Annotated in this window: 56 protein-coding genes, 2 pseudogenes and 1 riboswitch (2 of these 59 cut by a window edge); of the genes and pseudogenes, 43 read left to right on the top strand and 15 right to left on the bottom strand. The window is 44.1% G+C overall.

Features of this window, described 5'->3' with window-relative positions; translation table 11 throughout:
• From D1B31_RS19130 to D1B31_RS19115, 4 genes are all read left to right on the top strand, one after another.
• Nucleotides 1–1094, top strand: the 3' portion of a protein-coding gene (locus D1B31_RS19130) for a Na/Pi cotransporter family protein (protein WP_118923426.1). Its footprint begins 565 nt before the window's first position; 1094 of the gene's 1659 nt are visible here — the last part of the coding sequence; its start codon lies off the left edge, out of view; its stop codon occupies nucleotides 1092–1094.
• A gap of 315 nt (nucleotides 1095–1409) precedes the next feature.
• Nucleotides 1410–1529 (top strand): YjcZ family sporulation protein, encoded by a 120-nt coding sequence (locus D1B31_RS19125; RefSeq protein WP_118923424.1) that lies wholly within the window; start codon nucleotides 1410–1412, stop codon nucleotides 1527–1529.
• 34 nt (nucleotides 1530–1563) lie between these two features.
• On the top strand, nucleotides 1564–1665 hold the full coding sequence (locus D1B31_RS19120) for a YjcZ family sporulation protein (protein WP_118923422.1): 102 nt from the start codon (nucleotides 1564–1566) through the stop codon (nucleotides 1663–1665).
• A 138-nt stretch (nucleotides 1666–1803) separates the two neighbouring features.
• Nucleotides 1804–2964, top strand: coding sequence for a DUF4317 domain-containing protein (locus D1B31_RS19115; protein ID WP_118923420.1), 1161 nt, complete (start codon nucleotides 1804–1806; stop codon nucleotides 2962–2964).
• Between the two features lie 185 nt (nucleotides 2965–3149).
• On the opposite strand, the gene D1B31_RS25240 is transcribed toward D1B31_RS19115, so the two are convergent.
• Together D1B31_RS25240 and D1B31_RS19105 are read right to left on the bottom strand one after the other, a co-directional pair.
• A complete protein-coding gene (locus D1B31_RS25240; protein ID WP_420846132.1) occupies nucleotides 3150–3713 on the bottom strand; it encodes a YesL family protein in 564 nt (187 codons plus the stop codon).
• 84 nt (nucleotides 3714–3797) lie between these two features.
• Entirely contained in the window at nucleotides 3798–4532 is a 735-nt protein-coding gene (locus D1B31_RS19105) for a GntR family transcriptional regulator (protein ID WP_118923416.1), read from the bottom strand.
• 273 nt (nucleotides 4533–4805) lie between these two features.
• Here D1B31_RS19105 and D1B31_RS19100 point away from each other — a divergent pair, with 273 nt between their 5' ends.
• The 8 genes from D1B31_RS19100 (at nucleotide 4806) to D1B31_RS19065 (ending at nucleotide 13485) form a co-directional block, all read left to right on the top strand.
• Nucleotides 4806–5795: an N-acetylglucosamine kinase gene (locus D1B31_RS19100; RefSeq protein WP_118923414.1), complete on the top strand. Its 990-nt coding sequence runs from the start codon at nucleotides 4806–4808 to the stop codon at nucleotides 5793–5795.
• Entirely contained in the window at nucleotides 5780–7108 is a 1329-nt protein-coding gene (locus tag D1B31_RS19095) for a 6-phospho-beta-glucosidase (RefSeq protein ID WP_118923412.1), read from the top strand. The genes D1B31_RS19100 and D1B31_RS19095 overlap by 16 nt, the downstream gene beginning before the upstream one ends.
• Before the next feature lie 124 nt (nucleotides 7109–7232).
• The gene (locus D1B31_RS19090) at nucleotides 7233–8510 is read left to right on the top strand and encodes an ABC transporter substrate-binding protein (protein ID WP_118923460.1); all 1278 of its coding nucleotides are present in this window, start codon (nucleotides 7233–7235) and stop codon (nucleotides 8508–8510) included.
• A gap of 87 nt (nucleotides 8511–8597) precedes the next feature.
• Nucleotides 8598–9542 (top strand): carbohydrate ABC transporter permease, encoded by a 945-nt coding sequence (locus D1B31_RS19085; RefSeq protein ID WP_118923410.1) that lies wholly within the window; start codon nucleotides 8598–8600, stop codon nucleotides 9540–9542.
• A gap of 94 nt (nucleotides 9543–9636) precedes the next feature.
• Nucleotides 9637–10416, top strand: a complete 780-nt coding sequence (locus tag D1B31_RS19080; RefSeq protein ID WP_420846130.1) for a carbohydrate ABC transporter permease — start codon at nucleotides 9637–9639, stop codon at nucleotides 10414–10416.
• A 62-nt stretch (nucleotides 10417–10478) separates the two neighbouring features.
• Nucleotides 10479–11825, top strand: a complete 1347-nt coding sequence (locus D1B31_RS19075) for a GH1 family beta-glucosidase (RefSeq protein ID WP_118923406.1) — start codon at nucleotides 10479–10481, stop codon at nucleotides 11823–11825.
• Between the two features lie 330 nt (nucleotides 11826–12155).
• Nucleotides 12156–12617: a BsuPI-related putative proteinase inhibitor gene (locus D1B31_RS19070; RefSeq protein ID WP_118923404.1), complete on the top strand. Its 462-nt coding sequence runs from the start codon at nucleotides 12156–12158 to the stop codon at nucleotides 12615–12617.
• Between the two features lie 115 nt (nucleotides 12618–12732).
• Nucleotides 12733–13485, top strand: coding sequence for an AAA family ATPase (locus tag D1B31_RS19065; protein ID WP_118923402.1), 753 nt, complete (start codon nucleotides 12733–12735; stop codon nucleotides 13483–13485).
• A 122-nt stretch (nucleotides 13486–13607) separates the two neighbouring features.
• Here D1B31_RS19065 and D1B31_RS19060 read toward each other — a convergent pair whose 3' ends face one another.
• A complete protein-coding gene (locus tag D1B31_RS19060) occupies nucleotides 13608–14063 on the bottom strand; it encodes an ASCH domain-containing protein (protein ID WP_118923400.1) in 456 nt (151 codons plus the stop codon).
• Nucleotides 14064–14919: 856 nt separating this feature from the next.
• Here D1B31_RS19060 and D1B31_RS19055 point away from each other — a divergent pair.
• Nucleotides 14920–17433, top strand: a pseudogene (locus D1B31_RS19055) (DEAD/DEAH box helicase family protein); the annotation flags it as partial.
• Nucleotides 17434–17561: 128 nt separating this feature from the next.
• Here the strand turns inward: D1B31_RS19055 and sstT are convergent.
• Nucleotides 17562–18800, bottom strand: coding sequence for a serine/threonine transporter SstT (gene sstT, locus D1B31_RS19050; RefSeq protein WP_118923396.1), 1239 nt, complete (start codon nucleotides 18798–18800; stop codon nucleotides 17562–17564).
• 352 nt (nucleotides 18801–19152) lie between these two features.
• On the opposite strand from sstT, the gene D1B31_RS19045 reads away from it, so the two are divergent.
• From D1B31_RS19045 to D1B31_RS19005, 9 genes are all read left to right on the top strand, one after another.
• Nucleotides 19153–20649, top strand: a complete 1497-nt coding sequence (locus D1B31_RS19045; RefSeq protein ID WP_118923394.1) for an amidase family protein — start codon at nucleotides 19153–19155, stop codon at nucleotides 20647–20649.
• Between the two features lie 113 nt (nucleotides 20650–20762).
• Nucleotides 20763–22169: a M20/M25/M40 family metallo-hydrolase gene (locus D1B31_RS19040; RefSeq protein ID WP_118923392.1), complete on the top strand. Its 1407-nt coding sequence runs from the start codon at nucleotides 20763–20765 to the stop codon at nucleotides 22167–22169.
• A gap of 387 nt (nucleotides 22170–22556) precedes the next feature.
• On the top strand, nucleotides 22557–23648 hold the full coding sequence (locus tag D1B31_RS19035) for a sugar ABC transporter substrate-binding protein (RefSeq protein WP_240035346.1): 1092 nt from the start codon (nucleotides 22557–22559) through the stop codon (nucleotides 23646–23648).
• Between the two features lie 97 nt (nucleotides 23649–23745).
• A complete protein-coding gene (locus D1B31_RS19030; RefSeq protein ID WP_118923390.1) occupies nucleotides 23746–25254 on the top strand; it encodes a sugar ABC transporter ATP-binding protein in 1509 nt (502 codons plus the stop codon).
• A 2-nt stretch (nucleotides 25255–25256) separates the two neighbouring features.
• Nucleotides 25257–26261: an ABC transporter permease gene (locus D1B31_RS19025; RefSeq protein ID WP_118923388.1), complete on the top strand. Its 1005-nt coding sequence runs from the start codon at nucleotides 25257–25259 to the stop codon at nucleotides 26259–26261.
• A 17-nt stretch (nucleotides 26262–26278) separates the two neighbouring features.
• Entirely contained in the window at nucleotides 26279–27499 is a 1221-nt protein-coding gene (gene mtnK / locus D1B31_RS19020; RefSeq protein ID WP_118923386.1) for an S-methyl-5-thioribose kinase, read from the top strand.
• Nucleotides 27500–27519: 20 nt separating this feature from the next.
• Nucleotides 27520–28569 (top strand): S-methyl-5-thioribose-1-phosphate isomerase, encoded by a 1050-nt coding sequence (mtnA, locus tag D1B31_RS19015; protein ID WP_118923384.1) that lies wholly within the window; start codon nucleotides 27520–27522, stop codon nucleotides 28567–28569.
• Between the two features lie 63 nt (nucleotides 28570–28632).
• Nucleotides 28633–29418 carry a DeoR/GlpR family DNA-binding transcription regulator gene (locus tag D1B31_RS19010; RefSeq protein WP_118923456.1) on the top strand — a complete coding sequence of 262 codons (786 nt, stop codon included), beginning with the start codon at nucleotides 28633–28635 and terminating at the stop codon, nucleotides 29416–29418.
• Between the two features lie 27 nt (nucleotides 29419–29445).
• Nucleotides 29446–30087 (top strand): L-fuculose-phosphate aldolase, encoded by a 642-nt coding sequence (locus tag D1B31_RS19005; protein WP_118923382.1) that lies wholly within the window; start codon nucleotides 29446–29448, stop codon nucleotides 30085–30087.
• Nucleotides 30088–30154: 67 nt separating this feature from the next.
• Here the strand turns inward: D1B31_RS19005 and D1B31_RS19000 are convergent, their stop codons facing one another.
• The 5 genes from D1B31_RS19000 to D1B31_RS18985 all read right to left on the bottom strand — a co-directional run bounded on the left by D1B31_RS19000 (nucleotide 30155) and on the right by D1B31_RS18985 (nucleotide 35255).
• Nucleotides 30155–31498 (bottom strand): S8 family serine peptidase, encoded by a 1344-nt coding sequence (locus tag D1B31_RS19000; RefSeq protein ID WP_118923380.1) that lies wholly within the window; start codon nucleotides 31496–31498, stop codon nucleotides 30155–30157.
• 371 nt (nucleotides 31499–31869) lie between these two features.
• Nucleotides 31870–32019 (bottom strand): hypothetical protein, encoded by a 150-nt coding sequence (locus D1B31_RS24660; protein ID WP_192894805.1) that lies wholly within the window; start codon nucleotides 32017–32019, stop codon nucleotides 31870–31872.
• Nucleotides 32019–33470 carry a carbon starvation CstA family protein gene (locus D1B31_RS18995; protein WP_118923378.1) on the bottom strand — a complete coding sequence of 484 codons (1452 nt, stop codon included), beginning with the start codon at nucleotides 33468–33470 and terminating at the stop codon, nucleotides 32019–32021. The genes D1B31_RS24660 and D1B31_RS18995 overlap by 1 nt, the downstream gene beginning before the upstream one ends.
• Nucleotides 33471–33510: 40 nt before the next feature.
• Nucleotides 33511–33864 (bottom strand): LytS/YhcK type 5TM receptor domain-containing protein, encoded by a 354-nt coding sequence (locus D1B31_RS18990; RefSeq protein ID WP_118923376.1) that lies wholly within the window; start codon nucleotides 33862–33864, stop codon nucleotides 33511–33513.
• Nucleotides 33865–34025: 161 nt separating this feature from the next.
• Entirely contained in the window at nucleotides 34026–35255 is a 1230-nt protein-coding gene (locus D1B31_RS18985) for a thermonuclease family protein (protein WP_240035344.1), read from the bottom strand.
• 287 nt (nucleotides 35256–35542) lie between these two features.
• On the opposite strand from D1B31_RS18985, the gene D1B31_RS18980 reads away from it, so the two are divergent.
• The 3 genes from D1B31_RS18980 (at nucleotide 35543) to trhO (ending at nucleotide 37536) form a co-directional block, all read left to right on the top strand.
• Nucleotides 35543–36133 carry a class I SAM-dependent methyltransferase gene (locus D1B31_RS18980; RefSeq protein WP_118923374.1) on the top strand — a complete coding sequence of 197 codons (591 nt, stop codon included), beginning with the start codon at nucleotides 35543–35545 and terminating at the stop codon, nucleotides 36131–36133.
• A gap of 57 nt (nucleotides 36134–36190) precedes the next feature.
• Nucleotides 36191–36436, top strand: a complete 246-nt coding sequence (locus tag D1B31_RS18975; RefSeq protein ID WP_118923372.1) for a YuzB family protein — start codon at nucleotides 36191–36193, stop codon at nucleotides 36434–36436.
• A gap of 128 nt (nucleotides 36437–36564) precedes the next feature.
• Nucleotides 36565–37536, top strand: coding sequence for an oxygen-dependent tRNA uridine(34) hydroxylase TrhO (trhO, locus tag D1B31_RS18970; RefSeq protein WP_118923370.1), 972 nt, complete (start codon nucleotides 36565–36567; stop codon nucleotides 37534–37536).
• A 119-nt stretch (nucleotides 37537–37655) separates the two neighbouring features.
• Here trhO and D1B31_RS24425 read toward each other — a convergent pair whose 3' ends face one another.
• The 3 genes from D1B31_RS24425 to D1B31_RS18960 all read right to left on the bottom strand — a co-directional run bounded on the left by D1B31_RS24425 (nucleotide 37656) and on the right by D1B31_RS18960 (nucleotide 38406).
• Nucleotides 37656–37832 (bottom strand): hypothetical protein, encoded by a 177-nt coding sequence (locus D1B31_RS24425; RefSeq protein WP_158587612.1) that lies wholly within the window; start codon nucleotides 37830–37832, stop codon nucleotides 37656–37658.
• A 113-nt stretch (nucleotides 37833–37945) separates the two neighbouring features.
• Nucleotides 37946–38161, bottom strand: coding sequence for a hypothetical protein (locus D1B31_RS18965; RefSeq protein ID WP_420846129.1), 216 nt, complete (start codon nucleotides 38159–38161; stop codon nucleotides 37946–37948).
• Nucleotides 38162–38175: 14 nt separating this feature from the next.
• Nucleotides 38176–38406 (bottom strand): hypothetical protein, encoded by a 231-nt coding sequence (locus D1B31_RS18960; RefSeq protein ID WP_118923452.1) that lies wholly within the window; start codon nucleotides 38404–38406, stop codon nucleotides 38176–38178.
• A 100-nt stretch (nucleotides 38407–38506) separates the two neighbouring features.
• Between D1B31_RS18960 and D1B31_RS18955 the strand changes: the two genes are divergently transcribed.
• Nucleotides 38507–38977 (top strand): Hsp20/alpha crystallin family protein, encoded by a 471-nt coding sequence (locus D1B31_RS18955; RefSeq protein ID WP_118923366.1) that lies wholly within the window; start codon nucleotides 38507–38509, stop codon nucleotides 38975–38977.
• On the opposite strand, the gene D1B31_RS18950 is transcribed toward D1B31_RS18955, so the two are convergent.
• Nucleotides 38970–39209 carry a hypothetical protein gene (locus D1B31_RS18950; RefSeq protein WP_118923364.1) on the bottom strand — a complete coding sequence of 80 codons (240 nt, stop codon included), beginning with the start codon at nucleotides 39207–39209 and terminating at the stop codon, nucleotides 38970–38972. The two genes, D1B31_RS18955 and D1B31_RS18950, sit on opposite strands and share 8 nt — an antisense overlap.
• A gap of 53 nt (nucleotides 39210–39262) precedes the next feature.
• Between D1B31_RS18950 and D1B31_RS18945 the strand changes: the two genes are divergently transcribed.
• From D1B31_RS18945 to D1B31_RS18930, 4 genes are all read left to right on the top strand, one after another.
• Entirely contained in the window at nucleotides 39263–40123 is an 861-nt protein-coding gene (locus D1B31_RS18945; protein WP_118923362.1) for a hypothetical protein, read from the top strand.
• Between the two features lie 267 nt (nucleotides 40124–40390).
• On the top strand, nucleotides 40391–41602 hold the full coding sequence (locus D1B31_RS18940) for an MFS transporter (protein WP_118923360.1): 1212 nt from the start codon (nucleotides 40391–40393) through the stop codon (nucleotides 41600–41602).
• Between the two features lie 219 nt (nucleotides 41603–41821).
• Nucleotides 41822–42136: a hypothetical protein gene (locus D1B31_RS18935; protein ID WP_118923358.1), complete on the top strand. Its 315-nt coding sequence runs from the start codon at nucleotides 41822–41824 to the stop codon at nucleotides 42134–42136.
• 204 nt (nucleotides 42137–42340) lie between these two features.
• Entirely contained in the window at nucleotides 42341–42955 is a 615-nt protein-coding gene (locus D1B31_RS18930; RefSeq protein WP_118923356.1) for a GntR family transcriptional regulator, read from the top strand.
• Between the two features lie 79 nt (nucleotides 42956–43034).
• On the opposite strand, the gene D1B31_RS18925 is transcribed toward D1B31_RS18930, so the two are convergent.
• Entirely contained in the window at nucleotides 43035–44600 is a 1566-nt protein-coding gene (locus D1B31_RS18925) for an ABC transporter permease/substrate-binding protein (protein ID WP_118923354.1), read from the bottom strand.
• Nucleotides 44601–45725, bottom strand: a complete 1125-nt coding sequence (locus tag D1B31_RS18920; protein WP_118923352.1) for an ABC transporter ATP-binding protein — start codon at nucleotides 45723–45725, stop codon at nucleotides 44601–44603.
• Between the two features lie 195 nt (nucleotides 45726–45920).
• Between D1B31_RS18920 and D1B31_RS18915 the strand changes: the two genes are divergently transcribed.
• The 13 genes and pseudogenes from D1B31_RS18915 to D1B31_RS18855 all read left to right on the top strand — a co-directional run.
• The gene (locus D1B31_RS18915) at nucleotides 45921–46601 is read left to right on the top strand and encodes a lysozyme family protein (protein ID WP_118923350.1); all 681 of its coding nucleotides are present in this window, start codon (nucleotides 45921–45923) and stop codon (nucleotides 46599–46601) included.
• Between the two features lie 148 nt (nucleotides 46602–46749).
• Entirely contained in the window at nucleotides 46750–47454 is a 705-nt protein-coding gene (locus D1B31_RS18910; RefSeq protein WP_118923348.1) for a DUF421 domain-containing protein, read from the top strand.
• Nucleotides 47455–47638: 184 nt separating this feature from the next.
• Entirely contained in the window at nucleotides 47639–47998 is a 360-nt protein-coding gene (locus tag D1B31_RS18905; protein WP_240035343.1) for a GntR family transcriptional regulator, read from the top strand.
• On the top strand, nucleotides 47995–48906 hold the full coding sequence (locus D1B31_RS18900) for an ATP-binding cassette domain-containing protein (RefSeq protein WP_118923344.1): 912 nt from the start codon (nucleotides 47995–47997) through the stop codon (nucleotides 48904–48906). The genes D1B31_RS18905 and D1B31_RS18900 overlap by 4 nt, the downstream gene beginning before the upstream one ends.
• Entirely contained in the window at nucleotides 48875–49615 is a 741-nt protein-coding gene (locus tag D1B31_RS18895) for a hypothetical protein (RefSeq protein ID WP_142922608.1), read from the top strand. Before D1B31_RS18900 ends, D1B31_RS18895 begins: the two co-directional genes overlap by 32 nt.
• Entirely contained in the window at nucleotides 49615–50298 is a 684-nt protein-coding gene (locus tag D1B31_RS18890) for a hypothetical protein (protein ID WP_118923340.1), read from the top strand. Before D1B31_RS18895 ends, D1B31_RS18890 begins: the two co-directional genes overlap by 1 nt.
• A 385-nt stretch (nucleotides 50299–50683) precedes the next feature.
• Nucleotides 50684–52174, top strand: a complete 1491-nt coding sequence (locus D1B31_RS18885) for a peptide MFS transporter (RefSeq protein WP_118923338.1) — start codon at nucleotides 50684–50686, stop codon at nucleotides 52172–52174.
• A gap of 269 nt (nucleotides 52175–52443) precedes the next feature.
• The gene (locus D1B31_RS18880) at nucleotides 52444–53193 is read left to right on the top strand and encodes a L,D-transpeptidase family protein (RefSeq protein WP_275670731.1); all 750 of its coding nucleotides are present in this window, start codon (nucleotides 52444–52446) and stop codon (nucleotides 53191–53193) included.
• A gap of 111 nt (nucleotides 53194–53304) precedes the next feature.
• Complete coding sequence (locus D1B31_RS18875; protein ID WP_118923336.1) at nucleotides 53305–55017, top strand: M1 family aminopeptidase; 1713 nt, start codon at nucleotides 53305–53307, stop codon at nucleotides 55015–55017.
• Nucleotides 55018–55111: 94 nt separating this feature from the next.
• A riboswitch (FMN riboswitch) is annotated at nucleotides 55112–55258 on the top strand.
• Between the two features lie 215 nt (nucleotides 55259–55473).
• Nucleotides 55474–56130 carry a riboflavin synthase gene (gene ribE / locus D1B31_RS18870; RefSeq protein WP_118923334.1) on the top strand — a complete coding sequence of 219 codons (657 nt, stop codon included), beginning with the start codon at nucleotides 55474–55476 and terminating at the stop codon, nucleotides 56128–56130.
• A gap of 12 nt (nucleotides 56131–56142) precedes the next feature.
• Nucleotides 56143–56760: pseudogene (ribB, locus tag D1B31_RS18865) on the top strand (3,4-dihydroxy-2-butanone-4-phosphate synthase); the annotation flags it as partial.
• 47 nt (nucleotides 56761–56807) lie between these two features.
• A complete protein-coding gene (ribH, locus tag D1B31_RS18860; RefSeq protein WP_118923330.1) occupies nucleotides 56808–57278 on the top strand; it encodes a 6,7-dimethyl-8-ribityllumazine synthase in 471 nt (156 codons plus the stop codon).
• An 83-nt stretch (nucleotides 57279–57361) separates the two neighbouring features.
• On the top strand, nucleotides 57362–57671 hold the beginning of the coding sequence (locus tag D1B31_RS18855) for a GTP cyclohydrolase II (protein WP_118923328.1). It continues 446 nt past the right edge of the window; 310 of the gene's 756 nt are visible here — the first part of the coding sequence; its start codon is at nucleotides 57362–57364; its stop codon lies beyond the right edge, outside the window.

Genomic DNA, 57671 nt, shown 5'->3' with positions numbered 1-57671 from the left:
TCGTTCAAAGCTCAAGTGCGACCATTGGAATTTTGCAAGGTTTGTATTCTGAAGGGCTTGTCGATTTGCAAGCTGCGCTTCCGGTTCTATTTGGAGATAATATCGGGACAACCATAACCGCTGTTCTGGCTTCTATTGGTGCTTCAGTAGCGGCAAGGCGCGCTGCTTTGGTCCATGTGATGTTTAACGTGATTGGAACCATTATATTTATGATTTTACTTACTCCATTTACGGCGTTTGTTGCATGGCTTGATCAGATTCTGAATTTGAATCCCGCAATGCAGATTGCTTTTGCGCACGGAACATTTAATGTGACGAATACGTTAATCCAGTTTCCGTTCATCGCACTACTCGCATTAATTGTGACAAAATTGGTCCCTGGTGAAGATGTTGAGATTGAGTTTAAGCCGAAATATCTTGATCCTCATTTAATTGAACAGTCACCATCCATTGCGCTTGGTGCTGCGAAAGAAGAAGTCATACGGATGGGGCATTTTTCTGTCCAGGCCATACAGGAATCATACAACTATCTGCAGACGAAAAGTAGAAAGAATGCGGAAACTGCTTATCAACTCGAAGATGCGATCAATAATCTGGATAACAAGATTACTGAATATCTTGTCAAAATGTCGAGGTCTTCTCTGTCGGCTCAGGAATCAGAAAGCCATTCATTTTTAATTGATATTATTCGTGATATTGAACGCATTGGGGACCATTGTGAAAATATACTGGAACTTGTGGAATACCAGGTCGCAAACAAAGTGATTTTGACGGAAGAGGCCATGGCTGACCTCGTTGAAATGTTTGAATTTACGATGGAAACCGTCCTACAGGCGATTCATTCCCTTGAAAAAAATGATAAAACAATCGCACATACAGTTGCTGAAAGAGAAGAAGTCATTGATTCGATGGAACGAAAATTCCGCAAAAAGCATATCTTGCGGTTGAACGAAGGGGTTTGCACGGCCCAGTCAGGCATTGTCTTTGTGGACATCGTTTCCAACCTAGAAAGGATTGGCGACCACTCCGTCAACATCGCAGGAACAGTGCTTGGCATCCATAAACATGAACACCACACAGCAGCCCGGGATTAATAATCCCGGTTTTTTTTGTGCGGAAAATTTCTTGTTTTAGGTAACTCGTCCAAACCGTTTTGTACGGATTTGAATAACTTATAAATGAAAGGTGAACCTCTTTCAGACCTCCACCGTGCATTACCTTTAAGTCACCTCATTAAAGAGAGAAGCATTGATGATTCGGGCTTCTCTTTTTATTTTTCCCCTGTAAAGTCAAATAGGACAAACGTGGAATTTATTTAAAAAAGTGACTGTGTCCAAACTATTTTGCTATACCTACATATTATTTAATAGAGAAATACCAATTCTCTTCTATCTAAGGTGGTGATACCTATGGGCTATGGATGCTATGGTTACGGTGGCGGCTACGGTATGGGTTCAAGCTTTGCATTAATCGTCGTATTGTTCATTCTCCTCATCATTATTGGCGCGACCATTTGGTCCGGATATTAATCAGTATTTTTGAACGGAAAGGAGGTGGTAAAAGATGTCTGGAGGATATGGCGGAGGGATGAAAATGTCATTCGCGCTAATTGTTGTTCTGTTCATTCTGTTAATCATTATTGGCGCTTCTTTTATGGGATACTAATCTCCCGAATCAAATAACATTTTCAAAAGGCTGTCCCAAACAAGTTTTGGGCGGCTGTTTTTTTTGATGCATTTGCACATCCTGATTCTTTCTATTTTTCAGTCCCGGCATTATAATCAGGGATGGGAGTTGAGACGAATGAATAAAAAAGACATCGCGAATATTCGAAAGCAGTTTAAGTTGGATAACTATAACTTAAAGCTTGGGGAAATTTTTAATGTGTATGTGAAGAAGGAGACGGGCGAGGTTTACCATCATGTGAGCCAGCCGTTTGAAATGCTCGAGCAGGAAGCACAGGAGTTGTTTCTGGACAACTTTAAAAAGGTGTTGACCGGCCAGCTTGATGCGAAATTGTTTGAGTTGAAGTTCCAGCCTGATATTGAAGGCAGTACGCAGACAATCCTTTATGAGGGACTTCAAGCTGATATAACGGATGACTGGAAAGAAAACATGCTGAGCATTGTTAAGAAAATGTTCGCGCAATCAGCTAATGAATTTGATACGGTGGTGACGTTCATCCGCGGCGAATACCGAAAGGCTTCAAAAAAGCGTGAGTTGGATTCAGAATTGGGCGGGGATGATGAGGTTTATGCAAGCAAATTTATCCTCTGTAGCGTCAATAAAACCGATCAGCCAAAACGGGCGCTGACGTTTGATTATATCGAGAAGCAATTCAAATCACATCATTTCCTTGATCCGATTATTAATCTCGCATCGCCACTGTCCGGATTTTTATTCCCGGCGTTTACTGACAATGCCGCAGACGTGAACCACATTCTTTACTGTGCCGGCAAAGTCAATCAGCCGGATGGAAGATTTATAGAAGAGGTTCTAAACTGTGAAGAAATCATGACGGCTAAGGAAGACAAGGACTGCTTTGAACTCATTTTGAAAAATGTGATTGGGGATGAAGTCGATTCAAAGGTTATTTCCAATGTGTACGAGGAAATTGACCGCAGGGTGCAGGAAAACGAGGAAATGGAAGAAAGCGAAGTTCCGAAACTGGATTCCCGGGACGTTGAACATATTTTGACAGCAAGCGGTGTTGAAAATGTTGACTCTGCAAAAGTGGAGCATGCCTTCAAAGCGATTATCTCCGATGAAAAACACGAATTCAAGGCGAGCAGCCTCGTCCCAAAGTCGATCAAAATTAATACGAAAATAGCGGATGTAACTGTAAACCCGAAAGACTTGAAAAATATTAAATACATTACGTATAATGGCAAAAAGTGCCTATTGCTAGAAGTCGATGAAGATGTTGTTGTGGAAGGGTTCAGGCTGGAGTCGGAAGTTCTGTAGATTAATTAAGATTCCCGAAAATGCAAGATAGTATTTAAATAAAAATAACAGTCGCCCAGGCCATAAAAGCCATGGGCGATTATTTTTAGCCTTCTTCAGACTATTTTAATGGGAATCAGGTTTTATCTTGCTGTAACAAATGCAGAGGAAAAATATAACAAAAAAGAGTAAATAAATAATAATAACTATAAATTTTTGTTAGTTTTTTTACTAACGTTTTCAAAAGACTTATGGCAGATAAAATAGATAAGATGGGCAAAAATACTAAATAGAAAAAGACAAAAAAATGGCTGGAGGTAAATGATAATCCCAAATAAGCTAATGAAAAGACAATTTAAAAGAGTATATTGAAGCTGGCTTATCGAATAAATAATTGAAAACTTATAAACTTTGATGATTGAAATATCATAGTGAACAAGAACTGGTATTAAATAAACTGACATTAACAAGAACCCTAAACAAAGAAAAACCAATAAATAAAAAAGAATGGTAGATGAGATTTCTAGATTAATCAAAAAATACAGGTAAATCACGAAACCAATGAAAATCCAAATAAAACCGGTTATAAAGCTTTTAAAAAAGTTTGATTTAAATTGATAGAAGAATTCGCCAGCAATATTGGCTAGCTCCTCCTTCATAGTCCACTTTCGGATAATAGAAAACATCGCGGAGGTCGAAGGAAAAATTGTTATTATCGGCAAACACATGATAAGCCAAATTATATTAAGGAAAAAGTATTTGGAGAACATCTCCATAATACGATGGAATTTACTGTTTATAATCATCGGGACATAAACTCCTAAAAATACAGAATGATTTAAAAACAATCCTGATCAACCATACAGCCTTTCAATTGTGAATTTATATCGGTCTCCACGAAAAACGGCTTCTGAGTATTCAATAGGATCATCGTTATCATTATAAGTAATTGTTTCTAATGAAAATATTGGGGTGCTTCTGGAGATATTTAATTGTTTGCTCACATTTTCATCGGCTAGAATTGGTTCAATTTCCTCAAGGGTTTTCTTAATTTTCACATTGTATTTTAATTGAAGCAGTTTAAATAAAGAATTTTTACAATCCTCCGCATCATTGATAAGCCCTGGGGCAAAATGCCATGGGATGAAGGCGATTTCATATTGCATCGGTTCATCGTTTACATAGCGGATTCTTTCAAGCCGGTTTACGGGATCGTTTTCCTTAATTTTTAGTTTTTTCGAAAGAGACTTATCTGCAGGTATTACTCTCAAATCTAAAATCTCAATATTTGGAAGATAACCTTGTTCGATTATTTGGTCCACAAATCCTTTGCCAGCAGTGGAAAGTGACTGTGAAATTTTGGGCTTAGATACAAATGTACCACTTCCCTGAACTTTTACAATCCTGCCTTCCAAGGCCAATTGGTCCAATGCAAGTCGGACGGTTGTTCTACTAACATTATATTCCGCACAAAGTTCCATCTCAGTAGGCAATTTGTCCCCGACCTTATACAATCCTGATTGAATTTTTTCTGAAATGGACTTTTTTACCAGACTGTATAATGAAGATTCCTGTTTATCTTGAATCATACTAACTCCCCCAGTAAATACTTTTCGTGATTTGTAGTAACAATTATAGAACAAATTGAACGAAATGTCTTTCAATTAATAATATTCTCCGCCTTTGTTTGATAAACACTACATAATTATCTGTTATCAGAAAATTACCAAAGATATTATTGACAAATTTGTAATAACAAATATATAATCATTACAACAAGTATTTCCTGAATTGGTGCAAGATTGGTAGATTTGATTAAATTGCCGTTTAATAAATAATAACTTAAAAGAAGAGGGATAGACTTGGCTATTTTAATGGGCGTTGATGGTGGCGGCACTAAGACTTTTACGGTTATTAGTGATGAATATGGTAATTTGCTAGGATCGGGAATTTCAGGATGTGGAAACCACCAGGTGAATGGCATAGAACAAACTTTGACAAATATTCACGAGTCTATTGAAAGCGCTTTATCAGGAGCAAAGCTAAAGAAAGGCGATATAGATTTTGTACAATTTGGCCTGGCTGGTGCCGACCGTGAAAAAGATTTTAAAATATTAAGGCCGGCCCTTGGAAGTCTTTCTTTTCCCACTTGGGATGTAGTTTGCGATACGATGGAAGGCCTGCGGACGGGCTCCCCTACTAATACGGGCGTTGTTTTGGTTTGTGGAACTGGGACAAATGCAGCAGGCAGGAATAAAGCAGGAAAAGTTATTCAAACTGGTGGATTCGGTTATTTATATGGGGATTTCGCAGGAGGCTCACAAATGGCTGTTGAAACATTTAGAGCCGCTGTCCGGTCCTGGGAAAAAAGGGAGCAACCTTCGATTTTGGTAAAAGAAGTGCCAGCGTTTTTTAACTTTTCAACTATGGAGGAATTAATCAATTCCTTTTTAGACACTGAAGTTTATGAAGTCCCAAGTGAATTAACAGAAGTTTTACATAAAGCGGCAGATGAAGGTGATCCTGCATCTATAAAAATATTAATGGAAACAGGAAGAGAACTCGGATTGGCTGCCAATTCCGTAATTGAAAGGCTCGGAGATTTAGATGGTATCATCCCAATTGTTTTGACAGGAAGTGTATTACAGAAGGGCCGAAATAAATATCTTCTCGATTCTATTGAAAAAACTATTTCAAATATTAATCCGGACATAAAATTATGTATCCCAGATATGGAGCCTGTATACGGTTCAATATTATTGGCTATGGATCATTTGGATATTGTTGCTTCGATTGATGTTTATAAGAAGTTTGAATCATATGGAGGTTATAAAAAATGGACAAGGGTTTGAAAGTAGCCGTAATTGGTGGTGGGTCTTCCTACACCCCTGAATTAATTGAAGGTTTTATTAAACGGTATCATGAGCTGCCGGTAAAGGAGCTTTATCTAGTAGACATCAAGGAAGGAAGCGAAAAGTTAACCATTGTTGGCAATCTTGCAAAAAGAATGCTTGAAAAGGCAGGGGTACCAATAGATTTAAAGCTAACATTCGATCGGCGACAGGCTTTAAGAGATGCGGATTTTGTCATTACTCAAATTCGTGTTGGATTATTGGAAGCACGGGCCCGTGATGAGAAAATTCCTTTGAAGTATAAATGCATAGGACAAGAAACTACCGGTGCGGGAGGATTTGCTAAGGCGATGCGGACAATTCCGGTTATTTTGGACATTTGTAAGGAAATAGAGGAACTGGCTCCAAATGCATTCCTACTTAACTTTACGAATCCAGCTGGAATCTTAACAGAAGCAGTGTTGAAGCACACGAATGTTAAGACAATTGGTCTATGCAATATTCCTATTGGAACAAAGATGCAGATCGCAAATCTTTGTGAAACAGATATAGCCAATGTTCAACTCGAAATGGTCGGCATTAATCATCTGAATTGGACAACGAAAGTAATGGTTAGCGGGAAAGACATTACTGATGAGGTGCTCTCTAAAGCATCGGGGGAGCAAGGGTTAACGATGAAGAATGTGCCTGATTTTGGTTGGGACGAATTGTTCTTACAATCACTGAATGCTCTGCCGTGCGCTTACCATCGTTATTTTTATATGCGGGATGAAATGCTGGCTGAACAACTGGATTCATTAAATACAACAGGTACTAGAGCTGAAATCGTTCAAAAGGTTGAGGCGGAATTATTTGAACTATATAAAGATCCAGCACTTGATATTAAACCGCCTCAGCTTCAGGAGCGGGGAGGAGCCTATTACTCAGAAGCCGCGTTGGATTTGATTTCTTCCATCTATAACGATAAAGGGGACATTCAAACTGTAAACGTTAAAAATAATGGAACAATTCCTTGCCTGCCGGATGAAGTTTCTATAGAAGTAAATTGTGTAATTAATGCCAAGGGAGCATACCCCGTTAAATTAGATACTTCTTTGTCCCCGCAGATTCGGGGGCTGCTGCAAGTTGTAAAGGCATACGAAGAGTTGGCGGTAGAGGCAGGCGTAACCGGGAATTATCAAATTGCCCTGCAGGCGTTAGCGATTCATCCATTGGTAGGTTCAGTCAACCTGGCAAAAGCAATATTGGATGACATCATAGAAGAAAACAAATCCTTTTTGCCTCAACTTGTTGGTGAAGGACAGTTAAGCTGAGTAGGTGGAACTTTTATTTGTACAAATTTTTTATGTGCAAATAAGTGAAATATATTTTTTAAGGAGGGCAGGAAATTAAGTAGGCTGATTTGAAATAATTTAAATTGGGGGAATTCCATTGCATATGAGAAAAATGATGCTTATTATCGGATTGGTTCTAACACTTATTTTGAGTGCATGCTCAAATAGCAGCAGTTCAAAAACGAAAGATGGGGATGGTAAAGAAAATATTACACTTTCTATGTGGGTGTTTGGAAGCCCGGGTTATGACAAGTTTTTGGATGCATATAAAAAAGTTAAACCTAATGTAACAATAAAAATACAGTCAGCTGACTATGCAGACCACCATGACAATCTTTTTACAGCTATCTCCGCCGGAAGTGGTGCACCGGATATTGCTATGATTGAGAACGGTTACATTCAACAATACCTTGATGCCCAGGATAAATTTAATAACCTCGCTGACTTTGGAGCGAACGATATTAAGGGAGATTATCTTGACTGGAAATGGAAGGTCGGAACAAGCAAGGACGGAAAATTTGTGTTGGGAATCCCAACTGATATAGGCCCTACGGTTATGTATTATCGGACTGATCTTTTTGAAAAAGCAGGTTTGCCCACCAAACCGGATGAGGTCAAAGGTCTAATTAAGACCTGGGATGATTTCAGGGAAGCTGCGCTGAAAATAAAAGAAAAAACGGGCGTACCAATGACTGATAACGCTGATTTTGTATTTAGTTCTATCAGGGACCAAGCGCCAGAATCTTATTTTAATACCAAGGATGAATTAATCATCGAGTCATCTCCATATGTAAAAGAAGCGTATGATTATACTGTTAAGCTAATTAAAGACGGGGTTGTAGGAAAAGTGGAAATGTGGTCTCCTGAATGGGGAACAGGAATGAATGAGGGAAGCTTCGCTACTTTACTTGCACCAGCTTGGCTGCAAAATGTTATCACAGGAAACGCTCCGGATGCTTCGGGTAAATGGGCAATTACTCAGCTACCTGAAGGTGCCGCCAATGATGGAGGTTCATACTTAGGAATTCCGTCCCAATCCAAACATGCAAAAGAAGCATATGAATTCATAGCCTGGCTGCTTTCGCCGGAGAATCAACTTGAATCCTTTAAGGCGGAAGGATTATTCCCATCCACTCCGTCAATCTACAAAGATCCTGCTTTTACTGAATTCACCCATGAATACTTCAGCAATACGAAAACTGCTCAGGCATATGCTGAAGCAGCAGAACAAGTTGATTATGTTTATACAGGAAAGTATTACTCAATTGCGGACACAGAAATTGAGACGGCTCTGACAAATGTGGCAGTTGATGGCCGCGACCCTGAAAAAGAGTGGAAAGAGGCCGTCAAGAGAATAAAGCGGCAAATTGAAAGACAATAAAAAAGTAAATGTAAAATCCTTAGAAATGATTGCTAGTGAACGCTTGCCAATCTTTCTAAGGATTTTATGGTAAAGCGGGGGGACATGATGCCAATTTTGCAAACGGATACAAAGAAAGTGAAAGTAAAAAATAAAAAATTTACTCTTAATTTGACAGAAAGAAAGAAAGAGCAAATCGCTGGGTATTTGTATATATCCCCTTTTTTTATATTATTTTCGATTTTTGGGTTATTTCCAATTTTATATAGTTTTTATCTTGGATTTCAGAAATGGAATGGCCTTGGGGAAATGGAGTTCGTCGGTTTGAGGAACTTCAAACTCATTTTTGAAGATCCATTATTTTGGAAGTCAATTTACAATACGTTTATCATTGCGTTAATGGGAACTCTTCCTCAGCTGCTTGTAGCATTTCTTCTCGCTTTTGCATTGAATTCCGCTTTAATAAGATTCAAAAACTTTTTCAGAGTTTCCTTCTTTTTGCCCAATGTTACATCAATTGTTGCTGTAGCAATAGTCTTTGGTACTTTATTCACGAATTCTGAGACGGGGCTGGTTAATGCGTTACTTTCCCTTTTTAATATTCCACCAATTAATTGGAGTACAAATGAATGGGGCGTTAAAATTGCTATTTCTTCAATGGTTTTTTGGAGATGGGTTGGATACAACACCATCATATATTTAGCAGGCATGCAAAGCATTCCAAATGAGTTGTATGAAGCTGCTAAGATAGACGGTGCCAATCTTCGGCAGCAAATTAGGTATGTGACACTGCCAATGTTAAAACCGGTTCTAATTTTTACCATATTCATTTCTACAATAGGTTCAATCCAGCTCTTTACCGAACCACTTGTCTTTGTTGGCAGGGCAATGAGAGAAGAAGGAATTACAGTTGTTCTATATTTGTACAGGGAAGCATTTGTAAATAATGCATTCGGAACCGCTTCAGCTACTGCGATCGTTTTGTTTTTAATCATTATATTGGTCTCTACGATAAATGTACTGATTACCAATCGAATCGGAAATACAAAATGAAAGGATGGGATGAAAATTGATGAAGATTACAAGTACAGGAGACAAGAAGAAAAGATGGTCTATTTCAAAAATCTTCACTTACATTCTATTATTTATGGGCTCCCTTCTTTCCTTGTTTCCGTTTTATTGGATGTTTGTGATTGCGACAAATCAGACCCATGTCGTCAATAAAATGCCTCCAGCCATGCTGCCGGGAAAAGAATTGGTTAAAAACTTCCAGAATGTATTAAGTAATATTGACTTTTTCAAGGCACTGCTAAATTCGTTTATTGTTTCAACAACAGTCACTCTTTCAGTCTTGTTTTTATGTTCATTGGCAGGGTATGCTTTTGCTAAACTCCGCTTTCGTGGGAAAAATTTGCTGTTTGCTTTTATATTAGTCACTATGATGATCCCTCCACAGCTGGGATTAATCCCATCTTATGTCATCATTACGAAATTAGGTTGGTTAAATGATTTAAAAGCAGTCATCGTACCAGGAATGGTAAGTGCATTTGGGATTTTTTGGATGAGGCAATATATCAAGGAGTCTGTTCCAGATGAACTCATCGAAGCTGCTAAAATAGATGGCTGTTCACATTTCAGGATTTATTGGAATGTGGTTGTACCGTTGCTTCTTCCTGCATTTGCGACGCTGGGGATTATTACCTATATGGGTGTTTGGAATGACTTTATGTGGCCTCTTGTAGTTCTGAAGGACTCTTCCATGCACACGATTCAAGTCGCGATACGATCTTTAAATGATACATATGTGAGAGATTATGGCATGGTTATGTCCGGTACTTTTTGGTCAACTGTCCCACTAATTATTATATTCTTGATTTTTAATAAGTTTTTTATCGATAGTTTGACAAAAGGAGCCATAAAAAGCTAAACCTGCTGCCCTTTGATGGGAGTCGTCTTTTACAAAATAATAACAAAATTGAGGTTTTACAAATGGCGATTATACAATTTCCAAAGAATTTTAAGTGGGGTACCGCAACTGCTTCCTATCAAATTGAAGGGGCTGCATTTAAAGATGGGCGCGGGCTTTCAATTTGGGACACCTTTTCACATACCGCAGGAAAGGTATTGAACGGAGACAATGGTGATGTGGCATGTGATAGCTATCATCGGTATGAAGAAGATATTGAACTTATGAAGGAATTGGGAATTGATCTATACCGGTTCTCCGTTTCCTGGCCGCGAATATTTCCAAACGGAATGGGAGAAGTTAATAAAAAAGGTTTGGAATTTTATCATAAGTTTGTGGACAAGCTCATTGAAAACGGGATTGAACCCATGTGCACCCTATATCATTGGGATCTTCCGGAGGTTTTACAAGAAAAAGGCGGGTGGGCAAACCGGGAGACGATTGATGCTTTTGTCCACTATGCGGAGCTCATGTTCAAAGAGTTTAATGGCAAGATTAAACTTTGGATTACATTAAACGAACCATGGTGTATCTCATTTTTATCCAATTATATAGGGGCACATGCACCGGGAAATAGGGATTTGCAACTTGCAGTGCAAATATCCCATCATTTATTGGTTGCCCACGGGAAAACTGTCCGTAAATTCCGCGACATTTCTATTGATGGCAAAATAGGAATCGCACCAAATACGACATGGATTGAGCCATTTAGTAGCCGGGAGGAGGATATAGAGGCGTGCCGCAGAGAAAATGCCTATTTTATTGAATGGTTTATGGATCCTTTATTCAAAGGAGAATATCCGCAATTCATGGTTGAATGGTTTAAGAGAAAAGACGTTGAAATGCAAATGAATCCCGAGGACATGCAAATAGTCCAGGAACCGATAGACTTTCTTGGAATCAATTATTATACCGGTCACCTTGCCAGATTTAAAGAAAACGAGGGTCTATTTGACAGTGAATTCGTTGAAATGGGATATGAAAGAACTGATATAGGATGGCCTGTATATCCGGAAGGTTTTTTTAAGGTATTGACCTACATTTCCGGCAGATATGGAAACATTCCTATCTATATTACGGAAAACGGCAGTTGTTATAATGAGGAACCGCAAAATGGCGTTGTAGCCGATGAAGGCCGTATTAAGTATTTGAAGCAACATTTAACAGCCTTAAGCCGAAGTATTGAATCTGGTGTAAATATTAAAGGGTATCTTACATGGTCTCTTCTCGATAATTTTGAGTGGGCAGAAGGGTACAGTAAACGTTTTGGCATTGTTCATGTGAATTTTCGGACATTAGAGAGAACAAAAAAGAATAGTTATTATTGGTATAAGCAAGCTATTTCCAACAATTATTATATATATGAATAAGCAAATACAGTTACTCTTTAAGATATCTTGATGAAATCATAAACGGTTAGGCTGGCCACTAGAATTTTTAGCTGCCGTGTATGTGATTGAGTAAAATAAATAATTCTTCGGTAATTTCCTGAGAATGTTATGTTGCGGGTGAGTTTGGAATGCCCCTTTGCTATGTCGGCAAGGGGGATTTTTTGCGCATTATCTAACAATTATCAAGTGGATTGGTCCGTTACTTGTTAGGGAAAGTAAGAAATAATACCGCCAACCATTGAAACATTAAAAAGCTTTTTTTCGACCAATATAGTACAAGGGCAATTAAAAACAACAAGGCGGTGTCACATGAAGAAAATTTTACTGATTTTGCTGCTCGGAACCTTGGTCACAGGATGTGGAACAGCGAACGAGGCGCCAGTTGATAAACCTGCACAAAAGGTCAATGGAGGAGGAAAAGGGATTGTGGCAAATGAAGTGAAGGCAACTCTGACAGAGATTAGCCCGCTTGTTTTTCAATATGAACTAAATAATCAGACAGAGGAAGCTGTGAACCTGGAATTCAGCAGCTCCCAGCGAGTTGATTATTCTGTAATGGACAAGGACGGGAACGAAGTATTCCTGTTTTCCAGTGCCGCGTTATTTGCGCAAGTAATGGGAAAAGAGACAATCTTACAAGGTGATACATTCAACTACGAAATCAATTTACACGAACTAAATCTGCAGAAAGGCGACTATACACTAACCGCCTGGATGACACCAAGAAATGGACAGCAATATAAGGCATCAGAAAAATTTACAGTTGAGTGAGGCAGGGGACGGTTCTAGCGCTTCATTCGGTACTCGAAAGAAGCAGTGGAACCGTCCCGCTGCTTCTCTTTGGATTGAAAGAAAATTGAAGTGGGTACAAAATGGGGTGGCAGAGATGAAACTGGAGCGGCATACACAGTTTATTAGGGAAATTATTTTGAAAAAAGAAATGGTTGAGTCGGATGACCGGTTCCCATTTCAGCTTCCGGTCATCCGGAATTTTCAGGACCTTGTATTGCATCCGAGTGTTACGTATATCGTAGGCGAGAATGGAATGGGGAAGTCAACGTTGCTGGAGGGAATTGCGGTTGCATATGGATTTAATCCGGAAGGCGGCACGTTGAATTTCAATTTCTCAAGTTATGACTCGCATTCAGATTTGCACGAGTACCTCCGCCTTGTTAAAGGGGTATTCATGCCAACCGACAATTTCTTTTTCAGGTCCGAGACGTTTTATAATCTTGCCACAAATATAGAAGAAATGGACCGGGTGGGCGGCGGAGGGAGGATTATTGATTCTTTCGGCGGAAAATCGCTCCATGAACAGTCGCATGGCGAGTCTTTTTTTGCCGCGTTTAATGAACGGTTTCAAGGGAACGGCCTATACATCCTTGACGAACCTGAAGCAGCTTTGTCACCGCTCAGGCAGATGTCACTGCTGGCAAGAATTGACCAGCTTGTCCGTACCGGCTCGCAGTTTATCATCTCAACCCACTCACCCGTCATCATGGCCTACCCAGATGCGAAAATATTGGAGATAACCGAGGAAGGCATCAACGAAACCAGCCTCGAAAACACCAGCCACTACACCCTCATGAACCAATTTTTCAATGACAGGGAAAGGTTCCTGCGGCATTTGTTGGAGTGAGGCAGGGGACGGTTCCGGTGCTTCATTCGGAACTCGAAAGAAGCACCGGAACCGTCCCCTTGCTTCAACATGAATAAAGAAAATGCGAAAACGAAAAACGCATCGGAAAATTCAAAGCATTTTTACCGACCTTTTACATCGACCAATTCGAAACGTTCGCATACGAGCATCATATCTTCGGAAAACTCAAGTCCTAATTTTTTCAGCTCTTCGGTAAAGAACCTGACGTGCGCCTCTTTCCAATACCGATACGTTCTGTCTCCTTCGCCTTCTGCAATGGCAAAATCCTCAGGTACCTCATTCATCGGCATTTTTTTGACATTGACTGTTTTAATCATCGCTACAGCTTCGTCTTTGCTATTTAGGACGATGCTATAGTCGCCGACAGCTGGCAACCGCTCATTTTCTAGTTCATAAAATATGTAGCCGGAACAAGTGGCTGTTTTAATGCCGTCTATGACCAGTTGTGCCAAATAATCCGGGTCATCGCCGAATTGCCAAGCGCTGACTGATGCTGGCCTTTCTGTCCCTTTCGAATCCCAATAGTCATTCCAATACATTTGTGCTGCTTCGTTCATTTCCCTTCCCCCTTTCAAACTAACAGCCGTACCGCCTCACCTCTAAATCATATCATTTCGTTCCATCTATGGATGCTACTAATTTATTCGGTATTATGGAGCAGTGGAATCGTTCCCGTGCTTCACCCCTTAAGCAGGACTTTCCAATTCCGTTGGAGAATTACTAGTTTAGAAGGTTTTTGTAAAGAGATTTGCCTGTGAACTTTTGTAAGGCTGTCTTTATTCACTAATTTACTCATTCGTTCATACTTCTATAAATAATATATACAGGGAGTGATTAAAGTGAAAGTGAAGATGAAAAGATGCATCCGCTGTAAAACTCTCTTAAGCTACTCCTCCAAAATCTGCTACAAATGCGGCAGTACGGAATTGGAGAGATGTATAAAATCGTAATCTGCCCCTGTGGCGATGCCCTAAGCACTTTAGTGGTTCAACTTTTAAAAGAGGTTCGTATGAAAATTATCGGAATCATAAATCCTCGAAATTCAAAACTAAACAAGACAGCGAAGCAACTAATGGAGTTTGATGAGAATTTCGAAAAAATTATGGGTGTTGATAATTTGTAGAATAAAAGACCAGACATTAAAATTTAAGCTGTCTGGTTTTTAATTGGCAAAATTAGCGCTAGAGCATTTAAGAACTCCTCCTGCATGGGCGTGTTTCCGGTATTATTTCGCTTCCCGAATGAAGCAATGGAACCGTCCCCGTGCCTCACTTGTATGCTATTATTTACTGTAGATTTAGTTATGAATGATAGCGTGTTCAAGATACAGAATTCATGGATGATATAGTGAAGGCCAATGCAATCGAGACTTTGAGGAAGAATGGGATCCATGATGTTAGGAGTGTGTAAGGTGTGAAGCTGAAGTTTCAGGCAGACCTTAGTTACCAGCGCCAAGCCATCGATGCCGTTGCGAATATTTTCCTGGGACAGGCAAACAGGCAATCGAATTTCACCGGATCCAATGGTGCGGAGGCCGGCATGATTCAAACGGAGTTGGGCATCGGGAACCGGCTTGACTTGACGTCGGAGGAACTGTTGGAAAATGTCCAGGAAGTTCAGATCCAGAATGGGCTTCCGCGAAGCGAGTTGCTCGAGAGGATGAATTTCACGGTTGAAATGGAGACTGGCACAGGGAAAACCTATGTCTACCTAAGGACGATTTATGAGCTGAACAGGCAATACGGCTTCACGAAGTTCGTCATTGTCGTGCCGTCCGTTGCCATTCGTGAGGGTGCCAATAAGTCGCTGCAAATGACCGAGCAGCATTTTAAGGAGCTGTACGATTGTCAGCCGCTCGAATATTTCATTTATGATTCGGCAAAATTGGAACAGGTGCGCAATTTTGCCATGGCTACGGCAATCCAGGTAATGATTATCAACATCGATGCGTTCCGGAAAAGCTTCACTACCCCCGAAAAAGAGGACAAAACCAACGTCATCCACCGAGCCAATGACCTTCTTAATGGCTATCGTCCGATTGAGTTCATTCAGCAGACGAACCCAATTGTCATCATTGATGAGCCGCAGAGTGTCGACAGGACCCCGAAGTCCAAAGAAGCGATCGCCTCACTGGCTCCATTATGCACATTAAGATATTCAGCGACGCCTATTGATCAATATAATCTGATTTACCGGCTCGATGCCGTAAAGGCGTATAACAAGAAACTGGTCAAGAAGATTGAGGTCATGTCTGTCAGGTCAGAGCAATCGTTCAACATGCCGTATATTAAGTTGCTTGAAGTGAGTGAGCAGAGGGCGAAAATTGAGCTTGATGTGGAAACCCAAGGGTACGTGAAGCGGGTTGCAAAAATGGTCAAGAATGACGAGAACCTTTTCGACCTTTCTGGTGGCCGCGAACTGTACCGCGCTTACCGGGTCGAGCAAATCGACTGGACGCCTGGCAATGAATCGATTGAAATCAATGGCCATTATTTAGCTGTCGGTTATTCGCTTGGCGAGTTGAATGATGACACATTGAAGCGGTACCAAATCCGTAAAACGATAGAAGAGCATCTTGAAAAAGAGCTTCGCTACAGGCACCTCGGCATTAAAGTGTTAAGCCTTTTCTTCATAGATAAGGTAGCTAATTACCGGGATTACGACAAGGGCGGGAATCCGGTCAAAGGCAAGTATGCCATCATGTTTGAAGAGGAATACAAGCAACTGGCGGGGAAACCGAAATATCGGCCCCTTTTTGCTGGCATTGATGTCGAGTTTGAAATTGAAAACTTTCACAACGGCTATTTTGCCCAAGATAAAAAGGGCGTGTTGAAGGATACAAAAGGGAATGTCACTGCGGATACCGACGTTTACAGATTGATTATGAAGGAAAAAGAACGGCTGCTGAGCCTTGACGAACCACTCCGGTTTATTTTCTCCCACTCCGCTTTAAGGGAAGGGTGGGATAATCCGAACGTCTTTCAAATTTGTACGCTAAAGGATTCGGGCGGGACGTATGTGAGCAGGAGGCAGGAGATTGGCCGGGGCTTGCGCCTTGCCGTTAATCAGGACGGGGAGCGCGTGACGGATTATGATGTGAATACACTGACAGTCATGGCCAATGAATCGTACGAAGAGTTTGTCGCCAATCTGCAGACCGAATTGGAAGAGGAGACCGGGATTGTTTTTGGCAAAATTGAAAAGCATAATTTTGCCAGGCTGGCTTACTTGGACGAGGTGACGCAAGAGCCGGTTGCGATGGGTTATGATTACTCGGCAAACTTATATGGAGTCTTGAAGGCGGAAGGGTATGTCGACCAAAAGGATAAGTCGACCGCGAAGCTGAAGGAAGCGCTGGAGGATGATGAGGTTGTGCTTCCGGATGAGTTTCAGCCATGGCGGGCCGCAGTGTTGAAGGAGCTGAAGCAAATCACTAACGGCCTGCCCGTGACGGATGCGAGCAGGAAGAAAAGGGTAAGGCAGGATAAAGCGGTTGCCGACAGCCAGGTTTTTATGGAAGTATGGGACAAAATCAAGGAAAAAACCGTCTTTTCGATTGAAATTGACAGCGGTGAGCTAATCCGGAAGTCGATTGAGGCAATTAGGATAATGAACAGGATTGACAAAACACGAATCATTAGCCGGAAGGACACGATTTCCGGGTTTGACCGGATGACTGGTGTGAGCGGAGCCGTGCTGAAAGAGCAGGTCGACCAAACTGTCGACGCTGCCCATGTGCTGCCCGATGTGATTACCGAGCTGCAAAATCGCACGAATCTGACCCGGAGGACCATTGTCCAAATTTTGACTGGCTGCGGCCGGCTTGAAGAATTCAAACATAATCCACAAAAGTTCATCCAGGAAGTAGTTAAGATCATCCAGCAGGAGATGAAGCTGCTCCTGGGCAATGGAATCAAGGACCACAAACCAAGATAGACGTTCAATTCAAGGCTCCAAGAGCACCCAAAGGGCCGGTGAAGCAGCGGAACCGTCCCCCTGCTTCGAAAAAAAGCCCGCAATCGGCACTTTGCGATTGCGGGCTTTGTTGTGTCTGGTTATACGGCTTTTTTCATTTTAAAGTTTGTTCCTTCAAGCCGTTTTTTCCGGTATTCGGCTGCGGCTGTGAAGAGTACGTCTGTTGAAGAGTTTAGGGCTGTTTCAAAGGAATCCTGAAGGACGCCGATGATAAAGCCAACGCCGACCACTTGCATGGCGACATCGTTTGGAATACCGAACAGGCTGCATGCAAGCGGGATTAACAGGAGTGAACCGCCGGCAACACCCGAAGCGCCGCACGCGGCAACGGCTGACAGTACGCTTAGGATAATGGCAGTCGGGATGTCCACATTGATGCCAAGTGTGTGAACTGCAGCAAGAGTCAAGACAGAAATTGTAACAGCTGCGCCTGCCATATTGATGGTCGCGCCAAGCGGAATTGAAACAGAATACGTATCCTTGTCCAATCCGAGCTTTTCGCACAGCCTCATATTAACAGGAATGTTGGCGGCTGAGCTACGTGTGAAAAAGGCGGTAATACCGCTTTCCCTGATGCATTGGAAGACGAGTGGATATGGATTCTGACGCGCTGTAAAGAAAACAATCAGCGGATTGACGACCAAAGCAACAAAGAGCATGCAGCCGATCAAAATGAGCAGCAATCTGCCGTAGCCAAGCAAGGAGTCAAGCCCGCTTGTTGTAATTGAATCGATGACAAGACCCATGATGCCAAGCGGCGCAAGTCGGATGACCCACCTAACCACTTTTGTAATGGCTTCCGAGAAATTCGTAATGACTGTTTTTGTTGAGTCCGGCGCATTTTTTAATGCTAGGCCAAGAACGATGGCCCAGGCCAGGATTCCAATGTAATTTGCGTTGAAAATGGCTTTAACTGGGTTATCGACGACATTCATCAATAATGTTTTGAGAACTTCAATCACTCCGCCGGGAGCTTCCATGCCCTCGGCACCCTCTGCGAGTGTCAGGGTGACAGGGAAAATAAAGCTGACAATAACTGCAATCAACCCTGCCAAAAAGGTTCCCAGCAAGTATAGGGTAAGAATGGATTTCATATTGGTTTTCTGGCCGCTCTTATGCTGCGCGATAGCCGACATAACCAAGAATAAAACGAGTATCGGTGCAACTGCTTTTAACGCACCTACAAATAATGAACCGAAGATGACCAACGATTTTGCAACTTCTGGAACCGCCAAAGCCAACGCAACCCCAATGGCAAGGCCAATGACAATTTGCTTTACCAGGCTGATCTGATTCCATTTCCCCAATAGATTTTTCATGATTTCCCCCCACTTGTGCAAAATGACTTGCTGTGTTTATAGCCTTTGCCTGCTCTGGTAAATCCCCCTACTAGATTTGCCCATTCTCAACAAATGCTACTAGTATTATATTGAAAATTTAGAACTATTACAATGGCAGGATTTTGACAAAAATAAGACAGATATGGAACAGCAAACAAAAAAACCATTATAACAGGGGGAAACAGATGAAGCAACGGTGAAGCAGCGGGACGGTTCCGCTGCTTCATTCGGGTTCCGAATGAAGCACTGGAACCGTCCCCTGCCTCAAAGAGGAATACCTGGGACGGGTATCGAATAGGTAGTTAAAGAGATTGTTTTGGAGGGGGATTTGATGGGTTTTCGTGAGTATGGGGCGTTTGATGGGCTTGGATTGGCGGAGCTTGTAAAAAAGAAGGAAGTCGAGCCGAAGGAATTGGTTGAGGAAGCGATTAGTAGAATTGAAGCGCTGAATCCTAAGTTGAATGCGGTCATCAACAAAATGTATGAGAAAGCAATGAAAAGCGCCATTTCTAGTGATTTGTCCGGGACCTTTACAGGTGTTCCGATGCTGCTGAAGGATATTACCCAGGAAATCACAGGAGAACCGCTGACTGCCGGATCGAAGGCACTCCAAGATTACCGTGCGATACAAGATTCAACTTATGTAAGTAAACTGAGAAAGACAGGTGCGATTTTTCTGGGCCAGACAAACGTGCCGGAATTCGCTCTGATGGGTATTACCGAACCAGCATGCCATGGGCCGACAAGAAATCCATGGAATGAACACTATACGCCCGGTGGGTCTAGCGGCGGCTCGGCTGCTGCAGTGGCATCGGGAATGGTCCCGATAGCCGGTGCGAATGACGGCGGCGGCTCGATTCGTATTCCTGCAGGGTATTGCGGTTTGTTCGGCATGAAGCCCACCAGGGGAAGGACGCCGGTTGGGCCCGTTTTCGGGAGACAATGGCAAGGTGCTTCTGTTGAACATGTCCTCACCCGAACAGTCAGGGACAGCGCCGCCATGCTCGATGAATTGACGCTCCTAGAAAAAGGAGCGGCCTTTTTGGCACCACGGTTTGATGGATCCTATCTTGAACAAGCATCATTTCCAACTGGCGAGGGATTGCGTATTGCGTTTTCAGTCACTTCACCAATTGGCACACCGGTTGACCCTGAATGCAAGGAAGCCGTCTATCAAACGGCGAAGCTTTTGGAAGAAATGGGCCATGTTGTCGAAGAAGCAGAGCCACCTGTGGATGGCAAAAAGCTGGCCAATAGCTATTTGACGATGTATTTTGGCGAGGTTGCAGCCTCGATTGCTTCCCTGGAGGAAGTGCTAGGCCGGAAAGCGAAGTTTACCGACGTGGAACCGACGACCTGGCTTTTGGGGCTCCTTGGAAAAGCGGCATCGGCGGAAGAGTTCGTTCTCAGCCTACGGGAATGGGACAAAGCTGCCTTTGTAATGGAAGAATTCCATCAAACCTATGATTTTTACATGACCCCGACAACAGCCTATCCACCTGCAAAAATTGGCGAACTCGAGCCGGGGGCTGCCGAGAAGCTGGCCATAAATCTGATTGGGCGCGCCCGGACGGGCAGTCTGTTAAAAAAACTTGGCATCGTTGACCAGCTGGCTGAGAAAAGTCTGATGAGAACACCGTTCACCCAATTGGCGAACCTAACAGGCCAGCCGGCCATGTCTGTCCCGATGCATTTGACTGCCGACGAGCTTCCGTGCGGTGTCCAGTTTATTGCCGCAAGGGGAAAAGAAGACAAGCTTTTCCGTCTCGCGGGAGAGCTTGAAACAACGAAGCTGTGGGTTTCAGGTTCCAATAGATTTATGAAGTAGTCATTTGTTTCCTTCACCGTTGATACACTATTAAAAGAATAGTGAGAAAATAGAAGGGATACTCTTTCGTTTGCCGAAGTAATAGAGTGAACATCATTTTAGGAGGTTGTTTGATGGTTAAACCGCAATTAGACGTGCTGAGGAAGCTTGCAAGTGAGGAATTACAACATGCCATTGGAACTTTACAGGATTACTTGAGACTTCCGTCCATATCAGCACGGAATTTTGGCATCTCTGAAACGGTTGAATATGTTGTAAAAATGATTCGGGAAACTGGAGGCGAAGTCCAGGTTCTTGATGATTTGGGAGGCAATCCTGTCGTATATGGTTTTTTTGCAGCGGGGGAGGAAGGGGATGCCGGCAAAACTTTATTGTTTTACAACCACTATGACGTCCAGCCGCCAGAACCGATTGATGAATGGAAATCAGACCCGTTTACTCCGGTCATTGAAGACGGAATTCTTTTTGCAAGAGGGGCTTCAGACAATAAGGGTGACCTTGTTGCCCGTCTCGCTGCCATCAAGGTGCTGCAAAAAGCGGGTGGGCTTCCATGCAACATCAAGTTCCTCATTGAAGGAGAAGAGGAGATTGGCAGCCCGAACCTTGCGCCATACTTGACGAAGTACAAGAATTTATTCGCAGCGGAAGCCTGTATTTGGGAGTTTGGCGGCAAGGATGAAAAAGAGCGAATCAATATGGTGGCTGGAATTAAAGGGATGGCTTATTTGGAGCTAAGCTGCATCGGGGCCGATATTGATATGCATTCATCGGTAGGGGCATATGTTGATAACGCGGCGTGGCGTCTCGTCCAGGCGCTTGCCACAATGAAAAATCAACAGAATGAAATTGTAGTCGAAGGATTTTATGATGGCATCATTCCGCCAACGGAGGAGGAAATCGAGGCTGTCCTTGCGCTTCCGTTTGATGAAGTGGCGACCGCAAGCCTCTATGGGCTGAAGCGCCCGCTTATCACTGCCGAGAAGGGAATCGATCCGCGGGAAGCGATGGTCTTTCACCCAACGATGACCATTTGCGGGATTGTCAGCGGCTATACGGGCGAAGGGACGAAGACAGTCCTGCCAAAAAGCGCAAAGGCGAAGCTTGATTGCCGTTTAGTTCCCGGGCAGGATCCGGACCATATTTTTTCGTGTGTCAAAAAGCATTTAACCAAGCACGGATTCGAGGATGTGGAGGTCACACTCCTGAGCGGACAAAAGGCCTACCGTTCCAATTTCAACCATCCGTTTGTTAAGCATGTGATGGCAACCGCAAATGATGTATATGAGGCAGGAAGCATTCTCGCACCCAACTCCGCGGGAACTGGCCCGATGCATATTTTTGGCGAGCAGCTTCAGCTTCCAATTGTCAGCACGGGAGTAAGCTGGGTTCAAGCAAAAGCCCACGCGCCGAATGAATCGATTCGCCTTGCGGATTTTGAGGAGGGCATTGTCCATATGGCCCACATGCTCGTAGGGCTGCCTGAGGCGCTTGAACAAAAAGAAGAAATTATTGAAGCTTAGTGCGGATTTATTTTGGGCAGTGTTCAATAGCTGAATGACTGGTATTTGATTTTCTGTTCTTTTTTAAAGTTTGCAGGGGTATGAAACGGGGATGGTTCAGATTCTTTCGGGTTCCGAAAGAAGTACTAGGGCCATCCCCTTCTTAACGCTGTTTTTCAATTTTTTGAAAAGTGAAAAAATATGTTGACATGTTTATGCGTAAGAGGATAAATTTAATATAAGGTGTTCGGTTTGAACATGTTTGTGTTAGTTTAGAACATACTTTTGGCATTGGTGTTTATTATGGCACACGATTAGGAGGGCGGGGGAGGGGAAAGTTCTTTTCTTGAAGGATGAATTTGATGGAAGCTGTGTTTTGGCGGGAGTAAAAGAAAAGGGGGTACTTTCATGAATATGAAAAGGATTGTATTGATCATTACTTCATTACTAATCATACTTGCTGGCTGCTCAGGAAAAGGGGAACAGGCTTCTGGCAAAAAGGTTGAAGGTGTTCCTGAAGGCGTCCAGGGCGGGATTAAAATTGCTGTTATCCGAAATCTTCCTTCTGATGACCACACTAAGCAGTTCCTCGACGGGACAAGAAGTGAGGGTGAGTCTTTTGGGATGAAGGTGGATACTTTCATTGCGGAAAATAATGATGCGAAGTTCCAGGAGCTGGTCGCCCAGGCAATCCAAAAGGATTATGACGGATTGATCATTTCACACGGCAAAAAGGATTATTCATATGACATGATTAAGCCTGCTGTAGATAAAGGTATGAAAGTCGTCACTTTTGACACAGTTATTGACAAAAATGGCCAAACTCTTGACGGTGTCACGACTACTTTCCAGGATGACTATAAACTGGCCGAACTTTCCCTGGATGAAATCGCGGCTTTATCAAAAGATGGAAAGCCGGTAAAGGTTATTAAGCTCTGGTTCGGGCCTGGTGTCCCACCGCTCGACAGACGCCAGGAAATTTACAAGAAATATGAAGAAGACAATAAAATCGAAACGTTAGAAGTCATCGGGCCTACGAACTTCCAAGACGTCCAGGGAGACATTGCCGCGAAAGTCAGCTCAATTCTAGCTAAATATCCAAAAGGTTCTGTAGATGCGGTTTGGGGCTCGTGGGATGAAATGGCAAAGGGCGCCTATAAGGCAATGAAGGACAGCAACCGTTCCGATATTAAACTTATTTCGATTGATATCTCAAATCAGGATATCAACTTTATGCGTGAAGATAAGAGCAATTGGCTTTCTACCGCAGCGGTAGACCCCCGCCTGATTGGAATAGTGAACATGAGGCTATTGGCTAAGAAACTGGCAGGGGAAGAGACGCCGGATACGTATGACCTTGAAGCAAAGCTCATTAAACAAGACGATTTAAATGACGATACGAATATGACAAATCTGCAGAACGTTGTCGAGGGCTGGGGCAAGTCTGATGCATTTAATGAAGAGTGGATGGATAAGCTCCGCGAAAATTATAAAAAGTAAGGGGGCTGGGAGAAGAGTAGTTTGCTAGATTGCTACTCTTTTCCCATTTCTCCTGTATTGGTTGCAAGCTAGGTTGGATAGGGGGGACAAATAATAAATGTGCAAAACCAAAATAGAAATGCGGAACATTTCAATTGAATTCCCTGGAGTTAAGGCCCTTTCGGATGTTGATTTTGAAATGGAGTCAGGGACAATCCATGCGCTGATTGGAGCAAACGGCGCAGGAAAATCAACTTTGATGAAAATTCTGTCTGGTGCTTATAACCACTACACCGGAAAAATTTTGATAAACGGCAATGAAGTACATATCGATTCACCGCGTACCGCAAAGGAACTTGGAATAGATATAGTCTACCAGGAGGTAGATACGGCTTTAATTCCTTATCTGGATGTCGGTGAAAATATCATGCTGGATGTGCTGGCCACTAAGATGAAACATAAGCAGTTTGTGAACTGGAAAGAGATTTATAGAAAAGCTAGAAATGCCTTGAATCTATTAAACCTTCACATTGATGTGAAGATGAAAGTTGCCGACCTTGACCTTGCACAAAAGCAAATGGTGCTGATCGCAAGAGCAATTGTGGAAGAAAAGAGGTTCCTGATTCTCGATGAGCCTACTGCGCCGCTCAGTCATAGGGAAACAGAGGAGTTGTTCAGGGTGGTGCGCGATCTTGCCAACAATAACGTAGGGATTATTTTTATTTCCCATCGCCTTCCTGAGCTTTTTGAAATCTGTGAGACGATTACTATTATGAAGGATGGCAAAAACGTCATCACCCAACCAATTGAAGGACTTTCAAAAAGGGATGTTATTGAATATATGCTGGGCAGGAACTTTATCGAGCAACATCAAAAACCTGATAGCAAAATAGGAAAAATCGCTTTGGAAGTGGTTAGTCTTTACGAGAAAGGCGGTCTTATAAAGGATGTTAGCTTCCATGTCCGAAAAGGGGAGGTCATCGGGATTGCAGGGCTGGTTGGTGCCGGGAAGACAGAATTATGTAAAACAATTTTTGGCGCCCTCCCAATTGAAAGCGGAAAAATATTAATAGGTACCAATCCGGTTAAAATAAAAACAACGTATGCCGCAGTGAAACATGGCCTGGCACTTGTTCCTGAAGAGCGTCGGAAGGAAGGCGTCCTGGTGGAAGAACCCGTTTACAGCAATTTATCGGCATCCAACTTGCATAATTTTACTTCCAAGCTTGGATTTCTCAGGCCAAAGGCGGAAAAGGAGGCAGCCAGGAAGATGATCCAGGATCTCGGAATTAAGACTCCGAGTGAAAGCCAGAAGGTCGCCCTTCTCTCCGGTGGGAACCAACAAAAGGTCGCAGTCGGCAAATGGCTGATGAGCAATGCGGAAATCTATGTCTTCGATGAACCTACAAAAGGGGTCGATGTAGGAGCAAAGGGAGACATTTTCGATTTAATTAGCGGCCTGGCCGAAAATGGAAAAGGAATTATTTATGCTTCCAGCGAAATGACTGAAATCCTCTCCATTACCGACCGTATTTACGTCATGTATGATGGACGGATTGTGAAAGAGCTCCTTACGCATGAGACAAATGAACAAGAAATCCTTTACTATTCAACAGGGGGAAAATAGAAATGGCGCCGAATCTTGAAATCAAAAGTAATCCGTCCCGGGGACTTGGCGGCACACTTCAGTTCATCAATAACTGGGGCACTGTTATCGCAATTTTCTTGCTGGTCATTTTCTTTTCTGTATCCATGCCGCATTTTTTGACCGGCTCCAATATCTTGACAATTTTCCGGAGTATCGCAATCGTGACAATTATAGCAGTCGGGTTGACGGTGTCACTGTCGGTCAATGGATTCGATCTATCAATCGGTTCTGCTGCAACAATGTCCAGTTCGCTCGTAGTCGCAATGTTTGTCTGGTTCAGCATGCCGACCGTTCCTTCCATTTTGATTGCGCTTGTGGTCACACTCGTGGTTGCCGCTGTAAATGCTTTTCTAATTGTTAAGGTGAAAATACCGGATTTATTTGCCACACTTGCCACGATGTTCATCTTTGAAGGAGTGGCTATGACTTATACAGGAGGAGGGTCAATCAGCGAGGGGATGCCCCGTCTGGATGGGACCCCCACGAACGGCCAACTCAGTCCACTTTTTGAGAGCTTGGGCCAGGCGCCTGCTATTATCATTATCATGGTTGTTGTCGTCGCTTTTGTTCATATCTTTTTAAATCATACGAAGCATGGCCGGTACATGTATGTGGTCGGGGGGAATATGGAAGCAGCGAGGCTGTCAGGTATTCCGGTAAACCGCTACCGCGCGCTCGCTTACTTCCTGTCCACTCTTTTTGCCGCGCTCGGGGGAATTATTTTGGCTTCAAAAATTGGTTCCGCGCAAATAAATGCCGGGGCGGGATTTCTTATGCCAGCAGTCGCCGCAGCGTTCATCGGTCAGTCAGTCGCGGGTTCCGGGAAGCCAAATTCCATTGGAACTTTTGTCGGGGCTATCCTTGTCGGAGTCCTGGAGAATGGGCTTGTGATGATGTCGGTACCTTATTATTCTTTAAATATTGTTAAAGGTGCTGTTTTAGCACTCGCTCTTGCATCCACTTATTACCGGAAGAGATTAAATTAACTGGGGAGGTTTTGGAAGTGACTTCATTTGATTCGTATTTTCTTATGAATCCTGATGATGTAAAAATGTACGTTCGGGAGAAAATAGCGGGCTTTGAAAACACGGGCAAGCTTTCATGCAAGGAAATTGGTGATGGGAATTTGAATTATGTTTTCCGTGTTGTCGATGAAGAAACAGGCTCTTCAATCATTGTCAAACAAGCGGGGGAGACAGCGAGGATTTCGGATGATTTCAAGCTGTCAACAAACCGAATCCGGATCGAATCGAATATTCTCAAGCTGCAGGGAGAACTGGCTCGAGGCCTCGTCCCTAAAGTTTCCCTTTATGATGAAAGAATGAACTGCTGTGTGATGGAAGACTTATCCGACCATACGATTCTTCGGACAGCTCTTTTGGAGCAAAGAGTCTTCCCGAACCTTGCGGAGGATCTTTCCACCTTTATGGTCAATACATTGCTCCTGACGACAGATGTGGTTCTCGAACACAAGAAAAAGAAGGAATTGGTCAAGGATTATATTAATCCCGAGCTTTGTGAAATCTCCGAGGATCTTGTCTATACTGAGCCTTTTAATAATTGCAACAATCGAAATGAACTGTTTCCCGCAAATAAAGAATGGATCGAGAAAACGATTTATGGGGATGACCGTCTCCGTCTCGAAGCAGCAAAGCTGAAGTTCGCTTTTATTACGAATGCGCAGGCTCTTGTGCATGGAGATTTGCATACGGGTTCCATATTTGTCAAGGAGGATTCGACCAAGGTGATTGACCCTGAATTCGCCTTTTATGGGCCGATTGGATACGACGTGGGAAATGTGGTCGCCAATCTTATTTTTGCCTGGGCGAACTTTACCTTTACCGGCGGATCGAATCTTGACTATAGAAATTGGCTCGAAAGCACAATCGCTAAAACAGTCGACTTGTTCACAGAGAAATTCCTCGCTTCTTGGCAGGAGAATGTAACAGACATTATGGCAAAAGAAAAGGGATTTGCGCAATGGTATCTTGATGGCGTCCTGGCTGATACTGCCGGGATTGCGGGGCTGGAATTGACAAGGCGCATCGTTGGGCTCGCGAAAGTAAAGGATATTACCTCCATTTCAGATGAAAAGAGCCGAGTACAGGCCGAACGGGTTTGCCTGGAAACAGCCAAGGCGTTCATTTTGGAAAGGAAAAGCTACAAGAATGGCCAGGATTTTCTTGATACATTGAAAAAAGTATACAATAGACTAAAAGAATAGATTTAAAGGAGAGATTACTTGTGCCTGGAGAATTGATAACGATTGAATGGAAAAATAATGCGCTTGTCCTGCTTGACCAAACACTTCTGCCAAACCAAATTGTTTATGAGGAGTTCCGTACAGCGGAAGGCGTCTGGGATGCGATCAGGGTCATGAAGGTCAGGGGGGCGCCGGCTATTGGAGTTGCGGCTGCCTATGGACTTTATCTTGGAATAAAGGAAGCGAGTGAGGACTCATACGAGCAATTTTACCAGGAACTGAAAAAGGTTTCTGAACATCTTGGCACTTCGAGGCCGACAGCAGTGAATTTGTTCTGGGCGCTTGAAAGGATGGAAAGGACTGCTGAGCAAAATAAACAGCTGCCGATCCACCAGTTGAAGAACATCCTTCTTGAGGAAGCCATCCTAATCCATAAAGAAGATGAAGAGATTAATAGAAAGATTGGCGAGCACGCCCTTTCGCTTTTTAAAAATGGAATGGGAATCCTGACTCACTGCAATGCTGGTGCGCTGGCGACAACGAAATACGGGACTGCGACCGCACCGATGTACCTTGCCCATGAAAAAGGCTGGGATATAAAAGTTTATACGGATGAAACCCGGCCAAGGATGCAGGGGTCGATGCTTACGGCATTGGAACTTCAGGCAGCGGGAATCGACGTTACAGTTATTACAGATAATATGGCGGCTGTCGTGATGTCGCAAGGAAAAGTCGATGCTGTCATTGTCGGTACCGACCGGGTAGCGGCGAATGGCGATGTCTGCAATAAAATCGGAACATTGGGCGTGTCCATTTTGGCAAGAAATTATGGAATACCTTTTTATGTGGCGGCTCCGACTCCGACAATTGACATGAAAGCGGCAACGGGGGATGATATCCCAATTGAAGAAAGGGAGCCATCTGAAGTGATTAACCGCTTTGGCCAGTTCACCGCGCCGGAAACAATAAAAGTTTACAATCCTTCATTTGATGTGACACCGAATGAGTATGTGACAGCCATCATCACTGAAAAAGGAATTGTACGGGCTCCATATAAAGAGAACCTGAAAAAGCTTTTTAAAACCGAATAGAGGACAAAAACGACCTCAACCACATTGGAAAGAGATGAAGAAAATTTGGACAGGGAATATGCTATGTCAAATGTACCAGAAAACAGGAGAAAAAAGATTGTGAGCATTTTAGAGGAAAGTGACTATGCTGAAGTCTCGCAATTGAGTACTCAATTTCGGGTATCCGAGATGACAATCCGGAGGGACTTGGAGTTCCTCGAAAAAGCTGGCGATGTCATAAGGGTTTATGGTGGAGTAAAACTTAAAACAAAAAGAGTGCATGAAGCATCTATTGAAAAAAGACTGAATACGAATAAGGCGGAGAAGATGGCTATTGCAAGGGAAGCGTCCAAGCTGATTGAGGATGGTGATGTCATTGCCTTTGATGCCAGCACGACAGCTTATGAAGTAAGCAAGCTGATTAAGACGAAGAAGAAGCTGACTGTCGTGACAAACAATATCAGTATCGCAATTGAATTATCCGATGCGGAAGATGTGACAGTCATTTTGTTAGGGGGGTTCCTGCGGGGGAAATCATTATCCCTCGTGGGCGCGTCGCTTCGCAAGTATCTGCAGTCCATTTTTATTGATAAAGCGTTCATTTCAAGCAAAGCCCTCAACTTTACTGAGGGGCTGACCGACGCGACCATCGATGAAGGCGAAGCGAAGCAGGCGCTAATTGGTAAATCTAGCCAAGTCATTGTTTTAGTGGATCATACAAAGCTTGGGAAACTTGCCTTCTTCGAAGTATGCAAAAAAGATAAAATTGATAAGATTATTACAGACGAACTTGAGACCTTATTACCTGATCAGGAAGAATGCATTGAATGCTATCTCTCACACGGAATACCAGTCATTAGGGCCAAATAACAATTTAATAAGGGAGAATACCCAGATATGCTTTTAATGGAAGAGCGTAAAGCGGTTGTTGAATTTGGAAAGAAGCTCATCGAATGCGGATTGACGCAAGGGACCGGAGGGAATATCAGCCTCTATAACCGTGAGGCGGGTCTTGTGGCGATTAGCCCGAGCGGCCTGGATTATTTTGAGACCGCGCTAGAGGATGTGGTCGTTTTAAATCTCGATGGGGAAATCATTGAAGGAGAACGGAAGCCTTCAAGTGAAAAGGAAATGCATCTCATCTTTTACCGGCAAAGGGAGGATTTAAATGCTCTCGTACACACCCACTCGCCATACGCAAAAACAATTGCTTCATTAAGATGGGACCTGCCGGCCGTTTCATACTTGGTTGCCTACGCTGGCCCGAATGTCAGGTGCTCAGCCTATGAAACTTTCGGGACAAAAGAGCTTGCCGAAGCAGCCTTCAGCGGCATGCAAGAGCGGCGGGCGGTACTACTCGCGAACCATGGATTAATTGCAGGAGCGAACAACATCAAAACAGCATTTACAATCGCCCAAGAAATCGAATTCTGCGCCAGAATTTTCTATCAGGCAAAATCTATAGGCGAACCCGTCATACTGCCCGAAGAAGAAATGATAAGACTCGCGGAAAAATTTAAAACTTACGGGCAAAAGTGAAGCAGGGGACGGTTCCAGCGCTTCTTTCGGAATTCGAAAGAAGCAGCAGAACCGTCCCCTTGCTTCATTATTGCAGCGCGCTGACTCCGTTGATGAGGCCGAAGCCTGATTTTTCGTCGTAGCCTTTTTTGAAGATGTCTTCGGCTGAGTTTTGGATGATTGTTTTTACCTGGGCCGGGTTGAGTTTGTCTTTGCCGTGTTTGGCGATGATGACGCCCGCAAGTCCGGCTACTTTCGGTGCGGCCATGGAGGTTCCGGCCATGTAGGCGTACCCGCCGCCAGGAACTGAGCTCAGGCATAGGTAAGAGTTGTCTCTTCCTGTCTTCGTGACTGGGTCATAGTTCGGGCCAAGGTCTCCGCCTGGTGCCATGACGTCAATTTTGCCAACACCGTAGTTGGAGTAGTAAGTTAGGTTTTTAAGCATGCCGCCTGCAGATACCCGGATAAGGGTCTGGCTGCTCGGGCTGCGGTGGACAGTCCCTTTATCATCGCCGGCCAATTGCCCTGGGCGGAGGTCCGAGGCTGCATTTCCTGCAGAGCCGACAACGGTGACGCCCTTCTTAATTGCATACTGGATGGCGCGGTTGAACAGGTTTACGTCCGCAACGATGTCCTTTGTCGCATAGTCGGGATCCTGGAACCAGTCGTAGCCTCCAAGTGACATGTTGACGACATCGACGTTATCGTCTGCGGCTGTCATAAGTGCTTCAGCAATATGGGAGGTTTCCGCTCCACCTGTTGGGCCGAATACTCGGTATGCGGCAACCTTCAGCTCAGGCCCGATGCCCATAATGCGGCCGTTCCCGGCGATTGAACCGGCAACGTGGGTGCCGTGCCCATCTTCGTCCATTGCATCAGGATAGCCTGGGACAAAAGACTTGCCGTAAGCATAGTTCGCTTTAATATCCGGGTGATTATAGTCGATACCGGTATCAATGACTCCGACGACAATATCCTTGCCGTCAACGGATTTTCCTGTCCCGCCCGGCAGGTCCCAGGAAGCCCCATTGTTCGTCACTTGTTTAATATCCCACTGCAAAGATTTGTATAAATCGGCTGTCTCACCCATTTCAGGAAGGGAAATCGATTCTGTTACTACTGCTTTTTCAGGGTACACAATTTTCTGAACTCCAGCTTCCATAACTGAAGATGATTTCTTCACTTCGGCGAGGAAGTTTGGATTGTCCGAAACAACCTCAACTGCACCGAGCTTTTCAAGCTTCGATTCGATTTTCCCACCTGCTTTTGCAATGGCATTCGCATAGCCGGCGGGCAATTTATTCTGGTCTTTAAACACAACTATGTACTTCTTTTCTGCCGGGGCTGCTTTTCCTGTAGCCGGTCCTCCGCTGAATGCGATTGAGGCTCCAAGAACCAATGCAAGTGCGCCTGTCAAAAACTTTTTCTTCAATGGACATACCTCCTTTATAGTTAATTTTCATTATATTCTAAATTTACAATCCGGCAATTTTAAAGAATTTGCCAGAAAATCAAGAAGAACTTGATGAATCATTCTAAATGACTAGCAAAAACAGACTCTTAAACCAGAAACCTAGAATAAACTAGGCTGATGGTCATAAAATCAGAAATTAGCACAAAAAAACCCCCGAGCCTCTTTTGGAAAAATGAGTAAAAAGTCACATCACGCAAGAAGGAAACTTTAGTAGCTTAACGTGAGAAAATCATCCTAAAATGATCATCCCCCACTTTCAAATAAAAACAAAAAGGACGGTTCCGCACTTCTTTCGGCATTCGAAAGAAGCACTGGAACCGTCCCCTGCTTCATAATAAAATCACAGCGGCGAGGCCGGCTAGGGTGATGGCGATGAGGAGGATTTTTGCGAAAAGGGGGAGGGTGTCCCGGCCTTTTGCGTTTATTTTTTCCTCCTGTTCATTGACTGTTTTTCTATAGTTTGGGCTGCAGCAGCTCATTATGCTGTTTTATTGTAGAAGGAGATATCTTCTTCGAGCGGGAGGTTTTGGGCTCTCGCTTTTTTGGCTGCACTAAAGAACAGGGCAGTAATGCCGGCTGTTACGATGAGGGCGCCAATATTTGCAACAGTTAAAGAAAGGCCAAAGCCGATTTGGGCGTTTAGAATATAGCTTGTGACAGTCGCGGTCATAAAAATACCGGGAATCATGGCAATCCAGTAGTTCTTGTTGGCAATAAACAAGTACATGGCTGCGACCCAAAGCGCGATTACGGCTGTTGACTGGTTCGCCCAGGAGAAGTACCTCCAAAGGATAGTGAAATCAATTTTGGTCAAAGCAAAAGATATAACGAAAAGCGGTATAGCAATCCAAAGGCGGTTTGTGATTTTTGCCTGTGAATACTTGAAATAATCTGCGATAATCATCCTGGCGCTGCGGAATGCCGTGTCCCCGGATGTGATTGGCAAAACAATAACCCCAAGGATTGCGAGTGTTCCGCCGATTGCGCCTAGCATGGCAGTTGAGGCTTCACTGACAATCCCCGCCGGTCCGCCGGCAGCGAGCATTTCATTCAGTCCACCGTAGCCGTCGAAAAGGCTCATGGCGGCGGCTGCCCAAATCATCGCGATAATCCCCTCGGCAATCATCATGCCGTAGAAAATCTTCCGGCCCTGTTTCTCGCTTTGGGTTGTCCTCGAGATGATCGGTGTCTGTGTTGCGTGGAATCCGGACAATGCCCCGCACGAAATCGTCAGGAACAACAGCGGGAAGATTGGCGCATTGTCAGGATGAAAATTGCTTAGTGACAGCTCCGGAATAGGAGCACCCTTTACGACGAGTCCGACTCCAACGCCAACCGCACTGATCAAAAGGAGTGCACCGAAAAACGGATAAAAGCGTCCGATAATTTTATCGATCGGCAATAGTGTAGCCAAGATATAGTACAGGAAAATGCCCCCGACAATGAGTCCCATTGTTGTCCAGCCATCCATCAAGTTATAAAGGAGCTGGGCAGGTGATGTAACGAAAACGGTCCCGACCAATAATAAGAGTAGAATAGCAAAAGCGTTCACAACGTGTTTCATGACATTTCCTAGAAACTTCCCGGCAAGCTCAGGCAAGTGGGCTCCGCGGTTGCGGATTGAAATCATGCCAGTCAAGTAATCATGGACCGCCCCGGCAAAAATACAGCCTGCCACGATCCAGATGAAGGCAACCGGACCGTAAAGCGCTCCCATAATCGGTCCGAAAACAGGGCCCACTCCAGCAATGTTCAACAGCTGGATCAACGAGTTTTTAGTGGTGCTCATCGGCAGATAATCAACCCCATCTTTATGGGTATAAGCAGGTGTTGTCCGCCCTTCCTTTATTCCGAATACCTTCTCAACAAATTTACCGTACGTAAAATAACCTACAATTAAAAGAATAACTCCAACAATAAACGTATACATTGTTACCCCCCCTAAAAAAATGAATGCGGTTTCATGGCAATTATAAATAAGCTAGAGGGGGGAATCCAGCAATTAGCCCAGCGCCAATACCCATCCTCAATCCGCCAAGAAGCCCGGCGAGGACAACTCCGACCACCCGCGAATTTGCAATCGCTTCACCATTGTTCAAGCCGTACGCCCATTTATTCAATTCAAGGCTGGCTGTGTCAAAAGTAAGTCCCGAATACGTACCGATAATTCGGAATGACCCAAAAGACGATTGCCATATCCTTTGCCTTCTTTTTAATTCCCCAGGCTTGACCATTTCTCGGAAAAATGGGAAGCGCGTCAGGATAAAAGCAATCATCACCAATATTCCAAGACGCCCGACCATTTTTAAAAGTAGGTCAAACACGTGCAACCCTCTTTTCTATTCCTCCTTTTTTCATTTTAACGTTAGTAGAATACTCCTAAAATATATTTGCATTTTTGCCAAAGTTAAAATGGAATCATCAGGTGTGTTTTGTAAGCTGGAACAAAATAAAAAAGTGAAGCAAGAAAGCTCCACTTTTTCATTCAACGCTCACATGCATATCCGTCTTTGTCCCGGTCCATTTTTGGTTGGTAGGCTGGGTGGGTCGACGGAACGCCGTTCGGGTATTTCTTTCTCAATTCGGTACAGTTGGCAAAAATCTCACTGCCTGAACTTGCAGCGGGTTTCACAGTTGTCGCCGCTGGTTTTGATGGTGCCGGCTTGGATGCGGCAGGTTGTGAAGCAGCCGGCTTAGAAGTAGCTGGTTTACTTTGGGCAGTACTTGTGGTTGCTTGCTTAGGGTCTAGGTCGCCTTTTGTTGTTCCGTTTGGTCCGTAAGCCCATAATCCTTTATTGTCCGCCCGTGCTTCTCGTGCGAATTTAATAAAATACTCGCTATATTTTACATCCGGCGGGTAAGTGGACGGCTCTGCATACCCATTCAGGACAAGTTCCGCGTTGAACATTTTCGTACGGATTTCGTTTTCGTTCATATCGTCAGTGGGGATCGCAAGCCAAATGATCCTGAGGTAGCGGCCATAGCGGTCTGTATTGCTGACATCTTTTTGGATCCAGATCTGCTTGCCGGCCAATTTTGATTTCGTATAATTGCTCGCTTCTTTTCCGTAAGGCTCGTGCCTTGTTGTTGATTCGGGTGTATTCACGCCAATGAAGCGTATTTTCCTGCCATCAGATGTTTCGATCGTATCCCCGTCGACAACGCGGCCGACTGTGACTTTCTCAAGGGCAAGAGAAGAAATGAGTGCTTCAGTTTCTGCTTCTTTCTTCGCCTTCGCCTCAGCCTCTGCTTTCGCTTTTGCCTCGGCCTCCGCTTTCAACTTAGCTTCAGCTTCCGCTTTTGCCTTTGCTTCGGCTTTGGCCTTTTCCTCAGCTTCCGCTTTTTCCTTGGCCTCTCGTTCTGCCTTTTCCTTTGCCTCCGCAGCAGCTTTTACTTTCGCAGCTTCCTCAGCCTTTGCTTTTTCTTTAGCCTTATTATCTTTTTCCTGCTTTTCGACTTGGTCGGCCGGTTTTTGTGAAGCCTGTCCTTCAGTCGTATCGGCGAAAGCCCCGACTAGGATGAGCGTTCCAAGTGCACCGGCGGTTATCAGCAGCCAGGGCTTTTTAAAATAAACGTTGCCTTTTGCTTTTTGGTGGCTAAGCCAGAAGCCTGCCCCATAAATTGCAACGCCAAGGAGCGCGATAGGAGCCGCAATAGACATTAGCAGCAAAAACAGCAGCAGTAAAACAAGCAAAACATTTTTAACTAACTTCACTTCATATCCCCCTAAAATATAGTTCAAATCACATTATAACAAATTAGTCACCGTCTTAATGGTGAAAAATGTCGAAAGTAAAAAGGTTAACAGAAGGAAATAATCACCAGTTGTTTAACTGGATTAAAAGACAAATGAACTTTTGCAAATACACCATCCATTTCAATCCTTTCTTTTTCATATAGAATAAAAGGGAATAAACCGTAGAAATCAAATAGAAATAGGGAAAACTCAACAAAAAGTTTATCGAAATATTTTCCAAAAAAGTCTTTAAGGAAGTGGTTGCGATGAATGCAAAGGAAAAATGGGAACAAAAGCATCAGGATCGATTAACAACAATGGCAGAGCCGATGCCGAATGAGCGGCTTAAGTATCTTGCACCTTCCCTGAACGGCGGAACCGCTTTGGATCTGGCATGCGGGCTTGGCGGCAACAGTTTATTTTTAGCCGAAGGCGGTTACGAGGTCCAGGCTGTGGATCTTTCTGAAACGGCGGTGAAATATGTTGGTGAGCAGGCGGAAAGACGTGGCCTAAAGGTGTATCCGTCTGTTCGGGACTTAACAGAACTTAAAAGCCTTCCTTTTGCAAAAGAGTCCTTCGATTTAGTCGTTATCACTTATTATCTTGACCGGCGGCTATTTCCTTATGTTAAAAGCCTTTTAAAAGACGGCGGCTGCTTTTTTATGGAAACGTATTTCGATTCGCCGAAAGCTGGGACTGAAAAGGTTTCCAGCCAATTCAGGCTTAAGTCTAACGAATTGCTCGAGCATTTCAATGGTTGGAAGGTGCTTTATTTTGAAGAAAATGATCTTGAAGGAAGGCAGACGATTTTTTGCTGGAAGGATGATCGGGACTGTTCTTGTGCCAACAGACAATAGCCGCCCTTGACAAAGGGTATACTATTAAATAGATGAAACACTGAGGAGGGGAACGGAATGGGGATTGTTATTGTGGATGTGTGCATGAGCAATAGCATCAACCAGTTTGACATAGAAGCGATTCTGGAGTCAGAGTACCCGGAAGTATCCGTCCTCATGAATGACTGCTTGTCGTTTTGCGGGATGTGCGCGCGGAGTCCGTTTGCGATTGTGAATGGGAAGCGGGTTTTTGCAAAAACACCCGAGGAGTGCCTCGATAAAATCCGCAGACAGATTGAGAAAGAATTGACTTTTTATGAGTGAAGCTAAAGTATATTGAAAAACATTCCGTTTTTTTATACAATAATTTTATTGCCTTTTGGGATTTCACTATTTGTGCATTGGAAACCAATGCGATTGCTATAGATTAAGTAGAATGGAGTTAAAGCAAAATGACTGAAATTCACCCATATAGAGTTTTACTCTATTATAAGTATGTCCATATAGAAAACCCCGAGGAGTTTACAGCAGAGCATCTTGCATTTTGCAAGGAGCTTGGACTGAAGGGGAGAATTCTCATCGCCGAGGAAGGAATAAACGGCACAGTTTCCGGTACCGTCGAGCAGACTGATGCGTATATGAAGGCGATGAAGGAGGACCCGCGTTTTGCGGACATGGTGTTTAAAATCGATGGGGCGGACTCCCATGCGTTCAAGAAAATGCACGTACGCCATCGGAGCGAGCTTGTAACACTCAGGCTTGAAGACGACGTGGACCCGAATGAGGTCACAGGCAAATACCTGGAGCCGAAGGAGTTCTTTGAAGCAATGCAGGATCCGAATACGGTTGTGGTAGATGCCCGGAATGATTACGAGTACGACCTCGGCCATTTCCGCGGCGCCATCCGCCCTGATATTACAGCGTTCCGTGAGCTACCGGAATGGATCAGGGAGAATAAGGAGAAGCTTGAGGGCAAAAAGGTTCTCACCTACTGCACGGGCGGCATTCGCTGTGAGAAATTCTCAGGCTGGCTCGTGAAGGAAGGATTTGAAGATGTCGCCCAGCTGCACGGCGGGATTGCGACGTATGGCAAAGACCCGGAAGTGAAGGGGCAGCTGTGGGACGGCAAAATGTATGTGTTTGATGAAAGGATTTCCGTTCCAGTTAACCAAGTTGAACACGTTGTTGTAGGGAAGGACTATTTTACAGGCGAACCTTGTGAACGATATGTCAACTGCGCGAACCCTGAATGCAACAAGCAAATTCTCTGTTCTGAGGAAAATGAGCATAAATACATGCGCAGCTGCACCCATGAATGCCGTGTCCATCCAAGAAATATGTATGTAAAAGAACATGGACTGACTGAAGTTGAGGTTGCGGAGCGCATCGGCAAGCTTGGTGACGAGGTGCCAACCGCGAAATAAGGGAGATTTTGAACCTCGCGGCTGAAGACATTCCAATACCTATTCCAATACCTAAACTCTTGGCAACCGGCCGTTTATCCGGAAGCCAAGAGTTTTTTTGCTCATCTCATAGATTGAACTTATTTTTTGAAAATAGTTGTTGATTTGCGCTCCAGGCGCTTCGCTTTCCGCGGGGCGTCAGTGGAGCCTCCTCGGCGCTTTAGCGCCTGTGGGGTCTCCACCTTGCCGCCGCATCCCGCAGGAGTCTTCGCGCCTTCCGCTCCAATCAACTTTGCCCAACTAGTTAATTCAATCAAAATAGGGCGATTTTCACGGGGAAGTGTTTTTTAAATAGTTTTAAATTGAAACGACGGTTGCAATTTTTATTTGTGGGTCCGGGAATTACCTGATAGGCTAACCTAGCTAAAAATCAGATAACGCTGTTTTTAACGGCATTTGCATCTGTTACATCGGAATCATTCACGAAGTTGATCGGGATGCTGATAAAGGAAATATCTCCGTTCTGTTCCCCGAATCCCATATTCCGCTTTGTGGAGAGAAAGACGTCGGCTTGCTGGATGGAGCCGAAACCAATCTGCGAGGAACGGTCCATTGAATTCACTTTGAAATTGAGGACATTTGCCATGGAAGGGAGAAAAATCATGGAATCAATCCTTCATTGAAGTTTTTAGGGATACAAGTGTCGAAGGACGACGGCGAATCAATTTGGTCTTTGTCGTCAACTAAATTCCTGTTGCCAATAAATGCACTATCGTCTCCGTAATTTTGGCCATAGCCCTGATTCCGTTTATCGGAATTCTGCCATTCCGCCAGGAGATTTTGTCCGATATTTACAGCAGAAGCATTTTCGAAGGAATTTATTTTAATCATGAAAATATGAATATTAATAGCAGGCACTGCCAAATGATCCCCCCCCTTTTGAAAAATATATATGCTTAGACAGTTTCCAATATGAGCAGGAGGGAACACAATGGATGCAGACAAATTAAAGAAATGGATGGAACTGGCGCAAAAGGTTCAAGGTGGAACCTTTTGGGGACAAATTTTTGACGATGAGTTTGTAAAAGAAAATATGAACTCAAATTCTGTTTTTTCTGGATTTAGTGAGATGGGTTTTGACCGGGATAAAACTTTCCCGGCGGTCGATATCTATGAATCTGAAACCCATATTTACCTGGTTGCCGCACTCCCTGGCATTCAGCGTGAGGAGGTTTTCGTTTCCCTCCAAGGGGACAGGCTGGTGATCAAGGGGAAAATCACCAGTCCGTTTTCAGAGCTGAAGGAGGTCCAGAAGGAAATGAGGTACGGAGAGTTTGAAAGAAACATCAGTCTTCCAAGACTGGCTAAGGACAATAAACTCGAAGCGTCCTTCCAAAACGGCATTCTAATGATTGTGTATGAGATTCATGGATTGCCTGAAGAAAGTATACCGATTAAATAAGAGGATGATTGTTTTTACTACTAATCGCGTCTATTCCATCCTGATCCTGAATGCCGCTCAGCTCACCATAAAGATAACAGCCATCCCCGCATTGGAACCCGAAGCCAAATGACTCCTTATAAGAATTCCTTTTTCTTTTTTGGACTGTCTTTTGGAAGGAAACGACTGAACCGTTTTCCATTACATTGATTTTGCACCCATTAATCATGATATTCATTTTGCCAAATGCCATTTTTTCCACTCCTCCTATTTTCACTAATGTTCTTGTAAAGTGTGGTGTGCTTCATGTCTCTAAAAGGACTATTCAGAAAAAATGAAGAAAATGATACGCTGCTTCATAAAATTGAAGCGATTGAGAAACGTATCAAGAAAATGAACACTCTTGAAGTGCATCTTAAGCGGTTCCTTCAATGGGAACAGGAATTTGCGCCGCTTTTGAAAGAACAAGCGGGACTTAAAAGACGTCCGGCAAAAGAAGTGAGAATCAATGAACTGGAGCTGGAAAAAAGAATTTTTCTGTCTGTCCTTAGGGAACTGGAACCACTTTTTTATCATATGAAAAGTTTGGACAAGGAAATTGTCGCGCTAAAAGGTACACAAGAAAGAAAGGGGAAACGCCGTCTGCCAAAAATGGTTCTCGTCAGGCAGGCTCCGCTGGATTCGGGAAAACAAGCGGTTGAATCGCTCGCGTTACGGTTGGAAATGATGGAACAAATGCTGGTAGAAATGCGGCAGCAGGTTGAAATCCAACATAATCGAATGGATGAAAACGAAGAACGGCTACGCAGTCAACAAGACACTTGTGACGGCCGGGAAAAAAGAAAGGAAAATCCCGGCTTGACACCCCCGCCGGTCATTATTCAGGAATATAAAATCGAGAAAGTAGTGGTCGATAAATATGAGGTGAACAATCATATCGCCCAGCTGGGGATTAAGGAACTGGGCGGCCAATTGAATATCGGGGCGACTTACGGTGTCGGCACTCCACCCGTGATGGGAAGCGGGGCTCCTTGCGAGGAGGAGGAGCATTCCGAAACAGAAAACAAAAATTACGATGACACATCCGAAGGGCCAGAAACAGAAACAGAATGCTCAGCTCCATTTGAAGGGCGGGAAGCTGACGCTGGAGAACAGGACAGCAAGTAGTGTTGAGAATTCATCGCTTCCTGTGCGGTTTCCCGTTTCGTATCGTTTTTTATAGGACAGAGAGTGAGTAAAAACCACGGAACTCTGTCCCCTATCCATTCTTATTGGTCATAGATATGGTGAAACTCTGAACTCTGGACAGTGTTCTTTTTTAGGGAGTATATTTCGGAATCCGAATATTTCGCCCGTGAAATTAATTTTGTATTGTGTTAAGATAGTAAATGGAAAAGAATTTAAATGATATAAAGCTTGGAGATGAAAGTTGCATTGCCCTTATGGAAACGTAATTTGTGGATTCTTTGGGTTGGAGTATTTTTTACGGCAGCAAGTTTTTCGATGGTTATCCCGTTTTTACCGTTGTTTCTTTTGCAATTGGGGGTCCATGAGCACACAGAGCTGTGGTCAGGGCTGATATTTGGTTCCGCATTTCTCGCCGGTGCGATCGCTTCGCCTTTTTGGGGCAGAGTGGCCGATAAATACGGGCGGAAACCGATGATTGTCAGGGCAGGTATTGCCCTTTTTGTAATTTATACGCTTATGGCTTTTGTTACAAATCCTTATCAGATTTTGGGGCTAAGGATTCTGCAGGGATTGTTGAGTGGCTTTATTCCCGGTGCGATTGCCTTGATTGGCACGAACACGCCTAGCGATAAGGTCGGTTATGCTTTATCGATCATTTCTTCTGGTGCGGCGGCAGGGCAGATTGTCGGCCCGCTGTTCGGCGGGACTGTTGCCCATTTTTTTGGCAACCGCTGGGCATTTGGGGCGGGAGGATTGATTGTCGGGCTCGCGACTTTACTGATTATTTTTCTGGTAAAGGAAGAGAACTTTAAGCCGAATAAGGAGAAGGGGTCAGTGCGGAATGACTTCCGCGTTGCCCTCAATAATCAGCGGTTCCTTCTCGTCTTGATCTTGACCCTGGTCGTCAGCAGTTCGGTCATGACGATTGAGCCTATCCTGCCGTTGTATATTGTGAAATTGAGCGGCTCGGCAAATCATGCATCCTTGCTTGCGGGCATCATTTTCTCGCTACCGGGCATTGCGAGTGTCATGTTTGCTCCGCTTTGGGGCAGATGGGCGGACAAGGTCGGCTTTCAGCGCGTCTTGTTTATAGGCCTTCTCGGCGGTGGGCTCGGGATGCTTGCGCAGGTTCTGTTTGCCCAGATTTGGGGCTTCTCGCTGATCCGCTTTGTGTTTGGTATATTTTTCTGCGCGGTTACCCCTGCGCTTAATGGACTGGTGGTCAGGTCGACTCCGGAAGATTTCCGCGGCCGGGCATTCAGCCTGAATCAAACCGCGCATCAGTTGGGCGGCATGGTTGGGCCGCTGATCGGCGGGCTTCTGGGCGGTATGTTCCCCGTCCAAAGCGTCTTCATTGCGACTGGTATTCTCCTGCTCGCTGCAATGGCGATGGTTCATCTGAATGAAGGTGAATTGAAGGGGCGGAAGGTCAGAAGAGAGTTTGTGCACGGGAAATAGAATAGTTGTTTATTCAAGCCTGCAGGCGGACTCCTCTAAGTGGGGAGTGGCCCGCAGGCTTTTTTTTGCTTAGGGGAACGATAACTAGTTGTTTTTGATTTTGCAAAAAGACCGACTTTTTTCTCATTATAAAAAAGGGAATATCTTCAAATTGGCGAATTGTGTTATATAGTGACAACTTTTTTCACAAAATTTCATTGAGAAATAAGGAGATTTTTTATGAACAAACTAGAATTCTGGCTATGGGCTTTATTGACAGCTGCTCTGGAGTTACTCTTTGCATATTCGATATTTAAGCTCCTCCTCGAGCGGGGATACCTTTATACTTTCCGCATTCCAGTCCATACCGGATTTATGTCTTTTCCGCTCGTATTGCTGTTTTGCTCGGCAGTCTTCCTGGCGATTACTCTCGGGGTGTTCAGAAAGGAAAGCAATGAAGCCGAAACTCTCATTCAATATTTTGCATCCTTTCTGAAGCATCCGATTCCGGTAGGTTCGCTTTGCCTTTTTACCGGCACTTTTCTGTTTTTGTAGAGGCTTGTTTTTGCAAAAGAGTAGCTGATTTTCCAAAATCGTTAACCTTTCGAGATATTGCTACTTATGCTTAAAAGCCGCCGGGTTAAGGAATCCCCGCCGCAAATGGTATACTATAGATAATGTTTTCGTGTATGCTAAACGCTGCCCGATTGGTTTGGTTTTGCAAACGAAACAGCCATCACTCTATAAAGGAAGATCTTCATGCGAACAAAAATTCCTATATATGAACAAATTGCCATTGATATTGCCAACCGAATTTACAATGAGAAGTATAAGGTAGGCGAGAAGATTCACGGGCGTTCCACATTGGCGAGTGAGTACAATGTTTCGCCGGAGACGGTCCGCAAAGCAATCAAGATTCTTGAGGATGTCGAGATTGTGAAATCGGAAAAGGGAGCAGGGGTTGTCATTGCGTCCCGTGAAAATGCGTTGACGTACATAAACCGTTTTACGAATTTGAAAACCGTAAAAGACATGGAAAAGAAGCTAAAGAGCATCATTGTCGAGCGGGGGAAACTGGACGGCCAGTTGTTTGAAACGATCGAAAAAATCGTGGATTACTCAGACAAGCTGCGCTATATCAATCCGCTCGTACCGTTTGAGGTGGAGATTGCGGAGGATTGCGCGCAAATCGGAAAAACGATTTCTGATATGAAATTTTGGCAAAATACCGGCGGGACCATCGTTGGGATGAAGAGGGAAGGGGAAGTCATTATCTCACCCGGCCCTTACGCAAGCATCGAAGTGGGCGATATCCTGCTCATCATCGGCAATGAACATACATATGACCGTGTTATTGATTTCTTGAGAGAATAAGGGGACGGTTCCGCGCTTCCTTCGGTTTACGAAGGAAGCGCTGGAACCGTCCCCTTGCTTCACCCTGCTGATGGAAGATTCACTTTATCAGCCCTTCTTCGATGAGAAAGTCTTTGGCGATTTTTTGTGGTGATTGTTTGAGGCTGTCGGCGCGGTAGTTGAGTTCGCGCATTTTTTCGTCTGTGAGTTTGCCTCCGAGCAGCTCAAGTGTTTCTTTCAGTTCGGGATGTGCTTTGAGTGTTTCTTCCCGTACGATTGGAACGGCATAGTAAGGCGGGAAGAATTGTCTGTCGTCCTCAAGCACCTTCAGTTTGAATTCTTCAAGCAGCCCATCTGTTAAGAAGGCGTCGATTACATCGCTTTCCTTACTTTGGATGGCGGTATAACGGAGGCCGCCATCGACTGCTCTCGTATTACCGAAATTCATGTTATAGTCTTTCGCTAGACCCGGCAGCCCGTCGACTCTGGTCGTGAATTCGATTGTTGCCCCGATGGTCAATTCATTGCTGACAGCGGCAAGGTCCGAGAACGTGTCAAGCCCGTACTTATCAGCCGTATCCTGTCGGACAGCGAGTGTATAGGTGTTATTGAAACCGAGCGGCTTCAGTGTTTTAATGCCAAATTGCTTTTTGAATTCATCGTGGACGATTTGATACACTTCATCAGGATTGTTGGAAACCTCTTTTTTCAAAATGCTGACTAGGCCAGTTCCTGTATATTCGACGTACGCATCGACATCGCCTTTCCTTAGTGCGCCGAATACAACATTCGTGCCGCCAAGGTTAAGTTTCCGCTCTACTTGAATATCAGTCTTTTCCTCAATCAGGTCTGCTAAAATATTGCCAAGGATGATAGATTCAGTGAAATTTTTAGAACCAATCGTAATCTTTTCTTTTGCGCCAGCTATGTTGAATGCATAAGTCGCGCCAATACCGATAACCAAAATCGCAATCATTGCCGGTAAGGCAATTCTTTTTGCAAAAGAAGGCTTGGCCTTTTTAGCTGGAGATGCCATCTTGGTTTTATAAGAAATGCTTGATTCCAGCTTTCCAACGACAAAGTCGATGAACAGCGCAAGGATACAGGCTGGAATGGCACCTGCTAAAATCATATTGTTATCAACCGTTTGAACGCCGGAGAAAACGAGGTAGCCAAGTCCGCCAGCACCGACAAATGCAGCAATGGTCATCAGGCCGACTGCGGTAACAGCCGAAATCCGGACACCAGCCATGATGACCGGGAATGCGAGCGGCAGCTGGATTTTTCGCATAATCTGGCTGTTCGTCAGCCCGATTCCGCGGGCAGCTTCCAGAATATCACGGTCAATATTCGTCAGTCCGGTATAAGTGTTTTTAACAATTGGCAGCAAGGAATACAGGACGACCATTACAATCGCTGGCGTGCTGCCAATGCCAATAAACGGTATTAGGAAGCCGAGCAGTGCCAAGCTTGGGATTGCCTGAAAGACGTTCGCGGTCCCAATCACTGGTTTGGAGAAGTGTTGATTTCTTGAAATGGCTATCCCGAGCGGTACTCCGACGGCAATTGCGATTAAAACGGATATGATACTTAGATAAATGTGCTGGCCAAGTAGATTCATAATCTGGCCGGTATTATTCGATATATATTGAAAAAAAGCAGTCATTTAAAACGCCACCTCCAGGTCCATCAGTTGGCTGCTTAAGGCAGAAAGGATACTGCTTCTAGTAATCAGCCCCCTCAATTGCCCGGCCTCATTTACGACTGGTAAATAGCCAATCTTGTGTTCATTCATTTCTTTGAAAACTGAAATCAGGTCCATATCCTCGGCTACGGAATGGATATTCCGTTCCATGACATCCCCAATGAGCATGGCGCGATTCGTTACTTTAATATCCTTCAGTGTCACAAGGCCAATCAGCGTTTGGTTCTTGTCTGTCACCATCAGGCTGTCCACTTTGCTTTCCTTCATAATTTCTATCGCCTGCAGCACGTTCCGCATAGGCGAAACCTTAACAGGGCTTGCAATCATGATATCCTCTGCCTTCAGTACTTCTGGGTTGTTCCAAACACGCCTCTTTCCAAGGAAGCTTTCCACGAATTCGGAAGCCGGATTTTTCAGGATGTTTTCAGGCGTGTCATATTGCAAAATTTCTCCGTCCTTTAAAAGGCAGATTCGGTCAGCGATTTTGTACGCCTCATCCATGTCGTGGGTAACGAAAATAATCGTTTTGTTCAATTCCTTCTGCATATTGAACAATTCCTCCTGAAGAGAGCTTCTCGTAACGGGATCCAACGCGCTAAAAGGCTCGTCCATCAAAATAATATCGGAGTCCGTCGAAAAGGCCCGCGCGACTCCAACACGCTGTTGCTGGCCGCCGCTTAGCTCCTGGGGATAGCGGTCAAGGTATTCCCCGGGATTTAATCCGACAAGGTTCAGGAGCCTGTCCGTTTTTTCAACAATGGCATCTGGCTCTTCGCCTTTCAGTTTCGGAATCAGTTCTAGGTTTTCGCGGATTGTCATATGCGGGAACAAACCGGTGCTTTGGATGACATAGCCAATATTCCTGCGCAGCTCAATTGGGTCGATTGTTGAAATGTCCTTCCCGTTAATAACAATCTTTCCGGATGTCGGCTCAATCAACCGGTTGACCATTTTTAATAAGGTAGTCTTTCCACAGCCGCTGGGGCCAATAAAAACAACCAGTTCGCCTTCCTCAATTTCAAGGTTGAAATCGTGGATGACAGGTTGGCGGTGATATGTTTTTACGATATTTTCAAACTTAATCATCGTGAACCTCCATTTTTAATTATGAAAAAGAAACAACTTTATGCTAACACATAAGTTGTTGGTTTGCAAAAACTGCCGAAACTTGGAAAGGAAACAAGCTGGATTGGATAGCGGCTCTTTTGCCTTTTTGGTAGTTTTCCTTCAATATTTTTGATAATAATAGATAGTAGACTACGAGATATGGAGCTAACTGAGATGAAGAAGAAGCGAAAGAAATTCACTAGCCGAAAGGAACGGCAAAGGACCCTGAACTTATTGATGGTCCTGTTTGGGGTGCTGATTGTGTTTGCAATTATGAATGACGAGTTTCAATTGCATAAAAAGCCGGAACTGATTCTGAAGAGTATTCCACTAGGAAATGTGGAGAAATATACGCCATTGCTTCAGAAGGAGCTTGAAAAAGTTCAGCTTGAGGAATATACCCCGCTGCTTGCGGCTGTCATGCAGCAAGAAAGCAAAGGAAGGGGAGGCGACCCGATGCAAGCTTCGGAATCCGCGGGCCTTCCGCCGAATACAATTAAGAATCCAGAGGAGAGTATCCAACAGGGCGTCAAGCATTTCCATCGGGCCGTCCATTACGGAGAGAAAAAGAATGTCGACCTGCCGACGATTGTTCAGGCGTATAATATGGGGCTTGGTTATATTGATTTTGTCGCCGGCAAAGGCGGCGAGCATAAGGAAGAACTGGCGAAGGAGTTCTCCTACATGCAGGTGCAAAAGAACCCGGATCTCTACAACTGCGGCGGCGATAAAAACAATTTCCGCTACCCGTATTGCTATGGCGACTTCACGTACAGCACAAAGGTTTTTAAAAATATAGAAGCAACGACCAGCTTTACATTAAAAAGGAGCGAAATGAAAATCCGGAAAGAATAGGGACCGTCAGTTTCGTTATTAAGTTATTTCCAGTAGGATGGATAAAAAGAGCGCATATTTGGAAGATTAATCTATTAGAAGGACGAATGGCCTTCCGGGGGTTCAAGCAAGCCTATGTTCAAAATATCTGGCAAACAGGAGTGCAAAAATGGACAATCTCCTCATTCCCATCGTACGGACGGCTGGAAGTTTTATACTATTGTTAGTTGTTACTTTTGCTATAGGAAAGCATATTAATGCCCATAAAAACCACTATAGCTTTGCCTTGTCTGTTACAATTGGCGCTTTTATCGCCCATATGAGTTTCCATACGAGTTTAAAGTTCCGGGATATTTTTATTGCTTTCATCACTTTGCTTATCTTGTTTTATACGTTGCTCATTTTTTCTTCAAGAAGCCGTGTTTTAAGGGGATGGTTATCAGGGAGCCCGACAGTTTTAATTGAAAATGGCAAAATACTCGATAAGAATATGAAAAAAGTAAAGGTATCGATTGATGATCTCAATCAGCTTTTGCGTGAGAAAGGTGTCTTTAACATAACCGAGGTAGAATATGCCTTGCTTGAGGTGAGCGGGACGCTATCGCTCATAAAAAAGAAGCCTTTCCAGAATGCAACCAAACAGGATCTTGGCATCTCAAATTCAAGTCAGCACCTCCCGATTGAATTGATTATGGATGGTGAAATTATTAATAAAAATGCTTCCGGCCCTTATAATCCGGAATGGATTGAGGCGGAATGCAAAAAAAGAAACTTGCGAGTTGAAGATATATATTATGCTGTCATCAATACGAACGGCCAGTTATTTATTGACCAATATGAGGACCAGCTTACCTCGCCAACAGATGTGGAGTGAGATTTTATAGTGATTTATGCATTTAGCCAGCAGCAGCCTAGGGGTTGCCGCTGGTTTTTTCTTTTTTATCCGAATTAGTTGTTGACAATGGGAGTTGGAAAATATATCATAAATTTACATGGTGCATTACTACACTAATGTACTATGTACGAGGGAGGCGATTCCTATTTTAGACACGGATAGTATGAAGCCAATATACGTGCAGATTGCCGAATGGATTGAGTCTGAAATCATCAGCGGAAATCTTGGGACGGATGAAAAAGTCTATTCCCAGTATCAGCTCGCTGAAATGTTCACAATCAATCCTGCGACTGCGGCGAAAGGGCTTAATTTATTGGCAGAAGAAAATATTTTATACAAAAAGCGGGGGCTTGGGATGTTTGTTGCTGCTGGGGCAAGGGATGCCATTATTGAAAAGCGCAAGAACGAAACGTTAAAGGGGCTTGTTCGGGAGCTAGTCATAGAGGCAAACCGGCTCAATATTAATAGAAACGAATTGATTGGCATGATTGAAGCAGCGGAAATGGGGGAGGGTGAGAAATGAAGGCAGTGGAATTCAACAATGTCACGAAAACTTATTTTGGCAAGAAGGCTTTGAATCAGCTTAGTTTTTCCATTGAGGACAATACGATTACTGGCCTGGTCGGAAGAAACGGCGCAGGGAAAACTACCTTAATGAAAATAGCGGCCGGGTATTTAAAGCCCTCTTCAGGGACTGCCAAGGTATTCAGTGAAAATCCTTTTGAAAGTCTACATGTTTCCTTGAATTCTATATTTGTGGATGATGGAATGGTTTTTCCTTCCGCCCTCCCGTTAGGAGAAATTTTGCAGGAAGGGGCCCGCTTTTATCCGAATTGGAATGACCGGCTTGCAAGGCGACTGCTGGATTATTTCTCGCTCGACCCGAAAAATTACCATAACCGGCTTTCAAAAGGAAAGACGAGCATTTTCAATGCGATTGTCGGTCTCGCGTCCCGTTGCCCATTGACGATGTTTGATGAACCGACAACAGGGATGGATGAAGCGGCAAGGAAAGATTTTTACCGCGCATTGCTGAAGGATTATCTTGACCATCCACGGACGATTATTCTGTCGAGCCATCATCTCGAGGAAATTGAGGATTTGCTTGAAAACATTCTTCTCATCCAGGGTGGACAGAATTTCCTGCATTTGCCTATGTCTGAATTCAGCAGCTGGGCAATCGCGGTCAGGGGAAGCGTCGAGGTTGTCCGGGACATACTCGACGGCAGGGAAATCATTTATGAGAAGACGCTTGGAAAAAACACGATCCAGGCTGTTGTCCGAAATGAGTTGACAAAAAATGAGGTAAGTGACTTGCGTGGAACTGGCGCGGAGCTATTTCCAGTAAGCTCAAGCGACTTGTTTGTGTACCTGACAAACAAGGAGAAGGGGGGAATCGATGATGTCTTTAACGAAAACGAATCTCGCTGAAGTCGTTAAAAAACAATATTTTCATAAGCTAAGGGCCAATATCGATGCTTTTAGCGCTCTTGTGGGCATTCAGGTGCTGGCAATCGTGTTTTCGCTTGCAGGTGTCGGTTCAACCGGAATGAGCGGAGGCGGAATGATCATTAATGTGAATTACTTTTCAGCAGATGTGGTCATCGTGTTCACCTTCTTTTGGGCTTTCATCACTGCGATCACTGTCAATACAAAGGTGAACAGATTCCAGGATTTCACTTTTGTCACAAACAGGGTGAGCAGCGGGCTGTCAAACATCCTTTTTCTCGCTACTGCGGGCCTGCTTGGGAGCATGACTGCCGTTTTGTCCGGATACTTGCTAAAGGTCATCATCTATCTATTCAAAAGCCAACCGGTCTACTCGATCCGTAGCGGGATGGAAGAAATCCTGCTCGGGATTGTTGTGGCCTTCCTGTATATCCTTTTGGTCAGCTCGATTGGCTTTTTGTTCAGCTCAATCACGGCGATTAGCAAAGTATTCATTTTCCTTATTCCTGTCATCATTGTTGGCATGCTGTTCCTGGGCGGCATCGTGCCAAATGAATATTTCATTAAGGGAATCGAATTTTTTGTGGGAGAAAAAAATGTTCTCCTCTTTGCATTGAAAACGCTCAGCACATCTGCTTTGATTTTTGGAGCCGGAATAGCCATCCTCCGGCGCAGGGAGGTGAGGCAATAATGGCTATCTTTCCAGTTTTGATGTTAATTCTTATGGTCATTGGAGCCTCCCAGCTGCTTGCTAAGTCCGGCAAAATCAGATTCGGCACCCCTAAAGTGACACACTGGTTATTGATTGGCTATATTGGGGTATTAATTGTCGCGACAGTGGTTTCACCACTGATTAAAGAGAACAAAGTCACCGGTGAAAGGCTGTCTAGCACCGAAGTTGACCGGGGATGGGAAGACTATTACCAAAAACTGCATGCGGGGAACCTGAAGGGGATTCATGACCGGCATTTGGTTAAAAAAGAAAGGTTTGAGAATTTCACTTCCGATACTCTGGAGTTTAATTTTGGAGGCGATTTCGGCCCTCAGATCCTCGTTGAGCGGGACAGAAGCCTTGTAAACGCAATCGAAATTTATTCCTATCGGGAACAGCTTGTCATTGATGGCCTCGACTTTACGAGTAAAGCAAAAGGAATGTCGTATCAACTGAATGGAAACAAGCTTGAAGTTGCGCCAACCCTTGTCAATGTGGAACTTGCCATCCTTAACAACAGCTTTCCGGTGAGGCAGTTCACACGAGAGGCGGGAAATAATCACACCATTCATGGTGGAGAATCCATCCTCTACCTTAAAGTTCCTGAACAAGTAAAGGTACAGACCGAGGGACAGATTGGAATAACAGAGGTGGAGAAATAAGGTGTTTTACGTTTATTATTCATATGAATGGAAAAATCAGAACAGACAACCTTGTAGCGATAATGGTCGTGTAAAGGGTTCCTCTGTTCCAGTCTATCATTCCGGGCAACATGTCGGAGTGGCTCCCCTGGCCTTAGGCTAGGGGATTTTTTTGGCAAAAGACAGGGTAAGAGAATGTAAAAACAGCTATAGAGCTATCAAAAAATTCAGCGAAGAAAAAACATTTCCAAAATAAAAATTATTTTAAAAAAACTTATTTTTTTTGCGTAAATGCGATGGAATGTCGTATTTACAATATTTTTAGTTAATTTCCAAAAATAGTTTTTGACAAAATTATACTCGTGAAAGTATTATAGAATAACATAATAGAGGAGGCAAAAAAACCATGTCAAACTATAATAGGCAGAAAATTGTGGATAGTGTGCCCCAAACTGGATTCTTCGGACATCCAAAAGGACTATTCACTTTATTCTTCACAGAATTCTGGGAACGATTCTCATATTATGGGATGAGAGCGATCCTTGTTTTCTATATGTATTATGAAGTGTCAAAAGGCGGACTAGGCCTTGACAAGACAACTGCACTCGCCATCATGTCCATTTACGGATCCCTTGTTTATATGTCTGGGATTATTGGTGGCTGGCTTGCGGACAGAGTTTTTGGTACATCAAAAGCCGTTTTCTACGGCGGTATTTTGATCATGCTTGGGCATATTGCGCTTGCCATTCCGGGCAATGTTGCATTCTTCTTTATGTCCATGATTCTGATTGTCATTGGTACAGGCTTGCTGAAGCCGAACGTTTCCTCTGTGGTAGGGGAAATATACAGTGAAACTGACAATCGCCGTGATGCTGGTTTCAGTATTTTCTACATGGGGATCAACCTTGGAGCATTCATTTCGCCGCTAATTGTCGGAAAAGTCATGAAAACAAGCTTCCATCTAGGCTTTGGAATTGCCGCTGTCGGTATGTTCTTTGGACTACTTATGTTCGTTATGACAAAAAAGAAGAACCTTGGTCTCGCGGGTACTAATGTTCCAAATCCATTGAGCCCGGCTGAAAAGAAAAAAACTGTTATGCTTCTCGGTCTGGCTGTCTTGGTGATTGGCGGATTGATTGCAGCAGCCATTCCTGCAGGATTGCTTACGTTCAAAAGCTTTATTAATCTTGTTGGAATTTTGGGTATTTTGATTCCAACAGCTTATTTTGTCGTCATGTACAGGAGCCCGAAAACAAATGATGTTGAACGGTCCCGCTTGATTGCCTACATCCCGCTGTTCATCGCATCCGTCATGTTCTGGGCGATCCAGGAACAAGGGGCGACGATTCTTGCGAGCTATGCGGACACAAGGACACAATTGAATTTTGCCGGATTTGAAATTTCACCGGCCTGGTTCCAGTCATTGAACCCATTATTCATCATCACGCTTGCACCTGTGTTTGCGTGGATGTGGGTCAGGCTTGGCCAACGCCAGCCGTCCATCCCGCAAAAGTTCTCGCTGGCACTTCTTTTTGCCGGATTGTCCTTCCTGGTCATCTTGCTTCCAGCTTACTTCGGCGGTTCAGAATCCTTGGTCAACCCGCTTTGGCTTGCCCTTAGCTACCTGATTTGTGTGCTTGGTGAGCTTTGCCTGTCGCCAGTCGGCCTCTCGGCTACAACTAAACTTGCGCCGGCTGCTTTCTCCGCGCAGACAATGAGCCTTTGGTTCTTATCCAGTGCTGCTGCACAGGCAATCAATGCACAGATCGTCCAGTTCTATTCTGTCGAAAATGAGATGTTCTATTTCGGCATCATCGGAGGAGCTTCGATTGTTCTAAGTATTATCCTCTTTATGATCGCTCCTAAGATTGAAGGGTTTATGAAAGGCATTCGTTAATATAAATAAAAAATGCACCCTGATACAGGTAAACTGTGTCAGGGTGTTTTTTTTTGTTTTTTTTTTGACATAGTCTCTCCCGAAAAGACAAATTGTCAGAATTTTGTCGCAAAAAAGAGATTGAAATATTTACCACACAAGTGAAATATATGTAACTATTATTGTAATGATTAGTCTATTAAGGCGAAGACACAAAAGACAGAAAGTGCAGGAAACAATCTGCGGCATTCGCGAGAAAAAGAATGCTTGAGTAAAAGGGGGAACGGGAATTGAGAAAGCTGTTTATTTGCTTGTTGCTGTTTGTTTCCATGGTGTTGTTTGAGGCGCCAGCCATGGCTGCCAGCGGGGAATTCATTATTATTAATAAGTCAACAAACCAGCTGGCTTATTATAATAACAGCAAGCTAGTAAAAGTTTTTAAGGTAGGGACAGGACGGAAGGCATCCTACACACCGGAGGGAAAATTCAAGATTGTCAATAAAATCGTCAACCGCCCTTACTACAAAGATAAGATTCCGGGAGGCAGCCCGAAAAATCCGCTAGGGAACAGGTGGCTCGGTTTGAACGCCAACGGTACATGGGGAACAACCTATGCCATCCACGGAAACAACAATTCGAAATCGATTGGCGGGTATGTGAGCGGGGGATGCATCCGGATGTACAATAACGATGTCCAGTGGCTGTATTCCCAGGTTGAAGTAAATACGCCAGTCATTATTACATCTTCCAAAAATTCATTTAATGCCATAGCGGCAGCAAACGGATATAAAGTGACCGGATCTGCGGTTCCGGCCGCGTCCGTTCCGACGACATCAACCATCCTCAAAAAAGGAAGCAAAGGGCCGGCGGTCAAAGAACTTCAGCGAGTTTTAACGAGCAAAGGCTATAGCACGAACGGAATTGATGGGGTCTTTGGGCCAGGCACAGAGGCGGCCGTAAAAAAGTTCCAGAAAGCGAAAAAGCTGAAGGCCGATGGAGTTGTTGGACCGACGACGAAAAAAGCGCTCGGGTTAAAATGATTTTATTTAAGAAAAGGGCCTAGAGCCCTTTTTTGTTTGCCCGCCTTGTAACTTCCTGCTCGGAAAAATCGTCTACTTTTAAAGGCGGAATATTCAGACGGGGGGGTCGAGATGCATAAATTTGAATTCGTAAACCGGAATTACGAAATGCTTGAGCAGCAAGAGAAACCAAAGCAATTTACATATTCGGATGAAAAAGATCACAAGAAAAAGCCCCGCTGGCGAAAATTTACACTCACTGTCTCCGTACTGGCCTTATTCATCATTGGCATTGCCGTTTATTTTGCTAAACGAGAGAACCACTCCATCGTGACTGAAACCGCCGGGTCGGGGGCTGATAAGATGCCTGGAAACGGAAATGGCAGTACAAGTGAAAAGACTCCAAGCGGGCAGCTGCCTGCCGCAGGCCTTTCAGCTGAATTTGAACCCGAGGTCATGAATGAAGGTGCGAAAGCCAGTTACAAGCTCGCTCTCGAGGTGAAAGGGGAAAATCAATTTGCCGCATCAGCCGAGATCGATGTAACCAATACTTCAGAGACAAATTGGAATAATCTTTCGGTCTACTTTTTCCCGAACCAGTTTGGCGATCTTGCCAGGGATCAATGCCGGCGAAAAATTGTCACGTTTGCGGTTGATAAATGCCTCCAAGAAATAGGCGAAGGTGAGACAGCCATTGAAAAGGTGACCTTTAACGGGGAAGAATTGCCTTATGACCTTCAAGGGGTGCAGCTAAAGGTGCCGTTGAAGCTGGCCCTTTCAACTGGAAAGTCTGGAAAATTGGCCATCACCTATACCTTTTCCTTGCCTGGGAACCTGATTGAAAATGATGAATACAACTTGTTGCAATGGCATCCAATCCTTCCGGGTTATGAAAGGGAATGGCTGTTACATCCGCTTGCAATCGGAAAGGATACGTACTCAAGTTTTCCATCGGATATTACTTTCTCCTACAATTTGCCCGGAAAGATGCAGGTAGTTACCTCGGGGACGGAACCGGACAGCCAATCTTCCTCCGACACAGTAGCTGGCAAAAACCTGAAAGAAATGTTTGTGATGATCTTGAATCGGCATCAAATGATAAAAGCACAGGCCGGTGAAACAGAAATCAGGATATTTGCAACTGCGAAACAGAAAGCCCAGGCGGCTGAAGCCTTAAAAACAGCAAAGGAAGCTGTTGCTTTTTTTGAGAAGAAGCTGGGCGGTTATCCCCAACAACAGCTCGATATCGTTTTGACAGAGACCCGGCAAGGAAACTACCCGGGCGTAATCCTCCAGCCGGGAACCATTGTAGAAGACAAGTTTTCTTATTTTGAAACCAATGAAAGTCAGGAGCATTTACTTGTCCATCAAATTGCCCAGCAATGGTTTTATGGGAATGTTCATTTTGAACGCCATACGGATCTATGGCTGAATGATGGGCTGTCCGAACTGGCCGCATCGCTTTTCTTTCTAGTTGGGAAAAAGAAGAGCGAAGAGGAGAGTTTTGCTTTTGCCAAAAAGTTCAATGAATTTAGTATCATGCGGGAAGAAGTCAAATCAAATATGCCCGCGGATCAATATGTGGGGAGCTTTGGCGGGATTGTTGGACATGTACAGGCAAAGCCGGCTATCCTCCTATGGGAGCTGATAAAGCCGTATGGTGACGAAACGGCCCTGGCATTCCTTTCAGACTACCTAAAGACATATTCGGGCAAAAAGCTCGCGACAATTGAATTCATTCATTTTGCAAAAGACTATTTGAAAGTTGATAATCATGCTTTTACAGGCTGGCTTCATTACAACCCATATTCCGACTATGATATGAGCGATTTTTATAATCTGTAGATGGTACAGGCAAACTTTTAATATGATCGTCATGGCGGAAGCAATTTCTATCTTTTTTTGACGGAAGAGAGTATACTTTAACTATTCTAATCGAATATTCCTTCGGGGCAGGGTGAAATTCCCTACCGGCGGTGATGAGGCAGCAGCCTCCAAGCCCGTGACCCGAGTGCCTATTTGGGCACCCGGTGGATCCGGTGAAATTCCGGGGCCGACAGTATAGTCTGGATGGGAGAAGGAAACAGCAGGATTTGAACATGGGATCAGTATGTCCTTTTGCCCTTTTTTGGGTAAAGTGGAAAGGTGCGATAAAAGCGCCGGCATACATCCTGGATTTCCAATCCTTTATTTGAGCATGCTTTTTTAGCCCCAAAGAGCTTATCTTTGGGGCTTTTTGCATGGACCATAACCCCTTTGGGATATCCTTAGATTGGATAAGCCACGATAAAGGAGACTGCAATGTTTACAGGAATCATAGAAGAAATTGGGACTGTCTCAGCTATAGCATCAACAAACATTTCAATTGTCCTTACGATTGATGCGAATAAAGTATTGGAGGATGTCAAACTCGGTGACAGTATTTCCGTTAACGGGGTCTGCCTGACGGTAACTTCATTCACCAAAAACCGCTTTACGGTTGATGTCATGCCTGAAACTGTGAAAGCAACAGACCTTCGCGATTTGAAGAAGGGTTCAAAAGTGAACCTGGAAAGGGCGATGGCGGCAGGTGGGAGATTCGGGGGCCATTTTGTAAGCGGCCATATCGATGGGACTGGAATGATTATTGGAAAAGAGCGGCTGGACAATGCGGTTTATTATGAAGTTGAAGCAAGCAGCAGCATCCTGGAATGTATTATTTTTAAAGGGTCTGTGGCGATTGATGGGACAAGCCTGACTGTATTTGAGGTGTCACCAAGCTCATTCAAAGTATCCCTCATTCCCCATACTCTTTCAGAAACAATCCTCTCAATGAAAGGCAGAGGGGATACCGTTAATATTGAGTGCGACATGCTTGGAAAATATGTGCGCCAATTCCTGAATCCAGACAGCAACAAGAAAACGGAAACAAAATCATCCATCACAACCCAATTTTTACAAGATAAAGGATTCATTTAAGGAGGGAGCACCATGTTTAGCGGAATTGAAGAGGCTTTTCAAGACTTAAAGGCGGGAAAAGTCATTATCGTCTGTGACGATGAAGGACGGGAAAATGAAGGGGACTTTGTCGCTCTGGCGGAAAAGGCCACTCCCGAGGTCATCAACTTTATGGCGACGCACGGAAGAGGGCTGATTTGTGTTCCACTTGAGGAAAAACTGGCGGAAAAATTGGATTTTCATCCGATGGTTTTGGATAATACGGATACCCATGGGACTGCTTTTACGGTAAGTGTCGACCATAAATTCACCACAACGGGAATTTCAGCGTTTGAACGGTCAGCAACGATTTTGAGCATTCTCGATTCCGGAGCGCGGCCTGACGATTTTAAAAGGCCCGGCCACATTTTCCCCCTTGTTGCAAAAAGTGGAGGAGTGGTTGAGCGGCCCGGCCACACAGAGGCGGCTGTGGATTTGGCAAAACTATGCGGAGCCAAGCCGGCAGGCGTCATTTGTGAGATTATGAACGAAGATGGCACGATGGCAAGGGTTCCTGAATTGAGGGAGGTTGCCCGACGCTTCGGCCTGAAGATGATTACGATAGAAGATTTAATTTCGTATATTAAAAATGAGGAACATCTGAGAGCAAGAGGGTAATTGCTGCAAAAGGTGTAAAACTATAGTTGGAGGAATGGATCATGAATAAAGTTTTTGAAGGAAATCTTATAGGCTCGGGATTGAAGATCGGCATTGTTGCTGGAAGGTTTAATGAATTTATTACCGATAAATTAGTGGGAGGGGCGCTTGACGCCCTTAAACGGCATGGAGTTGAACCGGCCGATGTTGATATCGCCTGGGTCCCGGGGGCTTTTGAAATCCCTCTGATTGCCCAAAAGCTTGCCAAATCGAATCAATATGATGCTGTTATTACGCTTGGTGCTGTCATTAGAGGTTCCACTCCCCATTTTGATTACGTCTGCAATGAAGCAGCCAAAGGCGTTGCAAATACAGCTCTGTCCACGGGGGTGCCTGTCATTTTCGGTGTGCTGACTGTGGATTCAATTGAACAAGCGATTGAACGCGCGGGTACGAAAGCCGGTAATAAAGGCTGGGAAGCAGCGGCCTCTGCAATTGAGATGGCCAACCTAATTCGTGATATCAAGGCTTGACCATGTCAGAATAAAAGGGGTTGCCAACCGGCAATTCCTTTTCGCACGATTAATTTTTATTCTGTTTAAAGGGGCTTTTTAGAATGAGTGAACTTATCTTGGATTCAAAAGTACTTGCTGTATTGGGAGACAAAATCCAACTAATCAAAACTGGTGAAAAGGCGATTTATTTGGTCGGCCCGATTCGGCTTCCCGTTAACCTATTTGGAGAAACAGTTGAATTTCAATGGTACTGCTGGCTAAATTGTGACGAGGTAACAGAAGACTTTCAACGTATCATCGATAAATTATCATCGGTTAACCTGGCTGAATTACAGCAATCAAGCGTATTGGTGTATGGGGATTTCCAATATGGAGACGAGGCCATTATCAGGATGCATTCCATTTGCCATA

This window comes from Neobacillus notoginsengisoli (assembly GCF_003515685.1).
Classification (GTDB): domain Bacteria; phylum Bacillota; class Bacilli; order Bacillales; family Cytobacillaceae; genus Bacillus_D; species Bacillus_D notoginsengisoli.
The sequence above is the reverse complement of the archived record's forward strand: the minus strand, read 5'-3'. Positions and strand labels throughout refer to the sequence as shown.

Excerpts from the sequence above, each read along its gene's own strand:
- D1B31_RS19125 (WP_118923424.1), top strand. The coding sequence starts at position 1,410 with ATGGGCTATGGATGCTATGGTTACGGTGGCGGCTACGGTATGGGTTCA.
- D1B31_RS19120 (WP_118923422.1), top strand. The coding sequence starts at position 1,564 with ATGTCTGGAGGATATGGCGGAGGGATGAAAATGTCATTCGCGCTAATT.
- D1B31_RS19115 (WP_118923420.1), top strand. The coding sequence starts at position 1,804 with ATGAATAAAAAAGACATCGCGAATATTCGAAAGCAGTTTAAGTTGGAT.
- D1B31_RS25240 (WP_420846132.1), bottom strand. The coding sequence starts at position 3,713 with ATGTTCTCCAAATACTTTTTCCTTAATATAATTTGGCTTATCATGTGT.
- D1B31_RS19105 (WP_118923416.1), bottom strand. The coding sequence starts at position 4,532 with ATGATTCAAGATAAACAGGAATCTTCATTATACAGTCTGGTAAAAAAG.
- D1B31_RS19095 (WP_118923412.1), top strand. The coding sequence starts at position 5,780 with ATGGACAAGGGTTTGAAAGTAGCCGTAATTGGTGGTGGGTCTTCCTAC.
- D1B31_RS19090 (WP_118923460.1), top strand. The coding sequence starts at position 7,233 with ATGAGAAAAATGATGCTTATTATCGGATTGGTTCTAACACTTATTTTG.
- D1B31_RS19085 (WP_118923410.1), top strand. The coding sequence starts at position 8,598 with ATGCCAATTTTGCAAACGGATACAAAGAAAGTGAAAGTAAAAAATAAA.
- D1B31_RS19080 (WP_420846130.1), top strand. The coding sequence starts at position 9,637 with ATGGGCTCCCTTCTTTCCTTGTTTCCGTTTTATTGGATGTTTGTGATT.
- D1B31_RS19075 (WP_118923406.1), top strand. The coding sequence starts at position 10,479 with ATGGCGATTATACAATTTCCAAAGAATTTTAAGTGGGGTACCGCAACT.
- D1B31_RS19070 (WP_118923404.1), top strand. The coding sequence starts at position 12,156 with ATGAAGAAAATTTTACTGATTTTGCTGCTCGGAACCTTGGTCACAGGA.
- D1B31_RS19065 (WP_118923402.1), top strand. The coding sequence starts at position 12,733 with ATGAAACTGGAGCGGCATACACAGTTTATTAGGGAAATTATTTTGAAA.
- D1B31_RS19060 (WP_118923400.1), bottom strand. The coding sequence starts at position 14,063 with ATGAACGAAGCAGCACAAATGTATTGGAATGACTATTGGGATTCGAAA.
- sstT (WP_118923396.1), bottom strand. The coding sequence starts at position 18,800 with ATGAAAAATCTATTGGGGAAATGGAATCAGATCAGCCTGGTAAAGCAA.
- D1B31_RS19045 (WP_118923394.1), top strand. The coding sequence starts at position 19,153 with ATGGGTTTTCGTGAGTATGGGGCGTTTGATGGGCTTGGATTGGCGGAG.
- D1B31_RS19040 (WP_118923392.1), top strand. The coding sequence starts at position 20,763 with ATGGTTAAACCGCAATTAGACGTGCTGAGGAAGCTTGCAAGTGAGGAA.
- D1B31_RS19035 (WP_240035346.1), top strand. The coding sequence starts at position 22,557 with ATGAATATGAAAAGGATTGTATTGATCATTACTTCATTACTAATCATA.
- D1B31_RS19030 (WP_118923390.1), top strand. The coding sequence starts at position 23,746 with ATGTGCAAAACCAAAATAGAAATGCGGAACATTTCAATTGAATTCCCT.
- D1B31_RS19025 (WP_118923388.1), top strand. The coding sequence starts at position 25,257 with ATGGCGCCGAATCTTGAAATCAAAAGTAATCCGTCCCGGGGACTTGGC.
- D1B31_RS19010 (WP_118923456.1), top strand. The coding sequence starts at position 28,633 with ATGTCAAATGTACCAGAAAACAGGAGAAAAAAGATTGTGAGCATTTTA.
- D1B31_RS19005 (WP_118923382.1), top strand. The coding sequence starts at position 29,446 with ATGCTTTTAATGGAAGAGCGTAAAGCGGTTGTTGAATTTGGAAAGAAG.
- D1B31_RS24660 (WP_192894805.1), bottom strand. The coding sequence starts at position 32,019 with ATGAGCTGCTGCAGCCCAAACTATAGAAAAACAGTCAATGAACAGGAG.
- D1B31_RS18995 (WP_118923378.1), bottom strand. The coding sequence starts at position 33,470 with ATGTATACGTTTATTGTTGGAGTTATTCTTTTAATTGTAGGTTATTTT.
- D1B31_RS18980 (WP_118923374.1), top strand. The coding sequence starts at position 35,543 with ATGAATGCAAAGGAAAAATGGGAACAAAAGCATCAGGATCGATTAACA.
- D1B31_RS18975 (WP_118923372.1), top strand. The coding sequence starts at position 36,191 with ATGGGGATTGTTATTGTGGATGTGTGCATGAGCAATAGCATCAACCAG.
- trhO (WP_118923370.1), top strand. The coding sequence starts at position 36,565 with ATGACTGAAATTCACCCATATAGAGTTTTACTCTATTATAAGTATGTC.
- D1B31_RS18965 (WP_420846129.1), bottom strand. The coding sequence starts at position 38,161 with ATGGCAAATGTCCTCAATTTCAAAGTGAATTCAATGGACCGTTCCTCG.
- D1B31_RS18960 (WP_118923452.1), bottom strand. The coding sequence starts at position 38,406 with ATGATTAAAATAAATTCCTTCGAAAATGCTTCTGCTGTAAATATCGGA.
- D1B31_RS18955 (WP_118923366.1), top strand. The coding sequence starts at position 38,507 with ATGGATGCAGACAAATTAAAGAAATGGATGGAACTGGCGCAAAAGGTT.
- D1B31_RS18950 (WP_118923364.1), bottom strand. The coding sequence starts at position 39,209 with ATGGCATTTGGCAAAATGAATATCATGATTAATGGGTGCAAAATCAAT.
- D1B31_RS18945 (WP_118923362.1), top strand. The coding sequence starts at position 39,263 with ATGTCTCTAAAAGGACTATTCAGAAAAAATGAAGAAAATGATACGCTG.
- D1B31_RS18935 (WP_118923358.1), top strand. The coding sequence starts at position 41,822 with ATGAACAAACTAGAATTCTGGCTATGGGCTTTATTGACAGCTGCTCTG.
- D1B31_RS18930 (WP_118923356.1), top strand. The coding sequence starts at position 42,341 with ATGCGAACAAAAATTCCTATATATGAACAAATTGCCATTGATATTGCC.
- D1B31_RS18925 (WP_118923354.1), bottom strand. The coding sequence starts at position 44,600 with ATGACTGCTTTTTTTCAATATATATCGAATAATACCGGCCAGATTATG.
- D1B31_RS18920 (WP_118923352.1), bottom strand. The coding sequence starts at position 45,725 with ATGATTAAGTTTGAAAATATCGTAAAAACATATCACCGCCAACCTGTC.
- D1B31_RS18915 (WP_118923350.1), top strand. The coding sequence starts at position 45,921 with ATGAAGAAGAAGCGAAAGAAATTCACTAGCCGAAAGGAACGGCAAAGG.
- D1B31_RS18910 (WP_118923348.1), top strand. The coding sequence starts at position 46,750 with ATGGACAATCTCCTCATTCCCATCGTACGGACGGCTGGAAGTTTTATA.
- D1B31_RS18905 (WP_240035343.1), top strand. The coding sequence starts at position 47,639 with ATGAAGCCAATATACGTGCAGATTGCCGAATGGATTGAGTCTGAAATC.
- D1B31_RS18900 (WP_118923344.1), top strand. The coding sequence starts at position 47,995 with ATGAAGGCAGTGGAATTCAACAATGTCACGAAAACTTATTTTGGCAAG.
- D1B31_RS18895 (WP_142922608.1), top strand. The coding sequence starts at position 48,875 with ATGATGTCTTTAACGAAAACGAATCTCGCTGAAGTCGTTAAAAAACAA.
- D1B31_RS18890 (WP_118923340.1), top strand. The coding sequence starts at position 49,615 with ATGGCTATCTTTCCAGTTTTGATGTTAATTCTTATGGTCATTGGAGCC.
- D1B31_RS18885 (WP_118923338.1), top strand. The coding sequence starts at position 50,684 with ATGTCAAACTATAATAGGCAGAAAATTGTGGATAGTGTGCCCCAAACT.
- D1B31_RS18875 (WP_118923336.1), top strand. The coding sequence starts at position 53,305 with ATGCATAAATTTGAATTCGTAAACCGGAATTACGAAATGCTTGAGCAG.
- ribE (WP_118923334.1), top strand. The coding sequence starts at position 55,474 with ATGTTTACAGGAATCATAGAAGAAATTGGGACTGTCTCAGCTATAGCA.
- ribH (WP_118923330.1), top strand. The coding sequence starts at position 56,808 with ATGAATAAAGTTTTTGAAGGAAATCTTATAGGCTCGGGATTGAAGATC.